Here is a 57,671-nt window from a genome sequence, read left to right as displayed (position 1 = left end):
TCGACTACATCCGGCGCGACCGGGCCGGAGCGGACAGCACGGACCGGGTCCGTGACGCGGGACTCTCGCTGGTCGAGGAGCTGCAGGCGGTCTTCAGCACCGCGCGCGCCCACAATCCGATGGTCCACGTGAGTCAGGGGCTCGCCATCGGGCAGACGCGCCGGATCCCCGAGCGGACACTGCGTGAGGCGGTGGTGAACGGTGTGGCACACCGGGAGTGGGGAGTCGATGACCTCACGGTCGTGGAGCACCTGGGAAACGGCCTCAAGGTGACGAGCCCTGGAGCGTTCTTCGGCGGCGTCACTTCGGACAACATCATCAATCACCCCTCCCGGTCCAGGAATACCGCACTGACTGAGCTGCTCGCGGCCATCCGCGTGGCCGAGCGGGAGGGAATCGGTGTCGACCGCATGGTCACTGACATGCTTCGCCTTGGTTATCCGCGACCCGAGATCACGGAGACACCGTCGCCGACAGTGGTTGTCTCGCTGATCGCCGAGACGGTCGACGAGGGCTGGATGACGTGGCTCGCCGCGTTCAGTGACCCAGGTACCCCACGCAACCTGCGACGCCTGATGGCACTCGACCTCTTGACCCGGTGGGGATGGGTCGACCTGGCAACACTCGCCACGTCGCTTCAGGTGTCGGAGGGGGAGGCTCTACCCGTGGTTGAGGAGCTCCTTGGGTTGACTGTCGCGGGCTCAGCGGTGATCGCTCCCGTGGACGGCGTCCCCGACGGCATGTCCGAGGCCTGGGCCTTGGCTGAGGGTGCGCGCAAGGCGCTCGACAGCGGGTACGGATCGCGCGCGCCGCGGCGTGCCAGGCCACGTCGGGAATCGGTAGCGCTGAGCTACGTCCGTGCCCGGGGCCGCATCAGCTCGACAGAGCTGGGATCGCTCCTGAGTGCGCATCCGACCAACATGGGCCGGCTCCTCAGGAGCCTCGAAGATCAAGGGCTGATCGAGCCGTCGCGGCCGAATCGTCGCGGCGCCGGCCTCTACTACCTCCCGACGGTCGGTTCGTAGAGACCGACCCGCCCGCGTGGTTGCGGACATTTCACCCACACGACACGCCTGACCGCTACGTTGTGCCGCGTGACCGCCGAGACGCCGACCGTAGATACTCCGACCGCTGCGACACCGGGAGCAGGGACCGCGCCGACGCCGGACGTCCCGCTCCGGCGTAACAGCGCCTACCTGCTGCTGACGACCGGGCGGTTCTCGCAGGCGATCGGCGCCGGCGTCGGCACGTTCGCGGTGCCGCTCCTGGCGTTCGAGGTCACGGGCTCGGTGGGGCAGGCGGGTCTGATCAGCGGCGTCGGTCAGGCCGGTGCGCTGCTCGCCACGCTGCCCGCCGGAGTCGTCGCGGACCGGGTCAACCGCCGTCTGCTCCTGCTGGTCGCCGCCGCGACGGGCACGGCGCTGTGGGCGACCGTCGTCGCGGCCGGGCTGACGGGGGCGCTCAGCGCCTGGCACCTGGCGGTGGTGCTCTTCGGCTCCTCGATGGTGAGCGCGTTCGTGAACCCGGCGTCGGGCGGCGCGCTGCGCGCCGTCGTCCCCGCTGCCCAGATGGCGAACGCGATGGCCGTAAACCAGGGGCGGATGGCGGCGGTGGCTCTGTTCGCGGGCCCCGTCGGCGGGTTCCTGTACGGCATGGCGCACGTCGTGCCGTTCGTGGCGTCCGTGGTGGGGCACGCGATCGAGGTGGTGGCGATCTCGTTCGTGCGCAAGCCGCTCAACGGCGAGCGGACCGGGCAGACGCACCCGCTGGCCGACCTGCGCGACGGCCTGCGCTTCGTGGGCGCCGTACAGCTGTTCCGGGCGGTGCTCGTGCTGATCACGCTGCTGAACCTCACCTCGATCGCGCTGATCGTCGCGATCAACCTGGAGCTGGTGCGCACCGGCACCGACCCGCGGCTCATCGGCCTGGTGGACGCGTGCGCCGGCGTCAGCATGCTGGCGGGCGCGATCGTCGCCGGGCCGATCGTGCAGCGCTCGCGCGTGGGCCGCTTCGGGGTCCTGACCATCGGCCTGCTCGTCGTCGCGCTGGTCGTCATGGCGCTCGCGCCGACGTACTGGGTGTTCGTCTCGATGCTGGCGGCCGGCGTGTTCCTCTACCCGGCGCTCAACGCGGGCTTCACGGGCTATCTCACGGTGATCATCCCGGACCGGATGATGGGCCGGGCGATGTCGCTGCTCGGACTGACGGGGCTGATCGCCGCGCCGGCCGCCCCCGTCCTGGGCAGCGCGCTCCTGGAGGGCTACGGCATCGGCACCACGCTGTGGGTGATGGTGGCAGGCATGGCGTGCGTGCTGGTCGCCCTCTGCTTCGTGCGGCCCCTGATGCGGATCGGCAAGCCGGACACCTGGGCGGCCGACGCCCTGGAGTAGCGCTCGCACCGAGGCCTTGGGTAGGACCCACGTCTGCGGGGTGCGTTGCTCTCAGTAGACATCGTCTACGTAGAGCAACACACCCCGCAGACCTGCAGTCGCCCCGTGGAGTGTGGCGGCCGGACGTCGTCGGCCTCAGCCCTTCGACGCCGGTTCGGCCGCCAGGTCGCGCGGGCCGACGGCGAACAGGATCTGGTAGTACTTCCGCTCCGGGTCGTCGGGGTCGGCACGTTTGGCGGCGCCGGTCTTGTCCCACCACTTCTCCATCACGGCGAAGACCTCCGCCGTCATCTCCTCGGCTTCGTCGCGCGTGAAGAACGCGCCGCTCGCCGTGCCCTGGTTGAAGTCGTCCTTGTCCCCCGGCGCATCGCGGTCCCGGAGGAACATGCCACGCATCCAGCGCAGGTGCGGGTCGATCATCTGCTCCTCGAACCCGACGTTGCCCTCGACGAGAAAGCGCTCGACGAGCGGCCGCCACACCCGGTCACGCTTGTCCCGCGCGAGGTCCGGCGCCTCCTCGATGAAGTGGTGCTTCGCGAGCACCCGCAGGTGGAAGCTGATCGAGTTCGCCGGCTCCCCTAGCGACCTGGCGAGGTCGGCCGCGCGGGCGTGCTCCCGAACGTTGAGCTCGACCATGATCCGCTGCCGCAGCGGGTGTGCCAGCGCCCGCATGGTCTCCGGCTCGGTGATCCGGAGGGGCTCCTTCGATGCCATCGCTCCAGGTTAGCAATATTCCGCAAGAGAAGATGCGCAACTGTTATTGCGCAACAGTGGTTGCGGAATCTAGGGTGACGCCATGACGACCGACGAGACGACGGATCAGGCGACTGGCGAGGCTCCCACGACGGCGGTGACGGGGCTCTGGAAGAACCGGTCCTACCGCCTGCTGCTGACCGGGGCGACGGCAGAGGACGTCGGCGCCGCGGTCGGTGCCTTCGCCGTTCCCCTGGCCGCCTACGGGATCACGGGGTCGGTCGTGCAGGCGGGTGTGATCTCGTTCGTCGGCCAGCTCGGATCGGTACTCATGACACTGCCGGCCGGTGTGATCGTGGACCGGGTGGACCGCCGCCGGCTCATCATGACCGGCAGCACCGTCGCGGCGCTCGCCTGGCTCAGCGTGGTGGTCGCGGGGCTGGTCGACGGACTCTCGATCACCGCGCCGCACCTGGCCGCCGCGCTGTTCGTGTCGTCCATGGTGGGCTCGCTCATGGACCCGGCCGGGACGGCCGCCCTGCACGCCGTGGTGCCCAAGGAGCAGCTGGGGCAGGCGATGTCCGTGGCGCAGGGACGCGATGCCGCGGCCACCCTGCTCCAGGGGCCGATCGGCGGACTGCTCTACGGCATGAGTGCCGTGCTGCCGTTTGTCGTGTCCGCGGCGGGGCGGCTGGTGTCGGTCGTGGCCACGTCCCTGGTGCGGGAGCCGCTCAATGGTGATCTCGTGGCAGCGAGGGCGGAACATCCGCTCGCGTCCCTCAAGGAGGGGCTGCGCTACGTCTTCAGCCTGCCGCTGCTGCGCACGATGATCTGGGTGTTCATGCTGGTCAACATCGTGCTCAACGGCATGATGGTGGCAATCAACCTGCACCTGGTGAGCATTGGCACGACCCCGGTGCTCATCGGCCTCATCAACACCGCGGTCGGGGTGGGGGTGCTGACGGGGTCGGTCCTCGCGGGCATGCTCATCAAGAGGGTTCGCGTGGGCGCTCTGACGGTCATGGCACTCGGGGTCTCCGGGGTGGCCGTCGTGGCGATGGCACTCTTCCCGACGTTCTGGGGCTTCGTCGCGGCGCTGGCCGGGATGATGCTCTTCGCCCCCGCGCTCAACGCCGGGCTGCTCTCCTACGTAACAGCGATCACCCCGGGGCACATGCAGGGCCGGATGTCCGCGACTGTGGGGCTCACCGGTCTGGTGGCCCTGCCCACCGCGCCGCTCGTGGGTAGCCTGCTGCTCGCGAACCTGGGGATCGGCGCCGCGATGTGGGTGTTCTCCGCCGTCTGGACCTTGCTGTTCCTCGCACTGTTCCTGGTGCGGCCGCTCTGGCGCATCGGCCTTCCCGACACCTGGGAGGCCGACGTCGTCGAGTGGCCGACGGCGGGGGCGCCGTCGGCCACCTGAGGGCGGACGGTCAGACGGCGGACCAGCCGCCGTCCGAGGCGATGATCGCGCCGTTGAGGTTCACCGAGTCCTTCGACAGGAGGAAGGTGATCGAGGCGGCGAGCCCCTCCGCCGTGGCCAGGCTCGGGATGTTGCCCTGGTACGGGCGCAGTACCTGCGCACCGAACTCGGCCTGGCCGGGCACGGGGATGCCGGTGGCGACGCCGCCGGGCGCCACGGCGTTGGTCCGGATGCCGCTCTTTGCGTACATCACGGCGTTCGACTTGGTCAGGCCGACCACCGCGTGCTTCGACGCGGTGTAGGCGACGCCGGCGGCCGAGCCGCGCAGCCCGGCCTCGGAGGCGACGTTGACGATGCGCCCCTCCTTCGCCTCGAGCATGCTCGGCACGACGGCGCGGGTGAGCCGCATGGTGCCCTCGAGGTTCACGCGCAGCACCCGCTCCCAGATGGTGTCGCTGACCTCGTGGATCGCGGACATGTCGTCCATGATCCCGGCGACGTTGGCCAGCGCGTCCACGCGGTCGCCCGCGGCGAGGACGATCCGGGCGACGTCGTCCTGGTCGGAGATGTCGCCGGCGACGGTGACGATGTCTGCCCCGAGGCCGGTCAGGGCGGCGGCGAGCTCGTCGAGCTTCTCCTTGGAGATGTCGGCGGCGATCACGCGCCCGCCCTCACGCGCCACGCGGGACGCGACGGCTCGGCCGATGCCGGAGGCCGCGCCGGTGACGATGACGGTCTGGCCGGCGAAGCGGCCGGGAGTGATCTCCTCGACCCAGCCGGTCGGCTGCTCGCCCTCGGCGTCCGCCTGGGCGGCCTCCTCGGGCGCGGCCTCCCGGTACGCGGCGATCAGCCCGTCGAGCGCCTCGGCGGGGAACTTGCCGCCGGACAGTGCGACGAGCTGTCCGAGCGGCAGGCCTCGGGCGGGGGCGAGCGAGTCCGGCGTTGCCCCGCCCTGCGCGAGGAAGCCGGAGAGGATCCGGCCGCCGACGGGGTGGTCGAGCCACTCGCCGACGGTGGAGTGAACGGTCAGTGCCATGGTGTGCTCCTGGGACGGGGTGGGTACCGGACAGCGCTGTCCGGTATCTAGGATAGCCCCATGACCGGTGTTCTGCGCGACCCTCGACGCGGTGACGTTCCCCGCACTCCAGCGCGTCGCGGGGGAGCGCCGAACCTCGGTCCCCGTGCCGCGGCGGGCAACCGCGCGGCCCTGCTCGAGGCCGCCCGCGAGGTCTTCGGGTCCGTCGGGACCGGCGCGCCGCTGAGCGCGGTGGCCAAGCGCGCGGGCGTCGGGCAGGGCAGCCTCTACCGGCACTTCCCGGACCGGCTGGACCTCGTGGTCGCGGTCTTCGAGGAGCAGGTCGTCGCGGTCGAGGAGCTCGCCGCGACCCCCGGCGTCGAGCTACCCGACCTGCTCGGGCTGGTCACGCGGCACGCCGTCGACTCGGTCGGGTTCGTGGACCTGGTCCGCTCGGGTGTGCCCGACGGGCGCGTGGTCGCCCAGGGCGAGCGGGTCGCCGTCGCGCTGGGGACACGGCTCGCGGGCGCGATCGCGGCGGGCGAGGTCCCGGCCGGGACGACGCCGGACGACCTGCTGCTCGCGGTGGCGATGGTGGCCGGCGGGCTGTCGCAGGCCGGGGAGGCCGACCGGGTACGCAAGGCGACCCGCAGCTGGGAGCTCCTGGGCATAGAGGTCCGCATCCCGCCCGCGCCGCGCACCGCTTAGCCGGACGCCTGGCGTCGAACGTAGGCATGGTCGCTCGATCAGGGCTCATAGAGCGACCGCGCCTACGTTCGGCACCGACAGTTCGTCAGGCTGCCCCTAGCCGCGGCGGCCCGCCGCGTGAACGCCGCCGATCCAGCCGAACACCGCCGCCGGGCCGATCGTCGAGCCCGGGCCGGGATACGTGCGCCCCATGACCGACGCCGTCGTGTTGCCCGCCGCGTACAGGCCCGGGATCGCGGTGCCGTCCTCGCGCAGGACGCGCGCGTGCTCGTCGGTGAGCAGCCCGCCCTTGGTACCGAGGTCGCCGGGCACGATCCGGAGCGCCGAGAACGGGCCGCGCTCGATGGGCGCGAGGTTCGGGTTGGGCCGCACGGTGGGGTCGGCGTAGTAGCGGTCGTAGGCGGAGTCGCCGCGGCCGAAGTCGAGGTCCTTTCCGGTGCGGGCGAACCCGTTGAACCGCTGGACCGTGTCGCGGAACGTGGCGGGGTCCAGGCCGAGCTTGCCGGCCAGCTCCTCGAGCGTGTCCGCGAACACCAGGGTGCCGTTCGCCACGTTCTCCTTGCGGCCCATCAGGAGCGACGTGTTGAGGTAGCGGCGCCGCGCCCGGACGTCCATCACCACCCAGGACGGGATCGCCGGCACCTCCTTGTCGCGCTCCAGCATGGCGTGGCCGAAGTCGATGTAGCTCGTGGACTCGTTGACGTACCGGGCACCCGAGGAGTCCACCACTATCGAGTAGGGCATGGACCGCTCGGTCAGCACGAAGCCGTGCATGCCCTCGCCGTGGTTGTCCACACCGGCGCCCCACCAGGCGTCGTCCATGAGCGCGAGCGCGCCGCCGGCGTCGGCCCCGGCCTCGATGGCCGTGCCCTGGTCGTCCTCGGAGGCCGCGCTCCACCCGGGGACGCCGTGGTGCTTCTGGCGCCACTCGGTCCGGTGGGCGAACCCGCCCGCGCCCAGGACGACGCCGCCCCGCGCGCGGATGGTGCGGCGGCCCTGCGGCGAGTCGACGACGGCGCCGGTCACCGCGCCGTCCTCCACGAGCAGCTCGACCAGCGGCGTGCCCAGCCGCACCTCGGTGCCCTGCTCCCGCACGATCTCCATGAGCGAGCAGGCGAGGGCCGCGCCCATGCCGACCAGCTTCTTGCCGGTGACCAGGCCGCCCAGTACGCGGAACACCAGCCGTGCGCCGCGGACGAAGCCCGACGCCGTGGACCAGGCCCGGTTCAGCTCGTAGAAGTCGTCGTTCAGGACGGCGAGCGGCACGCCGTCCTTGACCCGGGACCTGTCGAGCCAGCCGCCGAGCCGCTTCGTGTCGTACGGCTTGGGCTCGATCGAGCGGCCGATCTTGCCGCCCGGCCGCTCCGGGTAGTAGTCGGGGTACTTCTTCGCGGCCGACCAGCGCATCCCGTGCCGCTCCAGTGCGGTGACGAGCTCGTCGACGGTGTCGACGAAAGCCTCCCGGCGCGCGGTCGAGCTGGCGGGGCCGACGTCGCCGATCGCCTCCTGCAGGTACGTCAGGGCCTCCTCGCGGGAGTCGGCGATCCCGGCGCGCCGCATCACCGGGTTGACCGGCAGCCACAGGCCGCCGCCGCTGCGCATGGTAGTGCCGCCCCAGCGGTCGGCGGACTCCACGACCAGCACCTTGGCCCCGGCGTCGGCCGCGGCGATAGCCGCGCTGAGCCCGGCCGCGCCTGTTCCTGCGACGAGTACGTCGACGACTTCTTCCTGTGCCATCGCTAGGTCCCTCCATGGGATCTGGCCACGCCGGGACACGCCCGAGGCGGCAACCGGACTACATCGTCCGGTTGCCGCACAACTTACTCCCGCGCCCCGGGAGCGGCGCAAGACCCGGGTGATCCGAACGACGTCGAACCTCGAAAGGGGCGACACATCTTCTCAAACCCTCATCATGTAGTGTTATGTGTTGAGAGTTTGAGAAGGAGAGTGCTCATGTCGATCGAAGAGCTGCTTGACCGCTCGGAAGCCTTCCGGGCGGCCGACGCGCGTGCGGCGGGGATCAACTCGCATGCATTACGACGGATGACCGACGCCGGGCAGCTGATCCAGCTGTCACGAGGGCTCTACATCCCCGCTGCCGCGGACGGAGACCCGGACCTGCTGGAGATCGCCACGAGGGCGCCGCGCGCGACGTTGTGCCTGACCAGCGCGCTTGCACGTCATGAGCTGATCGACGACATCCCGGCGGCGCACGACCTTGCTCTGCCGCGAGGCGGCCACCGCCCGGCTCTACGTGCGCCCGCGAGGTGGCATGCGTTCGACGGAGCAACCTTTGAGATTGAGCGTGGCGCCGAGGCGATTGCTGGTGCGGGGCCCGGGGCGACGATCGCGATCTACTCTCCGGCGAGATGCATCGTCGACGCTTTCAGAATGCGGAACATCGCTGGATATGAGACAGGTATAGACGCGTTGCGTGAGTGGTTGACGGCTCGGGGAAACCACCCGGCTGAGCTGCTTCGCATCGCTCGCCTGCTTCCCAGGGCCGAAGGCCCGCTACGCACCGCATTGGAGTTCCTCGCGTGAGCCCGAATCTGCCCCAGCACCCCTGCCGCCAGAGGCCAGATAGCTGACCCGCTCGAAGTCGGTCGAGACAGCTACTTCCAAGTGCGCCGCCTCGCAGTGCAAAACGGCCGGGCAGTTGCCGAGATGCTCATGCTCTACAAGCTGGAACGCACGCTGAACCGACTCGCTCTGACCCGGTTCCGGGACCGCTTTGTGCTGAAGGGAGGTCTGCTGCTCGCCGCTTACAAGGGTCGCCGACCGACCAAGGACATTGACGGGATGATCCGTGACATGACCCTTGACGAAGAAGCGGTCCGGTGGGCTTGACCGGGACGGTCGGCGAGTTGCCCCCGGGAGCGGCGCAAGACCCGGGCCGGTTCCCCGCGCGGCTAGACTGCACGTGGCCGTGACTGGCGAGGGTGGGTCACCACCGGGGAGCGGCCGAGCGACCCGTGATGCGCGCCGCCCGCCTGGGTGCCAGGGTTTTCCACGAAGCTACCTCCGAGGAGAACCGCCATGTCCGGCGCCCCGTCCACACCTGACGTCCAGCTCACCGACGACTCGCAGCGCCCCGTACGGCGCGCGCTGCTGAGCGTCTACGACAAGACCGGCCTGATCGAGCTGGCCACGGCGCTGCACGACGCCGGCGTCGAGCTCGTCTCCACCGGGTCCACCGCGTCGCGGATCGCCGACGCCGGCATCCCCGTGACCCCCGTCGAGGAGCTCACCGGGTTCCCCGAGGCCCTCGAGGGCCGCGTCAAGACGCTGCACCCGCGCGTGCACGCCGGCATCCTGGCCGACACCCGCAAGCAGGACCACCTCGACCAGCTCGCGCAGCTCGACATAGCGCCGTTCGAGCTCGTCGTCGTGAACCTCTACCCGTTCGCGGCCACCGTGGCCTCGGGCGCAGGGCCGGACGCCGTCGTCGAGCAGATCGACATCGGCGGGCCATCCATGGTGCGCGCCGCGGCCAAGAACCACCCGTCGGTCGCCGTGGTCGTGGACCCGGCGCGGTACGACGACGTCGTGGCGGCCGTCCAGGCCGGCGGCTTCACCTACGCGCAGCGCAAGGCGCTCGCCGTCGCGGCGTTCGTGCACACCGCTACGTACGACGTCTCCGTGGCGTCCTGGATGGGGTCCGTCATCTCCCCGACGGACGCCGTGGACGGCGCCGACGGGCCCGTCTCGACGGGCTTCCCAGCGTGGATCGGCGGCACCTGGAACCGCGCCGACGTGCTCCGTTACGGCGAGAACCCGCACCAGCGCGCCGCCCTGTACACGCGCGGCGACGGCGTCACGGGCCTGGCCCAGGCCGAGCAGCTGCACGGCAAGGCCATGAGCTACAACAACTACGTCGACGCTGACGCCGCATGGCGCGCCGCCTGGGACCACGAGGGTCCCGCGGTGGCGATCATCAAGCACGCCAACCCCTGCGGTATCGCGGTGGGCGCCGACATCGCCGAGGCGCACGCCCGCGCGCACGCGACCGACCCGGTCAGCGCCTACGGCGGCGTGATCGCCGCCAACGGCGTGATCACGGTGGCCGCGGCCGAGCAGATCGCCCCGGTGTTCACCGAGGTGGTCGTGGCGCCCGGCTTCGAGCCGGAGGCGCTGGAGATCCTGCGGGCCAAGAAGAACATCCGGCTGCTGGTCGTGCCGAAGGCACCGGCCGGCAGCGTCGAGACGCGGCCGGTCTCAGGCGGGCTGCTCATGCAGGCCACCGACCGGTTCCAGGCGCCAGGGGACGCCCCCGAGAGCTGGACCCTGGCGACCGGCGAGGCCGCCTCGCCCGAGGTGCTCGCCGACCTCGCCTTCGCGTGGAAGGCGGTGCGGGCCGCCAAGTCGAACGCGATCCTCCTGGCCAAGGGCGGCGCCGCGGTGGGCATCGGCATGGGCCAGGTGAACCGCGTGGACTCGTGCCGCCTGTCGGTCGAGCGCGCCAACACCCTGGCCGACGGCGCCGAGCGGGCCCGGGGCGCCGTCGCGGCGTCGGACGCGTTCTTCCCGTTCGCGGACGGCCTGCAGGTGCTGCTCGACGCCGGGGTGACCGCCGTCGTGCAGCCGGGCGGCTCGATCCGCGACGAGGAGGTCATCAAGGCTGCCGAGGCGGCCGGGGTCACGATGTACCTCACGGGCACGCGCCACTTCGCCCACTGATCCACGGCGGCGTGTGGCGCCGGCACGGGGGTGGACACCACCTCGCCGGGTGGGTAACGGAGGCGTAGCACCGCTACCGCAGCGTTACCCACCCGGCGGGGTGTGCCCTGCCCGGGGGAGGCGTCAGCCTCGGATGACGGCGTCCTTGAGCTTGAGCGCCGGGTCCAGCGCGCGGTCCAGGTCGACCTCCAGCGGCACGCCGCGGTTCATCAGCTTGCGGACCTGCCCTACCTCGCGCGGGGAGTCGACCAGCAGCATCGCCCGGACGGTCGCCACCCGGTGGCCGTCCGAGGTGCGGCGAGGGTGGCGGTCCAGTGCGTTCTCCAGGTAGAGCGCGGCCCAGCCGCCCGACGAGTGACCATTGCGCCGCTTGTCGTCGGACACGTGGGCGCCCCGCAGCACCACGTCGTCGAACGGGGACGGCACGCCGAACAGCGCCAGGTCGTGCCCCAGCTGCTGCGAGAAGACGTACGGTGCGTGCCGCGGGACCGGGGCGAGCCCGAGCCGCTCGCGCACGTGCTCGGGCTCGGCGGGGCGCTCGTCGAGGCCGAGCAGGGCCCGGACGGTGACCTCGGGGTCGTGCAGGGCCGCCGACCAGTGCCCGCCCGGGACCGGCCCGAACACCGGGTGGTCGCGCGTCGCGATGTCGCCCACCGCCCAGATGCGGCGCAGCGCGTCGAGGTGCAGCCTGCCCGCCGGGTCGGTCGGGGAGCGCACCCCCATGAACCGGCCCGCGCGGTTGACCCGCAGCCCGCCGTTCGCCTCGAGCGGCAGGGAGCCGGCGAGCCAGCCCGACGCCGGACGCGCCCCGACGGCGGCCAGCACCAGGTCGGCCTCCAGCACCCGGCCGTCGGCGAGCCGCATGCTTCCGCCCTCGGCGGCGTCGCCCGGCCGGGGCAGCACCTCGTCGACGGCGACGCCTGTGACGAGGGTGACCCCTGCATCGTCGTACCAGGGCGAGAGCAGGCCGCCGACCTTCCGGCCGAGCTGCCGCTCCAGCGGCACCGGGCCGGCCTCGACGACAGTCACCCGCGCGCCCCCGCCCGCGGCGACGCCGGCTATCTCCGCGCCGATCCACCCGGCGCCCACCACGACGAGCCGTATCCCCGGCACGACGGCGGCGCGCAGCCGCTCCGCGTCGGCAGCCGTGTGCAGGGTCGCGGCAGCGTCCCAGCCCGCGGGGCGGACGGGCACGCTGCCGCAGGCGAGCACCACGGCGTCGGCCACGACGTCGTCGCCCGACGCCGTCCGCACCACCACCCGCTCCCGGTCCGCCTCGAGGCGGGTGGCGGGGTCGGCGAGCCGCAGGTCGTCGGCGAGGGCGGTCAGGTCGATGCCGAGGTCGTCGGCGAGCCACACCGGCTCGGTGCGCTTGAGCAGCTCCTTGGACAGCGGCGGCCGGTCGTAGGGCGGCAGGCCCTCCGCGCCGAGCACCGTCAGGCGCCCCTCGAAACCGTGTTTCCGCAGCGCAGCGGCGGTCTGTGCACCGGCAAGCCCCGCACCCACGACGACCACGCTGCTGGGGACCTGAGCTGAGGGCGAGGGCATGGACCTCACGGTAGCTCGCGGGCCGCGAACCTGGGAACGTGCTGTCAGTCATGTTGCAAGCCGGTCACGGTCATGCAGAATCGTGACGTTTCGGTTGTACCCTCGTCCCGTGGATCTCAGTGAGACGCGGACCGCCCCCGGCGCATCGGGTGGCGCCACGACGCTCCTCGAGCCGGGCTCGGCCGGAACAGCTACGCTCGAACGCACCGGAGAGGCCAGTCTGACGACTGCCATCACCACGACCAGCCAGGAGCTCGACCGCAGTGAGCCAGTCAGCGGTGAGGCCTCCGACATGAGCCCGGAGCCGCAGCGCAGCAATCTCGCGATCTGGCTCGTCCTCGCCGGCGTCGGCATCTCGGTCCTGCTCGGGATGGCCGCCGGAGCGCGTGCCGGAGCGATCGGCATCGGTGTGGTGCTCGTGGTCTGCGCGATCTTCCGCGCGGTGCTCGTCAGCCCGGTCGGGCTCGTCATCCGGACCCGGACCATCGACATCGTGCTCTACGGCGCTACGGCAGTGCTGATCGGCGTCCTCGCCGTGGCGACGCCCAGCATCTGACCCGGCGCTCGCCGCGCGCCCGCACGCAGCGCGCGCCGGCGCCCGTCCACCCCTGAAGCGGGGCGGACGCAGGGGAGCGTCAGCGCTCCGCGCCCTCGAGCGAGCCCGTCACCGGCTCCTCCGACTCGATCACGCACAGGACGCGACGGTCGCCCTCGGCCCAGCTCTCCTCCGACGGCGCGATCGGCCAGTACAGCAGCTCCGAATTGGCCCAGCGCATACCCACGAACTTCGCGAACTCCGGGTAGCAGTACGCATCCGCGGCGTCCCACAGCGCCTGCTGGGTGGGCGCGGCACCGTCCTGGGCGAGGCTGTCGGACGCCGTCGTCTCCGCGTAGATCTCGCCGCCGTGCGCGGTCGTGCAGGACACCACCGGGATCCGGTACAGCGTGGTCTGGCCCGACGTCGCCGTCGTGTCGATGCAGTCGCCCACCTCCAGGTCCGGGATCTCCGCCCCGGCCGTCGCGGCGGTGTCCGACGTCGGATCGGGCTCCTCGGCCGGCTCCAGCTGGCCATCGGCCTCCGGCGTCGGCACCGAGCCGTCCGCCGGATCCTCCGCGTACGGGTCGGTGGACGGGTCCGCGTACGGGTCCGCCGTTGCGTACGGGTCGTCGGCCGGTGTGGGGGACGACGTCGGGGCGGTGAGCTCGGAACCGTCGTCGGGCAGCGTGATGCCGAGCGGGCCCGCCAGGGCCGGCGGGACGAACGACCTGGCGGCCGAGACGAAGCCTGGCGGGAGCGACGACGCGTAGGTCGGCGCGGCGGCGATGCCGATGGCCAGGCCGACGATCCCGAGCACACCCAGGGTGACCGCGCCCAGGGAGAAGTCGAGGGTGCGCACCGACGACTTCTTCGCACGGCGCACGTTGCCCGTGCCGTTGGCCTCGGCGGTGCGCATCGACAGCACGAGGGCCGGGATCGCGAGCGGCCAGCAGAGCAGGAACGCGGCGACGACCCAGCCCACGCGGGTCGGATAGGGCAACGCTGACTTGTCGGCGGAGTCGCCGCTGACGGCCGGGTCTTCCTTGGTGGCGGCGTCCTTCGCCGCGTCTTCCTCGGCCGAGTCCTGCTCGTCGGGGGCTTCCTCGGCCGAGTCTTCCGCGGACTCCTCGTCCGCCGTCTTGTCGGGCGCGGGCTCGGTCGAGGTGGGCTCTTCAGGTGCTGCTTCGGCCGCCGTCTCCGGTTCGGTCGCGACCGGTTCCGTCGCGTCCGCGGGCGTCTGCTTGGTGTCGGCCATGATGCCGGATCGTAGCGCTGCAGGGTTTCGAGACGAAAGGCACCCGTGCCCGGACCAGGGCGACTGTGCGTCCCGGACCGGGCGGGGACCTACGGGATGCCGACGCGACCGGTGAGATCGTCGGTGTCGGACTCGACGAGGCACGCGATCCGCCGGTCCAGCAGGCGCCAGTCCCAGGCGTCGGGAGCCATGTACCAGTAGTGCAGCCCGGACTTCGCCACGGACGTCCCGGTCTGCTCCTCCAGGTTCGCGCGGCAGACGTCGTCGGTGTACCGCGCCATCCAGGCGTCACCGGGATACTCCGGGTACGTCCCGCCGTCGTTCTGCTCCAGTGCATGGTCGGCCACATACGTGATGTCGTACAGCTCGCCGCCGTGCGGCTCGGCGCACGGCACGACGGTGACCGTCCGCACCACGTCGGTCAGGCCGCCGGTGAGATAGCAGTCGCCCTCGCGCAGCTCCCAGACGCTGGTCCCGTCGGCCGGGCCGGACCCGGGTTCGTCGTCGTCGGCGTAGCTGGTCGCGGACTCCTGTCGTGCCGACGCCTCCGCGTCGATCAGCTGGAAGAACAGCGCGAACGTGCCGACGAGGATGGCGAGCGTGAGCACGCTGGACACCACTATCGCGTACACCAGGCCGGCGATCCCGATCCGCCGGGCCTTCGCGCCCTCGGCCCCGGCGCGCTGCTCGTCGCCGGCCGCGACCGCGGCCGTCGCCCGCTGGCTGTGCGAGTAGGCAGCGAGGCCGAACGGCCACCAGGAGAGCATGGCGACCAGGGTCCAGCCCGCGCCGGTGCTCGGTGCGGCCGGTGGGCGCGGTGCGGTGCCGTAGGGCGGGTAGGGCGAGTAGGGCGTTCGCGGCGGGTAGTGCGACGCCGGGGCGGGGGCCGGCCGCTGAACGGGGGTGGGCCCTCCGGGCGGGATCAGTGGCGGCAGGTCCTGGTTGCTCATGCGTCGACCTCGGGCTCGAAGATCTGCGGGTACTCGGAGAACTCGCCCTGCACGGGGAACGGCGCCTCGATGAAGCAGACGCTCGTGTGCCGGTTCTGCGCCCAGTCCTCAAGGTTCGGTTCGAAGGTCCACACGGGGGAGTCCTCGGAGCCGATCGTCCCGGAGTAGGAGTCGTACTCGGCCCAGCAGTCGTACCAGGCTTCCTCCGAGATCGTCTGGGCGCCGGGATACTCGTCGTGCAGGTGCTCGGTCACGCCGATCACCTGCACGTCATGCGGCCTGCTGCAGGGGATGACGTCGATCTCGTTCCAGACCGCCTCCCAGTCGGGGGCCATGAAGCAGTCGCCGGTCTGCAGCGCGAACGGGTCGAGCGTGATCGCCTCCCGCTTCGGGGCGGCCGCGCTGCGATACGTCTCCGGCGGGGCCTCTGCCGTGGCGGTCTCGATGCCGGCCTGACCGAGCAGGCTCGGCCCGTGCTGCACGCCGAGCACCACCAGCGTGATGTCGAGGGTGAGAGCGAGCGTCGACCAGATCGCACCGATCAGGACGCCGAGCCTCGCGTGGTCACGCGCTCTCCCGGCCTCGCGCCGCGCCGTCGTGCTGTCGCCGGCCCCGTGGGCACGAGCGGCCCGGTTGGCGGCCAGCACGGCGGCGATCGCCAGCGGCCAGAAGAGGATCATGCAGGCCACGATCCAGCCGCGGTGCACGGGCACCCGGAGGTCGTCGGGCGCCTCGGGGGCGTCAGGGAAGGGTGGTGCGGTCACGGCGTGATATCTATCAGGAGAACTGCCGGGAACTGGCCAAAGTGACCGGATTGTGAGTCGACTTCACCCGGTCGGCAGGGCGCCGTCGTCGGCCCGTCCCGTGGCGTGTCCTGATGTCGTACGACGCCGGGGCCGCACCCTTCGTACGGAAGGTGCGGCCCCGGCGTCGTACGCGTGCTGCGGGAGGTCAGGCCTTGTCGTCGGGCTTCTTCTCGGGCTCGGCCTCGGGCTCGGCGGCCTTGCCGGGGCCCGCGACGGTCGAGGCGGGCTCCGTGGCCTCGGCCTTGGGGGCGGACTGCGCGGTGACGAGCTCCTTCTCCTCGACCACCTCGACGTCCTCGTCCTCGTCGTCGTCCTCGTCCTCGTCGAGCTCCTCGAGCTCCTCCGGCTCGACCGAGGCGAACGCGCGGTAGAACAGCGCGGCGAGGGCGGCGCCGACGAGCGGGGCCAGCCAGAACAGCCAGAGCTGGCGGCCGGAGCCGTCGCCGCCCCAGTTGTTCGCGAAGAGCGCGGCCGCCGTCGAGCGGGCCGGGTTCATGCCGGTGTTCGTGACGAACCACGAGACCAGGGTCAGCGCGGCGATGGCGCTGCCCACGGCGACGGGGGCATAGCCGACCTTGCTGCGCGGGTCGTTGACGCCCAGGTACACGCCCACGAGCACCGCGGAGATGATGACCTCGACGAGCAGCGCCGGGAGCCAGTCGAACTGGGCCTGGCCCTGGGTCTGCAGGTAGAGCGGGGAGTTCTCCGAGAAGCCGTTCACTGCGTTGTCGAAGACGTCGGACGTGTTCTCCACGCCGAGCAGCGTGACGAGCGTCTGCGGCACCGTCGCGAACAGCACCGCTGCGGCCAGGATGGCGCCGACGAGCTGGGCACCCCAGTAGCTGAACATGTTGCTGACCGAGATGCGGCCGCTGAGCCAGGAGCCCAGCGAGATCGCCGGGTTGAAGTGCGCGCCCGACACGCGGCCGACGGCCGCAGCGCCCGCGATATAGGCAAACGCACCGCCGAGCGCCACGCCGAGCCCACCGACCGTGTTCAGCGGGCTGTAGACGAGCACACCCACGATCACGAGCGTCAGCACGAACGTGCCGAAGGTCTCGGCGAGCAGGCGGGAGAGCAGGCTGGGCGACCGCTCCTCGACCTCGGTGACGCCGCTGGTCGCGGCGAGGTCCTGGGACATGAAGTCAGATCCTTTCAGTGGCGCACCATTGGGTGCGCGTCATGGCGGCGTGCGTGCGATGTCGCGCACATCCTGCCATTACCCACCTGAGCGAAACCTGAATACACGCGGGTATTTTCTTCACCGTACTCGTGCTGATGTCGATGGCATCCTCAGCGTCGCGTCTTCGACGTCGTACCAGGTGGGTACGGATGTGGGTGCGGATCGTGCGTGGGGGCTGGGCGAGGCGGGTCGGTCGATGCAAGAGTGGGCCTATGACTGAACCCGTGAATGTCACCGTCACCGGAGCCGCTGGCCAGATCGGGTACGCGCTCCTCTTCCGCATAGCCGCGGGCGAGATGCTCGGCGCGGACACGCCAGTACGGCTCCGACTTCTCGAGATCCCGCAGGCCGTCGCGGCCGCCGAGGGCACCGCCATGGAGCTCGACGACTGCGCCTTCCCGAACCTGGCCGGCGTCGAGATCTTCGACGACCCGGTCAAGGCCTTCGACGGCGTCAACGTGGCTCTCCTCGTCGGCGCGCGCCCGCGCGGCCCGGGGATGGAGCGTGCCGACCTGCTCGAGGCCAACGGCGGCATCTTCGGCCCGCAGGGCCGCGCCATCAACGACGGCGCCGCCGACGACGTCCGCGTGCTCGTGGTGGGCAACCCCGCCAACACCAACGCGCTCATCGCGGCGTCGAACGCCCCCGACGTGCCGGCCACGCGGTTCACCGCGATGACCCGCCTGGACCACAACCGCGCGCTCTCGCAGGTGGCGGCCAAGACCGGGACACCCGTCGCCCAGATCAAGAAGCTCACCATCTGGGGCAATCACTCCGCCTCGCAGTACCCCGACCTGTTCCACGCGGAGGTCGGCGGCCGTCCGGGCGCCGACGTCGCTGCCGACACCACCTGGCTCACCGACGACTTCATCCCGACCGTCGCCAAGCGGGGCGCGGCGATCATCCAGGCGCGCGGGGCGTCGTCCGCGGCGTCGGCCGCGAACGCGGCGATCGCGCACGTGCGCGACTGGACGCTCGGCACCGCCGAGGGCGACTGGACGTCGGCGGGCCTGTGGTCCTCCGGCGAGTACGGCGTCCCCGAGGGGCTCGTCTCCTCGTTCCCCGTGACGTCCGACGGCACCGGCGAGTGGCAGATCGTCGAGGGCCTGGAGATCGACGAGTTCTCCCGCGCCCGGATCGACGCGAGCGTCGCCGAGCTGACCGAGGAGCGCGACGCCGTCCGGGCCCTGGGCCTGATCTGAACCGCCACCTGGTTGGTTGTGGGCGGGATCGTTGCGCCCAAGACGGGCAGATCGTCGCAACGGTCACGCCCACAACCAACACGCCTGACGGCACGCCCGCTGCCAAAGGGCTCGGGCGTGAGGTGCGTCTCGGAATTCCGGAGTGCGCAGGACCCTCAGGTATCTTGATATCGAGAGATCGGCACATTCCAACATCCCGGGGAGTCAGCCACACCCATGTCCAAGATCATCTATACCCATACGGACGAGGCCCCGCTTCTGGCCACCTACTCGTTCCTGCCGATCGTCTCGGCGTACGCGGCCAAGGCCGGTGTGGACGTCGAGACCCGCGACATCTCGCTCGCCGGCCGGATCATCGCGCAGTTCCCGGAGCGGCTCACCGATGAGCAGCGCCTGTCCGACGCCCTCGCCGAGCTGGGCGAGCTGGCGAACGACCCTGCGGCGAACATCATCAAGCTGCCCAACATCTCGGCGTCGCTGCCGCAGCTGAAGGCCGCCATCGCCGAGCTCCAGGGCCTCGGCTACGACCTGCCGGACTTCCCGGAGAGCGTCGAGACCGACGCCGAGAAGGACGCGCGCGAGCGCTACGGCCGTGTCATGGGCTCCGCCGTGAACCCCGTGCTCCGCCAGGGCAACTCCGACCGCCGCGCCCCGGCGTCGGTCAAGAACTACGCGAAGGCGCACCCGCACCGCATGGGCGCGTGGACGGCCGACTCGAAGACCAACGTCGCGACCATGGGCCACGACGACTTCTTCTCGAACGAGAAGTCCGTGGTCGTGGCGGCCGACGACACCCTGCGCATCGAGCACGTCGCCGCCGACGGCACCGTGACCGTCCTCAAGGAGTCGCTCCCCGTCCTGGCCGGTGAGGTCGTGGACGGCACGTTCCTCGACGCCGCCGCGCTGGACGCTTTCCTCCTCGAGTCGATCGAGCGGGCCAAGGCCGAGGGCATCCTGTTCTCCGTGCACCTCAAGGCGACGATGATGAAGGTCTCCGACCCGATCATCTTCGGCCACGTGGTGAAGGCGTTCTTCAAGCCGGTCTTCGAGAAGTACGGGCAGGACCTGGCTGCCGCCGGACTGTCGGCGAACGACGGCCTGGGCGGGATCTTCGCCGGGCTCACGGCGCTCCCGAACGGTGCGGAGATCCGCGCCGCGTTCGACGCCGCGCTGGCCGACGGCCCGAAGATGGCAATGGTGAACTCCGACAAGGGCATCACCAACCTGCATGTGCCGTCCGACGTCATCGTCGACGCCTCGATGCCCGCCATGATCCGTATCGGCGGCCACATGTGGGGCCCCGAGGGCGAGGAAGCCGACACCCTCGCGGTGATCCCCGACTCCTCCTACGCCGGGATCTACCAGACCGTCCTCGACGACTGCCGCGCCAACGGCGCCCTCGACCCGGCCACGATGGGCTCGGTCCCGAACGTGGGCCTCATGGCGCAGGCGGCCGAGGAGTACGGCTCGCACGACAAGACGTTCGAGATCGCCGCCGACGGCACCGTGCGCATCGTGAACGGTGCGGGCGACGTCGTCATGGAGCACGCGGTCCACGCCGGCGACGTCTGGCGCGCCTGCCAGACCAAGGACGCCCCGATCCGCGACTGGATCAAGCTGGCCGTCACCCGTGCCCGCGCCTCCGACACGCCCGCGGTGTTCTGGCTGAACTCGCGCCGCGCGCACGATGCCAACCTGATCCAGAAGATCGAGCAGTACCTGCCCGAGCACGACACCGAGGGCCTCGAGATCCTGATCATGGACCCGGCGGAGGCGACGGCGTACTCGCTGGCGCGCATCCGCAAGGGCCTGGACACCATCTCGGTGACCGGCAACGTGCTGCGCGACTACAACACCGACCTGTTCCCGATCCTCGAGGTCGGCACGTCGGCGAAGATGCTCTCGATCGTGCCGCTGATGAACGGTGGCGGCCTGTTCGAGACGGGTGCAGGCGGCTCCGCGCCGAAGCACGTGCAGCAGCTCGTCGAGGAGGACTACCTGCGCTGGGACTCGCTCGGTGAGTTCTTCGCGCTCGCCGCGTCCTTCGAGCACCTCGCGATCAACGAGGGCAACGCCCGGGCCCAGGTCCTGGCCGACACGCTCGACCGCGCGACCGGGACGTTCCTCGCCGACGACCGCTCCCCGGGGCGTCGCCTGGGGACCATCGACAACCGTGGCTCGCACTTCTACCTCGCCCTCTACTGGGCGCAGGAGCTCGCCACACAGTCCGACGACGCCGAGCTGGCCGCCACGTTCAAGTCGCTCGCCGAGGCGCTGGCCGCGGGCGAGCAGGCGATCGTGGCGGAGCTGATCGCGGTCCAGGGCAAGCCGGCCGACATCGGCGGGTACTACCGCCCGGACGAGGCCAAGGCCACCGCGGTGATGCGCCCGAGCACCACCTTCAACGAGGCGCTCGCGTCCCTCTGACGCAGCAGGCCGGCTCCTCGAGATCGGTCGGTTGCTGAGGTCGATCCGGTGAGATCGGTCGGTTGCCTTGAGATCGGTCCATCAATGGACCGATCTCAAGGCAACCGACCGATTTTCGGCTGCGCGTGATGACATCGGACCGAAGTCCGCTGCCGTTCTACCTGGTGGCGGCGGGGCGTGACCTTGGTCGCTCCGCGGAAAAAGAGGCGGGGACTGTCGGTGTCTCGACGTAGCCTCAGAAAACGATGATCGACGCGCCGCAGACCCCTGAGACCACGCCCCTTCCTGAGGCGTCGCCTCGCTCTGCGTCCGTACTGGCGAAGGACCCGGCACGCCGGCTCGACTGGCGGCGGCTGCGCGGTCCGGCCGCCGTCGTCGCCCTGCTCGCCCTGACCGCGGGCGCCGTGGGCCAGGCCCTCGGTACGGCCGCGGCCGGGCAGCTGGCGGCGAACGCCACCGTCGCCGGGCTGCTGCTGCTCGCCGCGTGCGTGGTGGGCGGCGCGCTGTTCGACGGCTTCGGGCAGGTGGTCTGGGCCAGCGTGGTGGACCGCGCCGAGGGCAAGCTCCGGAGCGACCTGCTCAGTGCGGCGCTGCGCCAGCCAATCGCGACACTCTCCGAGCAGGCCGTGGGCGAGGTGCTCGACCGGGTCGACGACGACACGCACGCCGCCGGGCGGCTCGTGCGCCGCCAGCTGTGGGGCGCCGGCCGCACGGTCGTCGGCGTTGTACCCATGTGGATCATCGCAGGTATCACCTGGTGGCCGGCCTGGGTCCTGTTCCCCTTGCTGGGCGGGATCGTCATCCTGCTCACCCGGCCGCTGCTCGGTGAGATCGCGCGCCTCAAGGTGATCGAGGAGGTTGCGTGGACCGACCACGCCGCTGCCTTCGAGGAGGCCGTCGCCGCTCGGAACGACCTGCGCACCAGCCTGGGACAGGCGTTCGCCGTGCGGCGGGTCGCGCAGCTCTCGGCGACGGTGCACCGCAAGTTCAAGGATGTGGTGCGGGTCGAGGAGCGCCTGCTGCGCCGGGCCGGTCTGGTGCTGTACGCCCTGCTGGCCGGGACCGTCGTCGTGTGCGCCGTGCTGGCGTCCGGTGGCAGCCTGTCCGTGGACCAGCTCGTCACGCTGTTCCTGGTCACCGCGCTGTTCGTGGGTCAGATGGACAACCTGGTGCATCACCTCCCGGACATCCAGGAGGGCCTCGGCGCGATCCTGCGCATCCGGCAGATGCTGGCGGTCGAGCCGGAGCCCGAGGGCGGGGACGACGTGCCGGCCGGGCCGCTCCAGCTCGAGCTGCGCGACCTGAGCTTCGCCTACGCCGAGGGCACGTTCGCCCTGGCCGGGGTTGACCTGATGGTCCCCGCCGGAGAGACGATCGCGCTCGTGGGCCGGACGGGCTCGGGCAAGTCGACGCTGGCCGCGCTGTTGTCGCGCGCGGTCGAGCCGGAGCGGGGCTCGGTGTTCCTGGGCGGGTCCGACGTACGCGACCTCGACCTGCAGAAGCTGCGGGGGGCCGTCGGTGTGGTGACGCAGCGCACCGAGATCATCGCCGGAACCCTCGCGGAGAACATCGCGCTGTTCGCCGACGTCCCGCGGTCGGCCATCGAGGGTGCTGTGCGTGAGCTCGGCCTGAGCGACTGGACGGAGGGTCTGCCCGACGGCCTCGACACGCTGCTCGGTCCGGGTGGCACCAAGCTTTCGGCGGGCGAGGAGCAGCTCGTCGCGTTCGCCCGGCTCCTCGTGCGGCACGTGCAGCTCGTGGTGCTCGACGAGGCTACCGCGCGGATGGACCCGCTCACCGAGGCGCGGGTCGTCGCGGCGTCGGACCGGCTGCTCGCCGGGCGCACGGGGGTACTGATCGCGCACCGGCTGGGCACCATCGAGCGGGCAGGCCTCGTGGCCGTGCTCGACCACGGCCGAGTGGTGCAGCAGGGACGTCGCGCGGCGCTCGCCCGGACTCCTGGCCCCTTCCGCTCGCTGCTGGAGGCCGGCACGAGCGACGGGACGCTGGACGACGCGGCGGCCGATCGCGAGACCGACGCCGCGGAAGAGGCGCGCGCCGATTCGGTTGCGGCTCCGGTCGGGAACGTCGGCCAGGACAGCGGTCCCGTGGCGGACGGCGTCGGCACCGAGCGGGACGGCACTGCCGAGCCCAACACCGCTGAGCCCGACGCGGTCGGCGGACGCCGCCGGATCGGGACCCCACCTGAGCTGACGCCGCCCGGTGACGGGCCGAGCCTCGCGCGAGGCATACTGCACGCGCTGTTCGTGCGCCCGCAGTGGGGCGCGTTCGGTGCGGTCCTGTTCCTCCTGGGGAGCCTGGTCGCGGCTCAGGGCGCGGTCAGCGGGTTCCTGTTCGGCCGCACGGTCGAGGAGCTGGGCTCGGGCGAGCTGCCCGTGGGCCTGCTGGCGACGCTCGCGGTGCTCCTGCTGATGCAGCCGTTGTTCATCTCCCGCGCGATGGGCGTGTACCCGCTCTGGTGGATCGAGATCCTGCTGCGGATCCGCATGTCGGTGATGCACGGGCAGACGCGCCAGTACCGGCTGCCGCCCACGCCGCCCGGCGAGGTAGTGGCCCGCTCCATGGACGCGGACCGGTTCGTGCAGTACGCGGACCGCTGGGTCGACTTCGTCAACGGTCTCGCGATCGTTGTGGTCACGGCGCTGATCAGCGGGACCTGGACCGCGGGCGCCGTCCTGCTGGCGGTCATGGTGGTGTCGGCGCTGGCCTCGGCCATCGGCCGGCCGATCGCGGGCCGCTCGGCCGCCGGTTCCTCGGCGGCACGCGCGCGCTTCGGCCGCGCCCTGGTCTCGGCGCTCGACTCGGCACGCACGGTGAAGCTCGCGGCCCGCACGCCCGACGTGCGCCGGCACCTGGGCGAGGTCGACTCGGGCCGGGTGAAGGCGGCGATCTTCGAGCACCGGGTGCAGGCAGTGCTCGACTCGGTGCCGCTGGTGACCCTGTACGTGGGCGTCGTCGTCGCGTGGACGTTCCTGCTCACGGGCATGTGGGACCTGGCGACGACGCTGCTCGTCGCGAACGCCGTGACCGGCTTCGCGTGGTTCGGTGTCGTGGCGGGCGCGGTGGTCACCGAGGCGCCCGGCACCCGGGCGTGGCAGGTCGCGACCGCCCGGTTCGCGGACGGTGCCGACCTCGTGTCGCGCCAGCCGGGGGTGGACCTGGTGACGGGCGTCGCGCCCGCGCCCGAGCCGGCCCGGCGCGAGCCGCTGGACCGCCTGGAGCTGCGCAACCTGACCGCGGTGCACGACGACGGCACGATCGGCGTCTCCGACGTCGACCTCGAGATCCGCCGGGGCGAGCTGGTGCTGCTCCTCGGGCAGGTCGGGTCGGGCAAGTCGTCCCTGCTCTCCGCGCTGGCCGGGCTCATGGAGCACACCGGCGACGTCCGGTGGAACGGCACCGAGGTGACCGACGCCCAGGCATTCCTGCGCCCCGGCCAGGTGGCGCACGTGGCCCAGGTGCCGCGGGTGCTGTCCGGCTCGTTCTCCGACAACGTGCGGCTCGACCACGCCCGCGACATCGACGGTCCGGTCCAGGGTGCGCGGCTCGCGCAGGACATGGAGGAGGCGGGCGGCCCGCACGCCCTCGTGGGCCACCGCGGCGTGCGCCTGTCCGGTGGTCAGGTGCAGAGGCTCGCGCTCGCGCGAGCGCTCGCCGCGGACACCGAGCTCCTGCTGGCGGACGACGTCTCCAGCGCGCTGGACGCCTCGACCGAGATCGAGCTGTGGGCCGCCCTGCGGGAGCGGGGCACCACGGTGGTCGGCGCGACGTCGAAGCGTGCGGCGCTCGCCCGTGCCGACCGCGTGGTGGTGCTGGTCGACGGCAAGGTGGCCGACGTCGGGCCGTGGGCCGGTCTAGCGCCGAGGTGGAGCCACCTCGCGGGCTGACCGAGCCCGGTGAGCTCATCGCTGACACAGCCCGAGTCAGCGATGAGTCCGCCGCGCCGCCGTCGTCGGACAGGGGGAGAGTCGCGGTGCGGCTACGAACAAGGAGACCCTCATGGCGAAGATCGTGTCCAGCATGTTCATGGCGCTCGACGGTGTCGTCGAGCCGGACAAGGGCAACTGGCACTTCCCGTACTTCAACGACGAGCTGGGTGCGGCCGTCGACCTCACGCACCAGGCCGACGTCTTCCTGTTCGGGCGCGTCACCTACGACTCGTTCGCGGGCGCCTGGCCCGAGCGTGAGACCGCGGGCGAGGAGGACGCCGGGTTCGCGAAGCGGATCGGCGACACCCGCAAGGTCGTCGCGTCCCGCAGCTCGCTCGAGCTCACCTGGCGCAACTCGGAGCAGCTGCAGGGCGACCTGGTCGAGGGCGTCACCGCCCTGAAGGAGGACCCGGCGATCGGCACGATCGTCCGGCTCGGTGTCGGTGGTCCGCCAGCTGCTGGACGCCGGCCTGCTCGACGAGCTGCACCTGTTCGTGCACCCGGCCACCGCGGGCGGCGGGCTCAGGCTGTTCCGGGACGGCGACCCGGAGCGGCCGATGAAGCTCGTGTCGGCCACGCCCTTCAAGACGGGCCTCGTCTACCTGGTGTACACGCCGGACCCGAACCCGCCGACCGGCGGCTACGCGGAGGCGGCAGCCCTGCTCCCCGACGAGTGATCGCCGCCGGCGGGCGCCACCCGGCGCGGCAGCACGAAGACCAGCAGGAACGCCACCACGGAGAGCGCAGCGCTGGTGCCCAGCGCCATGGTGGCGGCGTGCGCGAAGGCGTCGGCGACCACCTCCGGCGTCGGGCGGCCGGGCGGGAGCTCCAGCGACCCGAAGAGCACCGAGCCGACGACTGCGATGCCCGCCGCCGAGCCGATCCGCTGCATGGTGCCGATCACGCCGGACGCGGCCCCGGCCTCGTCGCGGTCCACAGTGGCGACGATGAACTGGGCGTTCGGGGCGATGAACAGGCCGCTGCCGATGCCGCCGACCAGGAGCGGCGCCGCGAGGGTCCAGTTGGTCAGGTCGCCGGTCGGGACCAGCCAGAGCACGAGCCACAGCGACACGAGCCCCACGGCAACCATCGCGGTGCCGATCACGAGCACGAGCCGGCCCAGGCGGTGCGCCAGGCGCTCGCTCTGCGAGGCGCCCAGTATCGACCCGATGGCGAACGGCACGGACACCAGCCCTGAGGCCAGCGCCGAGTGGCCCAGCCCGGCCTGCCAGAAGATCGAGACGGTGAAGAAGATGCTGGTGAAGGCCGCGAAGTAGACCAGCGCGAGGATGACGCCACCCGTGAACGCGGCGTGCGAGAACAGGTGCGGCGGGACGAGCGGGCTGTTGCCCCGCGCAGCGACCCGTCGCTCCCAGAACGCGAACGCGACGAGCAGCAGCAGACCGCCCGCCAGGGACGTCCAGGTCCACCACGGCCAGCCGGCGTCCTCGCCCTCGATGAGCGGCACCAGGACCGCGACGAGCGCGACCGAGACCAGCAGCAGCCCGACGCCGTCGACCCCGCGCGCGGTGGCCCCGACGACGATCCGGGGCAGCAGCATGATCGCCGCGGCGACCGCGATCACCCCGAAGGGCAGGTTGACGAAGAAGATCGAGCGCCAGCCCTCGTCCTCGCCGAACGCCTCGATGAGCAGGCCGCCGACGATCGGCCCGAGGGCGGTGGAGAACCCGATGGCCGCGCCCATCACCGCGAACGCCCTGCCGCGCGTGCGGCCGGCGAACATCAGCTGGATCAGCGCCGTCACGGCGGGGAAGAAGATGCCGCCGCACAGCCCCTGGACCACACGGGCCACGATCAGCTCGGTGGCGCCGGACGCGAGGCCGCACCACAGGCTGGCGAGCGTGAACCCGGCCAGACCCACCACGAACACCCACTTGTGGCCCACCCGGTCACCCACGCGGCCGGCCGGGATGAGGGCGAGGCCGTAGGCGAGCGCGTACCCCGAGATGATCCACGACAGGGTGCCCTCCGACGCGTCGAGCGACGTGCGGATGGTCGGCAGCGCCACGTTCACGATGGTCGTGTCGAGCAGGGCCATCGACACGCCCAGGATGAGCACCGCGAGCGCGATCCAGGAGCTGCGCGGGGCGGCGTCCGGGGCGTCGTTCGATGCCGCGGGCGCGGGGGAGGTGGTCACAGGGAGAGTGCCTCTCGGGGAACGGGGTAACGACAAGATCGTACGGCGAGCATCTGACAGGACCCTCCCGAAGCGTCCCTGGTTGTGGGCGCGATCGTTGCGTCTGCGTGCCCACTCTGGGCGCAACGATCACGCCCACGACCAAGGGTCCGGGTAATTAGGGTGAGGCGCATGGAGCTGATCTTTCGCGAAGCCGAGCGCGACGACCTCGAGCGCATCGTCGAGCTCATCGCCGACGACGCCGTCGCCGCCCGCCGCACGGGCAGCTACGGCGAGCCGCACGTCAGGGGGTTCGAGGCCGTCGCCGCGAGCCCGGACAACGAGCTGGTCGTCGCGGAGTACGACGGCGAGGTGGTCGGCGTCATGCAGCTGACGTTCATTCCGGGGATCTCCCGCAACGGCGCCTCCCGGCTGCTGGTCGAGGCCGTGCGGGTGGCTCGCAACCAGCGCGGCAAGGGCATCGGCCGCCGGCTGATGGAGCACGCCCACGAGCGCGGCCGGGCGCGGGGCTGCGCGCTGGCCCAGCTGACGTCGGACAAGCAGCGGCCGGAGGCGCACCGGTTCTACCGGAACCTCGGCTACGAGCAGTCGCACGAGGGCTTCAAGCTCCCGCTCTGACGCCGGCCCGACAGTCGGCCGCCGGACGACAAAAGTCCGCCTCCAGCAAGCCGTTACGCATGCTCCACGCCCGGAAACCATGCGCAACGGCTTGCTGGAGGCGGACTTCGTGTCTGGGGCCGGTCGATTGGTGCGGGTGAACGCTTGCTGCAAACTTCTGCAAGCATTACAGTCGCGATCGGTTCCTACTGGGGTTCCGGACGACGAAGGGGTCATCCATGTCTCGCACCGCGCGCCTGCGCCCGCCGCACGCCCGCCTGCTGCCCGGGTTCCGCGCGCGGCTCCGCACGACGGCGGCGCTCGCGTCCGTCGCACTGGTCGCCTCGCTCGGGCTCGCCGTGTCGGCGTCGGCCGCCACGGGTGCGTCGACGGCGTCGGACACCAGCGGTGCGTCGACGGCGTCGGACACCAGCACGAGCGGCGCAGCCGCGGCCGAGCAGGACCGCACCGCCGCCCTCGTGGGGAGCCTCCAGGACGAGCTCGGCTGTGCCGCCGACTGGGACCCGGCGTGCGCCGCCACGGAGCTCACCCCCCAGCAGGACGGCACGTTCACCGCGGAGTTCGAGCTCCCGGCGGGCACCTACGAGTACAAGGTGGCGCTGAACGACGCGTGGGACGAGTCCTACGGCCGCGACGGCGGCCCCGACAACGCCCCGCTCCACCTCGCGGGCACCGCAAGGGTCCGCGTCACCTACGACGACACGACCCACCGCACCGCCCTGACCCCGCTCACCCTCGCCGGCGAGTACACCGCGGCGGACGACGCCCTGGTGCACGACCCCGTCCGCCAGCCCGGCAGCGACGAGCGCTTCTACTTCGTGATGACCGACCGGTTCGCCAACGGGGACCCCGCCAACGATGAAGGCGGCCTGGCGGGCGACCGGCTCAGCACCGGCTTCGACCCGACCGACAAGGGCTTCTACCAGGGCGGCGACCTCGCAGGCCTGCGCCAGAACCTCGACTACATCGAGGACCTGGGCACCACCGCGATCTGGCTCACCCCGAGCTTCCTGAACCGGCCCGTGCAGGGTTCGGGCGCCGACGTGAGCGCCGGCTACCACGGCTACTGGATCACCGACTTCACGCGGATCGACCCCCACCTGGGCACCAACGCCGAGCTCGAGGCGCTGATCGACGACGCCCACGCGCGCGGGCTCAAGGTCTACTTCGACATCATCACCAACCACACGGCCGACGTCGTCGACTACGCCGAGGGCGCCTACGACTACGTGGACCAGGCCACCGCCCCGTACACGGACGCCGCCGGCAACCCGTTCGACCCCGCCGACCACGCCGGCACGGGCAGCTTCCCCGAGCTCGACGCGGCGACGAGCTTCCCGTACACGCCCGTCGTCGACCCGGCCGACCAGGACGTCAAGGTCCCGGCCTGGCTCAACGACCCCACGCTCTACCACAACCGGGGCAACTCGACGTGGGCGGGCGAGTCGGTCACCTACGGCGACTTCAGCGGCCTGGACGACCTCATGACCGAGCATCCGACAGTGGTGGACGGCTTCGAGGAGATCTACAAGGCGTGGATCGACCTGGGCATCGACGGGTTCCGCATCGACACGGTCAAGCACGTGAACTTCGAGTTCTGGGAGGAGTGGTCCGCCGAGATCCAGGACTACGCCCGCGCCCAGGGCAAGGACGAGTTCTTCACGTTCGGCGAGGTGTACGACGCCGACGCCGCCAAGACGTCCCCGTACGTGCGCCGCACCGACATGAGCTCCGTGCTCGACTTCTCGTTCCAGTCCGCCGCCACGAGCTACGCCAGCGGCAACAGCGCGCAGCGCCTCGCGGACCTGTACGCCTCCGACGACCTGTACACGACGCCGCACAGCAGCGCGTCGGCCCTGCCGACCTTCCTCGGCAACCACGACATGGGCCGCGTCGGATTCATGCTGGCGGGCGCCGAGAACCCGCTCGAACGCGACGAGCTGGCGCACGAGCTCATGTACCTCACGCGCGGCCAGCCGGTCGTCTACTACGGCGACGAGCAGGGCTTCGCGGGCACCGGCGGCGACAAGGACGCCCGCCAGACCCTGTTCGCGACCCAGGTCGACGAGTACGCCGACCAGCCCCTGGTGACGGGCGAGCAGGCCGGCAGCGTGGACCGCTACGGCACCGACGCGCCGCTCTACGAGCACATCGCCGCGCTCGCCGACCTCCGCGAGGAGCACCCGGCCCTGGCGACCGGCGCCCAGATCGAGCGCTGGGCCGACGACGGCGCCGGCGTCTACGCGTTCTCCCGCGTGCTGCGCGACGAGCAGGTGGAGCACCTGGTCGCCGCGAACAACGCGGGCATCGAGCGCACGGTCACGTTCGACACGCTCACCCCCGGCGCGACCTTCGCGCCGCTGTACGGCACCGACACCACCGTGACGGCGGACGCCGACGGCGCGGTCACGCTGACCGTCCCGGCGCGCTCCGCGATCGTGCTGGTCGCCGACCGCACAGTGGGTGCGGACACCGCCGGGACCGTCACCGTGGTCCCCGGCGCGAGCTCCCGGCCGGGTGCGGCGCTGAGCGGCGTCGCCCCGATCGCCGCCGGGATCGACGACGCCTGGGCCGAGACCTCCTTCGCCTGGCGCGCGGTCGGCACCGACGAGTGGCACCAGCTCGGCACCGCGGAGGACACGTCCCCGCGCGTCTTCCACGACGTGTCGCCCGACGGCGCCGACCTGCCCGAGGGCACGCTGGTCGAGTACCGCGCGGTCACCCGTGACGCCGACGGCGACCGCGCCGCCGCCAGCTCGTACGCCTCGGTGGGCATCGACGTGAGCGGCGTGGTCGACGACCCGACGGACCCCGACATCGACCTGGTCACCGTCCCCGGCTCGCACAACAGCGAGATGGGCTGCGCCGGCGACTGGACCCCGGACTGCGAGGCAGCCCGCCTCACGCTCGCCGACGACGGCACCTACACGGGCACGTTCGAGCTGCCCGCCGGGTCGTACGAGTTCAAGGTGGCCGTGAACGGCTCCTGGGCGGAGAACTACGGGGCCGACGGCGTCCGCGACGGCGCCAACGTCCCGTACTCGACCGGCGGCGGCCCCGTGACCTTCACCTGGGACCCCGAGACCAAGGTGCCCACCGTGCAGGTAGGCACACCGGGCACGCCGGGAGAGGGCCAGCAGGCCGCGCACTGGGTGCGGCAGGGCCTGGTCCTGGTCCCGGCCGACGACTTCGGCACCGGCGACACCTGGACGCTGGAGACGGGCGCGCCGGAGGCGCCGACGTCGTACACCATGACCCCGGGCGACGTGCCCGCGGACGTGGCCGAGGACTTTCCCCACCTGGCCGGCCACCTCGCCCTGGAGATCGAGGGCCTGAGCCGGGCCGCGGCGACGTCGGCCCTGCAGGGGCCGCTGCGCCTCACCCGGCACGACGGCGAGACGCTCACCGCGGCCACCGGCGTGCAGATCCCCGGCGTGCTGGACGACCTGTTCGCGACCGACCGTACGCTGGGCGTGACCTGGCAGGGCGGCGGCAAGCAGGGCAGCAAGGCGTCGTTCGCGCTGTGGGCGCCCACGGCCCGCGCCGTGACGCTGCAGGCCTGGCCCGCGGGCACTTCGCTGGACGCCGAGCCGCGGACCTTCGAGATGGCCCGGCAGGACGACGGCGCCTGGACGCTCGGCGGCGGTCGCGCCGCGCAGGGTCTCGACGAGCAGCTCCGGAGTCTGTCGGAGGGCGACCGCAACGGCGGGCACGGCGGCGGGCCGAGCTGGCAGGGCGTGCGCTACCGCTACGCCGTCGAGGTGTACGTGCCGAGCACCGGGCAGGTCGAGACCAACGTCGTGACCGACCCCTACTCGGTGGGCCTGACGCTCGACTCGACGCACTCGGTGGCCGTGGACCTGGCCGCGGCGAACTGGCGGCCGAAGGTCTGGCGGTCCACCCCTGCTCCGGTCGTGGACCGGGCCGTCGACCAGACGATCTACGAGCTGCACGTGCGCGACTTCTCGAGTTCCGACGAGACCGTGCCCGAGCGCCTGCGCGGCACGTACGGCGCGTTCGGGGTGAGCCGCTCGGACGGGATGAAGCACCTGCGCTCGCTGGCCGACGCCGGGCTCACCACCGTCCACCTCCTGCCGACGTTCGACATCGCCACGATCCCCGAGGACCGAGCGGACCAGGCCACCACCGGCGACCTGTCCGGGTTCGCCCCCGACGGCACGGAGCAGCAGGCCGCCGTCGCCGAGGTGCAGGGGCAGGACGCCTTCAACTGGGGCTACGACCCGTACCACTTCATGGCCCCGGAGGGTTCGTACGCCGTGGACGCCGACGGCGGGGCGCGCGTCGCGGAGTTCCGGTCGATGGTCGGCAACCTGCACCGGGCCGGGCTCCAGGTGGTGCTGGACCAGGTCTTCAACCACACGGCGGCGTCGGGCCAGGACCCGAAGTCCGTGCTGGACCGCGTGGTCCCCGGCTACTACCACCGGCAGAACGCGACCACGGGCGCCGTCGAGACCAGCACCTGCTGCCAGAACGTCGCCACGGAGCACGCCATGGCCCAGAAGCTGATGGTGGACTCGGTGGTCACCTGGGCCCGCGACTACCACGTGGACGGGTTCCGGTTCGACCTGATGGGGCACCACTCCCGCGCCAACATGGAGGCGGTCCGGGCGGCGCTCGACGAGCTCACGCTGCGGCGCGACGGCGTCGACGGGAAGAGCGTGTACCTGTACGGCGAGGGCTGGGACTTCGGCGAGGTCGCGGGCAACGCCCGCTTCGAGCAGGCCACGCAGGGCCAGCTCGGCGGCACGGGGATCGGCACGTTCAGCGACCGGCTGCGCGACGCCGTCCACGGCGGCTCGCCCGTCGACGGGTCGTCCCTGTTCACGCAGGGCTTCGGCACGGGCCTGTTCACCGACCCGAACGGCAACGAGGCCCGGCTGGAGGACCCGGCGTCGGTCAACGACGGCGGCGCCGACGAGGCGGCCGACCTGGCCCACCAGACCGACCTGGTGAAGCTCGGGCTGGCCGGGAACCTGCGCGCCTACGAGGTCACCACCTCGACGGGGGAGCGCGTCCGGGGTGAGGACCTGGACTACCGGGGCTCGCCCGCCGGGTACGCGGACTCGCCCGAGGAGGTCGTCACCTACGTGGACGCGCACGACAACGAGACGCTGTTCGACCTGCTCGCGCTCAAGCTGCCCGCGGACACCCCGATGGCGGACCGGGTCCGGATGAACACGGTGTCGCTGGCGACCGCCGCGCTGTCGCAGTCGCCCTCGTTCTGGCACGCGGGCACCGACCTGCTGCGCTCCAAGTCCCTGGACCGCAACTCGTTCGACTCCGGCGACTGGTTCAATACCATCGACTGGTCGGGGCAGGACAACGGGTTCGCCCGCGGCCTGCCGATGGCGGCGGACAACGAGGACAAGTGGCCGTACCAGCGGCCGCTCCTGGCCGACGCCGCGCTCAAGCCGGCGCCCGACGACATCGCCTTCGCGTCGGAGCAGGCGCGCGAGCTGCTGGAGCTGCGGCACTCGACCGAGCTGTTCCGGCTGGGCTCCGCCGACCTCATCGAGCAGAAGGTCAGCTTCCCCGGCTCCGGTCCGGACGTCGTGCCGGGAGTGATCACGATGTCGGTCGACGACCTTGCGGGCTCGTCCGACGTCGACCGGAAGCTGGACGGCGTGCTCGTCGTGTTCAACGCCTCGCCGGAGCCGGCCACGGTCGAGGTGCCGGAGCTCGCGGGCCGCGGCTACGCGCTGTCCCGGGTGCAGGCGCGCGGGGCGGACGCCGTCGTCCAGCAGACCACCTGGGACGCGACGGACGGAACGGTCACGGTCCCGGCCAGAACGGTAGCGGTCCTGACGGACCCCCGGGGCTGATACCCCGACTGCAGACCTGGTCGCCGTCGCCGGTGCCGACTGCAGAGCTGGTTGCGGTTAGGGGCCTGCTAACCGCAACCAACTCTGCAGTCAGCAAAGGAGCGCCGACCAAGTCTGCAGTCCGGACTGTTGGCAGCCGGTGCGAGCACCTTGGGGACCGCAGGGGGGTACGGAGTGACAGCGCTGACAATTGTTGCGGAGAGTCCCTTGACTCCGGCACGTCTGGGGTGAATCGTGTGCCTCAGCTCGCCCGGCGGCGTAGCCGGGCATCGCACGACGCAAGGGAGCTTCATGCGCACGGCACGAGTCCTCATCGCACCCGCCGCGGCCGCGGCACTCGCCCTATCGCTCGGTGCCTGTGGCACCGGCGGGGGCGGGTCCGACGACGCCACGATCACCGTCGCCTACCAGAAGTTCGGCAACTTCACGCAGGCCGACACCCTGTTCAAGGACGTCAAGGCTGACTACGAGAAGGCGAACCCCGGTATCACCGTGGAGCTGGTGCCCATCGAGGCCCAGCAGAACGACTACTTCACCAAGCTCGCCCTGATGAACCGGTCGCCCAGCACCGCGCCCGACGTCATGTACGAGGACACGTACATGATCAAGTCGGACGTCGAGGCCGGGTACCTGGCACCGCTGGACGACTACCTCGCCGAGTGGGACGAGTGGGGTCAGTTCGTCGACAGCGCCAAGCAGGCCGGGGCGGGCGACGACGGCAAGACCTACGGCGTCTCCATGGGCACCGACACGCGCGGCCTCTGGTTCAACAAGGACGTCCTCGCCAAGGCCGGCCTGCCGGAGGACTGGGCGCCAAAGTCCTGGGACGAGCTGCTCGAGGCGGCCCGGGCGATCAAGGAGTCCGACCCCGATGTGGTCCCGTTCAACATGTATTCGGGCAAGCCCCAGGGCGAGGCCGCGGTGATGCAGGGCTTCGAGATGCTGCTGTACGGCACCGGCGACACGCTCTACGAGGACGGCAAGTGGGTGCTGGGCTCGCAGGGCTTCATCGACGCCCTCGACTTCGTCGGCACGGTGTTCTCCGAGGGGCTCGCCCCCACGCCGCAGCAGGCGCTCGACACCAACATCGGCAACACGGTGCAGGCCGAGTGGCTGCCGGAGGGCAAGGTCGGCATCGCGCTGGACGGGTCGTGGGTCGCGGGCAACTGGCTCGAGTCCGGCGTCGCGCCCTGGCCCGAGTGGTCCGAGAAGATGGGCACCGCCCCCATGCCCACCCAGGACGGCGCCGACCCCGGTGCCGTGAGCATGTCGGGTGGCTGGACCCTCGCCCTCGGCTCCGGCTCCGAGAACCCGGACGCCGCGTTCGACTTCATCTCGATGGCCCTGAACCGCGAGAACTCCCTGTGGTTCGACGTCGCGAACAGCCAGATCGCGGTGCGGACCGACGTCGCGGAGGACCCGGAGTACACGAAGACCAACCCGACAACGGAGTTCTTCACCGGCCTGGTCGACGTGACCAACTTCCGGCCCGCGACGTCGGACTACCCGAAGGTCTCCAACGAGATCATGGTCGCGATGGAGTCCGTCATGACCGGACAGCAGACGCCGGAGGAGGCAGCCGCCGTCTACGACGAAGCAGTAGCCGGCATCGTCGGCGACGAGAACACCGTCCAGGGCTGACTCGATGGCCGTCACATCCCGCGGCGTGGCGCGGGCGGTACCGCTCGCGCCCGCCGTCGTCCTGCTCGCGCTGTTCATGCTCGGCCCGGTGGTGTGGTCGTTCTACGGATCGTTCACGAACGCCGCGCTCACCGGGCCCGCCGCCCTCAACCCGGAGTGGATCGGGTTCGACAACTACGTCGCGCTGATCGGCGACCCCGACTTCCCCAAGTCGCTGTGGCTCACCGTCGTGTTCGTGTTCCTCTCCGCGGTGGTGGGGCAGAACGTGATGGGCATCGCGCTGGCGGGGCTGCTCCGCTCCGCGGTGCGGCCCGTGCGGTCCATCGCCTCGACGGTGGTGGTCGCCGCGTGGGTGCTGCCCGAGATCGTCGCGGCGTTCGCGTCGTACGCGTTCTTCCACTCCGACGGCACGCTGAACACCATGCTCGGCGGGATCGGGATCCCCGGGCCCGACTGGCTCTACTCCACCCCGATGCTCGCGGTGATCGTCGCCAACATCTGGCGCGGCACGGCCTTCTCCATGATGGTCTACTCGGCGGCGCTCGCCGAGGTGCCGCCGGAGCTCACCGAGGCCGCGCAGCTCGACGGCGCGAACGGGCTGCAACGGCTCGCCTGGGTGACCCTGCCCGTGATCCGGCGGAGCATCTCGACCAACCTCATGCTGACCACGCTGCAGACCCTTTCCGTGTTCACGCTGATCTACGTGATGACCGGTGGTGGCCCCGGCACGGACAGCTCGACCCTGCCGATCCTGGCCTACCAGGAGGCGTTCAAGTTCGCGCAGGTCGGCTACGGCACGGCCATCGCGACGGTGATGATCGTCGTGGGCGCGATCTTCTCCGTGATCTACATCCGCGCGCTCCGACCGGAGGTGGACTGATGGCCGGCACGACGACGGCGCCCGCGGTGCAGACGAGACGTGGCGGGCCGGTCGGCCAGCTGGCGGGACCGCGCGTCAAGGCGACCAAGGTGGCGGCGAACCTGGTGCTGCTCGTGATCGCGGTGTGCTTTCTGCTCCCGATGGCCTGGGTGGTCGTCGCGTCGTTCGACGCGGAGGCGACCCTCTCCTTCGGGTTGCCCGACACCGTGACAACGGCGAACTTCTCCGCGATCCTGACGCCCGAGCTGACGTGGCTGCCGCTGTGGAACGCATTCGTGCTGTCCGCCGGCGCGGGGGCCATCACAGTGGTCGTCGCGGTGCTCGCGGCCTACCCGTTGTCGCGGTACCGCATGCGGTTCGGCAAGTACTTCCTGTACTCGGTGCTGTTCGGCACCTGCCTGCCGATCACGGCGATCATGGTCCCGGTGTACGCGCTGTTCGTGCAGCTCAACCTGCTGGACTCGCTGCCAGGGACCATCTTCTTCATGGCGGCGACGTCCTTGCCCATGGCGATCTGGATGACCAAGAACTTCATGGACTCGGTGCCCATCTCCCTCGAGGAGGCGGCGTGGACCGAGGGCGCGTCGGCCATGCAGGCGCTGCGGACGATTGTGCTGCCGCTCATGCGGCCGGGGATCGCCGTCGTGTTCATCTTCGTGTTCGTGCAGGCGTGGGGGAACTTCTTCGTCCCGTTCGTGCTGCTGCTCTCCCCGGAGAAGCAGCCGGCGGCCGTGAGCATCTTCGCGTTCTTCGGGCAGTACGGCTCGGTTGCCTACGGGCAGCTCGCGGCGTACTCCCTGCTCTACGCGGCGCCGGTGCTCGGGCTGTACGTACTGGTCACCCGAATCTCCGGCTCGGCGTTCGCCCTGGCAGGTGCGGTAAAGGGCTGAAGGGCAGGAACCACGGACAACTAGTCCGCTTTGACCAAGCGGTTGCGCATGTATTTCACCACCGGAGCATGCGCAACCGCTTGGTCAAAGCGGACCTTCACCGGGAGCCGCCGCTCAGCGGAAGACGACGGCTCGCGTGACCAGATGGAAGGGAGGTAGTCTTTAAAGCAGCCGCCTCCTGCGAGGAGTGTCGGAAGTGAAGCCGGGACCCCCTGATGGACGTCAGGAGCCCGGCATCGCGCATTTCTAGGGCAGGTCGATTTCGATGACGTCGATCTGGCCGATGTCATCGAGGACGCTGACAGTGCCTGACCGCGCACCGTTGACTGCGCCGGCGACAGCGTCGGGGATCCAGAGCATCGGCTCGTCCTTTGGCCGTGCGAACTCGACTCGGATGGACGAGCTGATCGATCGCTTACCTCGAAGGGCCTTGACCAGGCGTAGGTCCCGCTCATTGAGGGCGGAGTGCCTGGCCTCGAGCCACACGTGCGCAACTCCCAGACTGTCCAGCTCATACAAGAGCCGTTCGGTGCAGATCGCGCGCGCTCGCTCCTGGCGGCGGCCATCCAGAGGCATTCCGACGACGACGAGGTTGACGACGTCGTGATTTCCGATGGCCGCCGCAATCTTGGCCTGGCGCTCCGGTGTCTCGTGGCGCCAGTGCAATCGCTCGCGCCGGTCGAGGTCAGCGGAAGACGACCGTGCGGCCGCCGTCGAGCAGCACCCGGCGCTCGGCGTGCCAGCGGACGGCGCGCGCGAGCGTGCGCCGCTCGACGTCCTCGCCGATGCCGACCAGGTCCTCGACCGTGCGGGAGTGGTCCACGCGCTCGACGTCCTGCTCGATGATCGGGCCCTCGTCGAGGTCGCCGGTCACGTAGTGGGACGTGGCACCGATGATCTTCACGCCGCGGTCGTGGGCCTGCCGGTACGGCCCGGCGCCCTTGAACGACGGCAGGAACGAGTGGTGGATGTTGATGATCTGCCCGCTCAGGTCGCGGCACAGCTCGTCGGACAGGATCTGCATGTACCGGGCCAGCACCACCACCTCGACGTCCAGCTCGTTGACCAGGCCGCGAAGCGTCGCCTCCGCCTCGGCCTTGGTGTCCTTGGTGACGGGCACGTGGTGGAAGGGCTTGCCGTAGAAGGTCGCGATGTCCTCCAGGTCGCGGTGGTTGCCCACCACGCCCACCACGTCGATCGGCATGCGCTGCGACCGCTCCCGGTACAGCAGGTCGACGAGGCAGTGCGCGGCCTTGGAGACCATGACGAGCGTCCGGATGCGCCGGCCGACGACGTCGAGCGTCCACGTCATCTCGAACTGGCCCGCCACCTGCGTCATCGCAGTGGTGAGCTCGTCGCGGGACGCCGTCGACTCGACCTGCACGCGCATGAAGAACAGGCCCGACGCCGGATCGCCGAACTGCTGCGACTCCGTGATGTTGCCGCCGTGCTCCGCGAGCATTCCCGCCACCGCATGCACGATTCCCGGCTGGTCCGGGCAGGACAGGGTGAGGATCCAGTGGGTGGCCGCGGTCGTGTCGTTCACGCGGTCAGGCTAACCCGCCGCGGCGGCCGGGACCGCCCCCGGCGTCAGCTCCCGCCGCATCACCCAGCGCCGTCGGCCGCCGCTCACGCCGCTCGTCTCGGCCGCGCGCTCGAAGCCCGCGGCCTCGAACATGCGCACCGTGCCGACGTAACCGCTGATCACGTCGACGCGGTCAGCGCCGACGTCGGCCGGGTAGCCCTCGACGACCTCGGCGCCGTGCGCCCGTGCGTGCTCCACTGCACCAGCGAGGAGGTGGTGCATGAGCCCGCGCTTGCGGTACCCCGCGCGGACCACGAAGCACACCGCCACCCAGGCGTCACGGCCGTCGACAAACGGGATGGTGCGGCTGTTCATGAGCCGGCGGTACGTGGAACGGGGCGCGATCGAGCACCAGCCCGCCACGACGTCGTCGACGTAGACCAGCTCACCGGGGCCGGGCTCGGTCTCGCAGAGGTTCCGCATGTAGCCGGGGCGCTCCTCGTTGCGGACACGGCTGTCGCGGTAGCTCATGCACCAGCAGCCCCCGCCGCCGGGCTTCTTGACTCCCACCACCTCGTAGAAGTCGTCATATCGCCCGACGGCGGGGCGCACGTCGATGCGCTCGTCGGCCTCCGCCGTCCGCCGGGCTCCTGAGTTCCCCATGCCCTGAATCTATGCGGGACCACTGACACGACCATCTGCACCGCGAACACCGTCGACCCGGGCGCGCCACCTCTGACACGATGGACCCATGAGCAACTCCACCACGACGATCGCGCTGGTCGAGGACGACCACGCGGGCGAGCTCCTCACGCTGCGGCGCGCCGCGTTCGTCACCGAGGCCCAGCTGTACGACGACCCGCACATCCCGCCCCTGACCCAGACGCTCGCCGAGCTGCGGGAGGACCTGGCGCGGGACGACGTCGTGACGATCGGCGCGTGGGAGGGCCACCGCATGATCGGCTCGGTGCGCGTCGAGATCGAGGGCGAGAAGGCGACCCTCGGCCGCCTCGCCGTGGCCCCGGACAAGCAGGCCCGCGGCATCGGTACCGAGATGCTCTTCGCGGTGCTCCCGTACCTGCCGGAGCAGACCACGGAGATCTGGGTCTTCACCGGCAAGGACTCCAAGCAGAACCTCGCGCTGTACACCAAGCACGGGTACGAGGAGCAGTACGACAAGGCCGCGGGCGACCTGACGTACACCTACCTGCGCCGTGTGCTCGGCGCCGCGGGCGCGCAGCCCGTGCCGCAGGAGAAGTAGCTCAGGCCGATCAGGAATCGAAGCCCAGACCAAGCGCGTCCAGCGACCGGAGCAGCACGTTCCGCCGCCCGCGCTGGTGGTCGGCCCGGTCCAGCGACCAGCGGGTGGCTTGGATCCCGGCCGCGGCGACCGGCTCCGGCGGGAACGGGGGCGGGGCCTGCCGCACCATCTGGAGCGCGGTGCGCTCGGTGTCGGGGGAGCCGTCGAGGACGTCGAACCGGTCCAGCATGACCTGCGCCGCGAAGTGCGTGGCCGCGACGCCGAGCCCGGTGAACCCGGCCGCGTGCTGCACGCGGCCGCCCGCGGCCTGACCGTAGAACGCGCAGAACCGGGTGGACGTGTCGATCGCGCCGGACCACCGGTGCGTGAGGCGGCTGCCCTCGAGCTGGGGGAACGTCGTCAGCAGGTGCTCGGCGAGGCGCCGGAAGGTCTCGGGCCGGTCCTCGTACGCCCTGCTCAGACGTCCGCCGGGGTGGTAGACGGCGTCGTACCCGCCGAACACGATCCGGTTGTCGGCAGTCAGCCGGTAGTAGTGGAACTGGTTCGCCACGTCCGCGAGGCCCTGCCGCCCGCGCCAGCCGATGCTGCCCAGCAGCTCGGCGGACAGCGGCTCCGTCGCGATCACGTAGTCGTAGACGGGCACCGTGTGCAGGCGGTAGCGCCGCAGCAGGGACGGGAAAACGTTGGTGCCGAGGATCACGCGATCCGCGCGCACGGCGGCCTCGCCCGCGGGCGACGTCGTCCGCAGGACGACAGCGCTGTCTGCCCTCCGGCCGGGCGGGACCAGCCGCGTCACCCGCGTCTGCTCGAAGATCTCGACGCCGAGCTCGCTCGCGACACGAGCCAGCTCGGCGGCCAGCCGGGCGGGGTGCACCAGCGCGGCGTCGTCGGGACGGACCAGGCCCGCCTCGTAGGTCGGGCTGGCGATCTCGGCACGCATCTTCGCCCGGTCGAGAAACGTGTGCGGGACGCCCGCGCGGGCGGCGTCGTGCGCGGCCTCCTGCAGCCAGTCGATCTGGTGGGGCTCCACGGCGAGATCGACGATGCCCGTGCGCTCCCACTGGCAGTCGAGGCCGAGGTCGCTCACCGCGGACTCCATGGCGGCCAGGTTCTCGTGGCCGAGGCGGTCGAGGACGTCGAACTCGTCGGGCCAGCGCTTCCGGCCGTTCTCGTCGCCGTGCGTGAGGCTCGCCTCGCAGAACCCGCCGTTCCGGCCCGACGCGGCCCACCCGACCGACCGCGCCTCGACCAGCACCACGCGCGCGCCGGGGTTGCGCTGCTTCGCGCGCACCGCCGACCACAGGCCGGTGTACCCGCCGCCGACCACCGCGACGTCGGCCCGGGTCGGGGCCGACAGCGCGGGGTAGGTGGTGGGCTCGCCCACGTCGTCCTGCCAGAACACCGCTTTACGCGTCCCGGCCAGAGCATGGTCGACGACGGACCTGGCCGGGATGTTGCGCTCGAAGACGGTCTGCTGCTGGCGCGCCATGCCACAAATCTAGCCAATGTCCGGTGGCGGCCGGTTTCGGCGGGGTGAGCGGCAGATGACAGTGCTGGTCGGGGTGCGTCTAATCGGCGAGGCAGATCGTCTCGTAACTGCGCGCCGCGTCGAAGCCGAGCTCGAGCTTGTCCGAGGACCCCTCCGGGCACTTGGCGGTGCCGACGATGAGGCCGGTGACCTTGTGCGCGCCGTCCGACGAGCACGCGAGCTCGGCACCGTCCTTGTCCACGCAGTCGCCGGTCATGAGCTGCCCGCCGCCCATGCCGGGGTCGCCGGGATGGTCCTCGGACAGGTTGCGGGCACAGACCGCCTGCGTCTCGCCGCCGGCCTGGCCGTCCTTCTGGAAGACGACGTCGGTGCCGGCCGGGCAGTGCAGCTGCTCCACGGACACGGCGTCCTGGATGTCCAGGATCGTGACCGTGGCGTCGGGGTCGTCGCAGAGCAGCGGGCGGTAGGTCCCGCCCTCGGCCTCGGTGTCCCCGCCCGTCGAGTCCGGTCCGGCGCACGCGTCGACCGCCCACGTCGCAGCGGTCTCCTCGTCGCCACTATCAGGCCCGAAGAAGTGCACGGCGACCGCGACGATCACACCCGCGGCGACGAGGAAGGCCACGACGGACCAGATCCAGTCCCGTCGGCCGGTGCTCCTGCCGCCGCCGCGGCCGCCGCCGCTGAAGCCGGCTGGCCGTCGGTTCGGGTCGGGCGGCATCGGGTTGGCGCCGGACCGGGTCGGGAACTGGCCGGACGACGGCTGTGCGGGCCGGAACGGACCGGACTGCGGTTGGCCACCGGTCGGGAACTGGCCCGTCCCGGGCCGGCCGGTCGTCGGGAACTGGCCTGACTGCCGGCCGGTAGGGAACTGGCCCGACTGCGGGCCGGACTGGAGCTGACCGGGCCGGGCCGGGCCGGTCGGGAACTGGCCCGACTGCGGCCGGGCGCCGTTCTGCGGTGGTCCGTTCGGCACCTGGCGGGGCTGGCCGCCGGTCTGTGGTCGGCGGTTCTGGCGGTACGGGTCTGGCTGGTGTTCCGGAACACCTGCGTCCGGTGACACGGGGGAGGGCATGAGCGGCACATTAGCGACGTCCGGGTGAATAGGGAAAGGGTCTCAGGTACTTTCGCTGCAATTCCGGGCTTCGTGGTGTATAGCGACACGACAAGTAGCTGCGCGGGCAAGGGTTGCCGGGCATGCGGGCACGGGCCGCGACGGCCGCTGCTACGATCTTCGGGTCGCGACTGGCGTCAGGTGGATCACCACCGGGGAGCGACGAGTCATGCCGACGACGGGTCGTTCGCCTGGGCCCTGGGTCACCTCGTGGAGGGTGTGCGCCCGGGCAACATGTCACGGTGCGTGTGCCATCCACCGCCGTCCGACTATTTCCCCGTCCCGCATGAATCGAGGAGCTATGAGCGCATCGACTCCCGACCCGCTCTCCACCCCGCTCGCCGAGCTCGACCCCGAGATCGCCGCCGTCCTGGACGGAGAGCTGGCCCGCCAGCGCGACACTCTCGAGATGATCGCGTCCGAGAACTTCGTGCCGCGCGCCGTCCTGGAGGCCCAGGGCTCGGTCCTGACGAACAAGTACGCCGAGGGTTACCCGGGCCGCCGCTACTACGGCGGCTGCGAGCAGGTGGACATCGCGGAGAACCTCGCGATCTCCCGTGCCAAGGACCTGTTCGGCGCCGAGCACGCCAACGTCCAGCCGCACTCCGGCGCCCAGGCCAACGCCGCGGTGCTGCACGCCCTGATCAACGCGGGCGACAAGATCCTCGGCCTCGAGCTGGCCCACGGCGGCCACCTCACGCACGGCATGCGGATCAACTTCAGCGGCAAGCTGTACGACGTCGGCGCCTACGGCGTGGACCCGCAGACCTACCGCATCGAGATGGACGAGGTCCGCAAGAAGGCGCTCGAGCACCGCCCCGACGTCATCATCGCGGGCTGGTCCGCCTACCCGCGGCACCTTGACTTCGCCGCGTTCCGTGAGGTCGCGGACGAGGTCGGCGCCAAGCTGTGGGTCGACATGGCGCACTTCGCCGGGCTCGTCGCGGCGGGGCTGCACCCGTCGCCGGTGCCGCACGCCGACGTCGTCTCCTCGACCGTGCACAAGACGATCGGCGGGCCGCGCTCCGGCTTCATCCTCGCCAAGGAGGAGTTCGCCAAGAAGATCGACTCCGCGGTGTTCCCGGGCCAGCAGGGCGGCCCGCTCATGCACGTGATCGCCGCCAAGGCGGTCTCGTTCAAGCTCGCCGCCACCGAGACGTTCAAGGACCGCCAGGAGCGCACGCTCCGCGGTGCGTCGATCATCGCCGAGCGGCTGTCCGAGCCGGACGTGACGGCCAAGGGCGTGTCCGTGCTGACGGGCGGCACCGACGTGCACCTGGTGCTCGTCGACCTGCGCAACTCGGAGCTCGACGGCCAGCAGGCCGAGGACCTCCTGCACGACGCCGGGATCACCGTGAACCGCAACGCCGTCCCGTTCGACCCGCGGCCGCCGCGTGTCACCTCGGGCCTGCGCATCGGCACGCCGGCGCTCGCCACGCGCGGGTTCGGCGACGCCGAGTTCACCGAGGTCGCCGACATCATCGCGACGGCCCTGAAGGACGGCGCGGCAACGGACGTGGACGCCCTCTCGGCCCGAGTGGCAAAGCTGACGGCCGAGTTCCCCCTCTACCCGGGTCTCTGACCACAACGCCACGTTGAGTGCTGGGTTTTCGCCCTTGAACGGCCGCTGCCGGGGCGAAGATCCAGCACTCATCGAGAGAGGACGACATGGTTGCTCAGATCTTGGATGGGAAAGCTACCGCTGGGGCCATCAAGGCGGAGCTGACGGAGCGGGTTGCCGCGCTGCGCGAGCGCGGCGTCGTGCCGGGGCTCGGGACGCTCCTGGTGGGTGAGGACCCGGGCTCGCAGTGGTACGTCGCGGGCAAGCACCGTGACTGCGCCGAGGTCGGCATCGCGTCGATCCGGGAGGACCTCCCGGCTGACGCCACGCAGGAGGAGATCGAGGCAGCGGTCCGCCGGCTGAACGAGGACCCGGCCTGCACCGGGTACATCGTGCAGCTGCCGCTGCCGAAGGGCATCGACACCAACCGCGTGCTCGAGCTCGTCGACCCCGACAAGGACGCCGACGGCCTGCACCCCACGAACCTGGGGCGCCTGGTGCTGCGGGTCAACGAGGAGATCACCTCCTCCCTGCCCTGCACCCCGCGCGGCATCATCGAGCTCGTGGAGCGGCACGGGATCAAGCTCGCGGGCAAGGAGATAGTGGTCCTGGGCCGCGGCGTCACCGTGGGCCGCCCGATCGGCCTGCTGCTGACGCGGCGCGCCGTGAACGCGACGGTCACCCTGACGCACACCGGCACGCAGGACCTCGCCGCCCTCGTCAAGCGGGCCGACGTCGTCGTGGCCGCCGCGGGCGTCAAGGGCATCGTGTCCGGCGAGATGGTCAAGCCGGGCGCCGTGCTGATCGACGTCGGCGTCTCCCGCGAGATCAATCCGGAGACGGGCAAGTCGCGCGTCGTGGGCGACGTCTCGCCCGAGGCCGCCGAGATCGCGGGCTGGGTGTCGCCCAACCCGGGCGGCGTCGGGCCGATGACGCGGGCGATGCTCCTGGCGAACGTCGTGGAGTCGGCGGAGCGGGCGCTCGGCGTCTGACGCCACTCTTGGTCGGCTCCGGCCCGGCACCTCTTCGTCGTCGTGCCGGCTTCGAGCGGCCCGCCAACTGGCTCTCGTTCAGCATGCGCTTGCTCCGGGACACCACGTGGAGTCCCGGAGCAAGCGCATGCTGAACGAAAGTCACTTCTCGCTGGCAGGGACAGCGGCGGCTGGTTGGATGCCTGCCATGGATGGGTCGAGCCACCGCCTCGGCGCTCCGTGGGACGAGGAGCAGAGCAGGCCCGGCACGCGAAGGCCGATTCCCGCCAACCCGCTCCGGCCGATGAGTTTTCGGCGGGTACCGGGTCGGACCAGGGGACGGGGCCACCGGCGCCCCTCGATCACCCAGGAGGACACGATGGTCACCGTTCGAGCGCATCTCTGGTTCGGGAACAACAAGGCCGGCGAGGCCGCCGCGTTCTACGCCGAGCACATCCCCGGTTCGTCCGTGGACAACGTCATGAAGGCGCCGGAGGACGTGCCAGGTGCCGAGCCGGGCGCGGACTTCGTCGTGGAGTTCACGGTGGCCGGCCTGCCCGTCACCGGGCTGAACGCCGGCCCGCACTTCACGCTGAACGAGGCGTTCTCGTTCTACCTGTCCGTCGAGGGCCAGGAGGAGGTCGACCACTACTGGGACCTTCTCACCGCCGACGGCGGCGAGCCCGGCGCCTGCGGCTGGCTCAAGGACAAGTTCGGGGTGTCCTGGCAGGTGATCCCCAAAGAGCTGGAGGAGCTCTCGGGCACGTACTCGACGCCCGCGCAGATCGCCACGATGAACGCGATGCTCAACATGGGCAAGATCGACGTCGCCGCACTGCAGGCGGCCCCCGACGGGGCGTGAGCGAGCGGGCGTGCGCAGCCCGCTCCTACCCAGTGATTCGGCGCGGGACTCCGACGTCCACGGGCCGCATCACTGGGCAGAAGGGGACTGTCAGAGGCGGCAAGTAGGCTTCCCCGGTGCCCCTGATCGTCGCCACAGCCAATGTCAACGGGATCCGCGCCGCCGTCCGCCGCGGGATGGACTCCTGGATCGCCACCCGCACACCGGACGTGCTGCTGCTGCAGGAGGTGCGTGCCCCCGACAAGATCGCCCGCGAGCTGCTCGACGGGTGGCACGTGGCGCACGCGGAGAGCGAGGTCAAGGGCCGCGCCGGGGTGCTCGTCGCGTCCCGCCTGCCGCTCGGCGAGGTCCGCACGGGTCTCGCGGCCCATGGGCCCGATGGCGCCCCGGAGCCGGACACCGACACCGGCCGCTGGGTCGAGGCCGACGTCCAGCTGCCCGACGGCGGCACGCTCACCGCCGTCTCCACCTACCTGCACTCCGGTTCCACCAGGCCCGGCGAGGAACACACGATGGTGGCCAAGTACGCGTACCTGGAGAAGGTCACGGCGCGCCTCGCCGAGCTCTCCACGGCGCAGGCCCCCGCGGTCGTGGCCGGCGACCTCAACATCGCCCACCACAACGTGGACATGAAGAACTGGAAGGGCAACCTGAAGAGTGCCGGCTTCCTCCCCGAGGAGCGTGCCTACGTGACGCGCTGGCTCGACGAGCACGGGTGGACCGACCTCGGCCGCAAGCACGCCGGCGACGGGCCCGGGCCGTACACGTGGTGGTCGTGGCGCGGCCAGGCCTTCGACAACGACTCCGGCTGGCGCATCGACTACCAGCTCGCGAACGAGGCGCTCGCGGACGCGTGCCGCAAGGTCGAGGTCGACCGCGCGCCGACCTACGCCGAGCGCTGGAGCGACCACGCCCCGGTGGTAGCCACGTACGAGCTGTAGCCCGCCACTCGCCCGCCCACCCGCACTCTCGCACGCTCGGAGTAGAACCGCGGCGAAGTAGGGCGAGATAGAACTCTGGCGAGATAGAACCCTGGCAATCGCCGCGGTTCTACCTCGCCAAAGTTCTGTCTCGCCCTGGTTCTACTTCGGCGGGATGGGGTCAGCCGGCCGGGGCCGACGGCGGGGCCAGCAGGAACGCGGGAGCGATCAGGTTCGCGTCCGCGAAGGCGTCCGCGACCGCCCGGGCGACCGTATCGACGTCGGACAGGCGGACCAGCGCGATGGCGCTGCCGCCGAAGCCGCCGCCGGTCATGCGCGCGCCGAGCGCGCCCGCCGCCACTGCGGACTCGACGACGAGGTCGAGCTCGCGGCAGGAGACCTCGTAGTCGTCCCGCAGGGAGGCGTGCGAGGCGAGCATGAACGGGCCGACGTCGGCCGCACGGCCCTCCCGCACCAGGTCGGCGAACCGCGCGGTGCGGTCGATCTCGGACACCACGTGCCGCACCCGGCGGCGCAGCACGCCGTCGGGGTCGTGCGGCTCGAGCTCGGCCAGCGCCCGGTCGATGCCCATGCCGCCGAGGGTCGGCGCGATGTCGCGGAGCGAGTCCAGCCCGAGCAGCTCCGCGGCGTGTTCGCAGCTCTCGCGGCGGGCCCGGTACTCCCCGGAGACGTGCGAGTGCTCGGCCCTGGTGTCGACGACCAGGAGCGTCAGACCGGCGGTGGCCAGGTCGAACGGTACGGGCACGCCGGACTCCAGCGGGTTCAGCCCGGGCCGGAAGTCGAGCAGCAGCGCGTAGCCTTCACGGCAGCGCAGCGACGCCGACTGGTCGAGACCGCCCGTGGGCGCGCCCGCGATCTCGTTCTCCGCGCGCCGACTGGCGTCGACCAGCTCGGCGCGTCCGGCGTCGGACGCCGCAAGACCGAGGCTGGCCACCGCGTCCAGGGCCACCGCGACGGCGGCCTCCAGCGCTGCCGAGGAGCTCAGCCCGGCCCCGAACGGCACGCACGAGTCGACCGCGGCGTCGAAGCCGCCGACCTTGTGGCCGGCCTCGGCCAGGGCCCAGGCGACTCCGGCCACGTAGGCGCCCCAGCCCTGCACCGCGCCGGGCGCGATATCGGACAGGCGGGCCTCCCAGATGCCCTCTGCCTGCGCCGACACCAGCCGGACCTGGTCGTCCTCGCGCGGCCGCAGCGCGATGTAGGTGCGGTGCGGCAGCGCCGTCGGGAGGCAGAGCCCGGCGTTGTAGTCGGTGTGCTCGCCGATGAGGTTGACCCGGCCGGGGGCGGACCAGACGCCCTCGGGGGAGCCATCGAACGAACGTGTGAAGAGCTCGTCGACCCGGTGCGCGCCTTCTTCGGCGCTCCAGGCCTCGAGCCAGTTGATGGTGGTCACGGAACTGATTATTGCCCTCTCTGCGCGCCGGACCCGCAGCGGGTCAGGCAGCGAGACCGCGGGTCCGGCGCGCTCGTGCTGCGGCGTGCGGCGTCAGGCGTCCTGGCGCAGCACGCGGACGGCGCCTGCGGGCACGTCCGCGTCGCCCGCGACGGCGTCCCCGGTGAGCAGGTCGGTGGCCGGCGCGTCCAGGGGCAGTTTCGCGTCGTCGTCGCTGTGGTTGATCGCGATCACGTACTCGGCGGCCCCGGCTGCGGACGAGCCGCGCCGGCGCACCACCTCCAGCCCCTCCACGGTGCCCGACGGCGCCAGGCCCGCGCCCGCGTACACGTCGGCCATGACCGTGGCCAGGGCGTCGACGTCCAGGTTGGTCGACACGTACCAGCCCGTGCCCGCGCCGTGGCGGTGCCGGGTGATCGCGGCGCCGCCCGGCTTGGGGCCGTCGGCGTAGGTGCCGACGGGCTCGGCGCCCGCGAGGACCAGGTCGTCGGCCCAGACCGTGCCGGTGAGCTCGTTGGTGCTGGTGCTCGTCGCACCAGCTCCCGCCGCCCCCGCCCGGTACGCGACGGTGAGGGACTCCTCCTCGCGCAGCGGCAGGAACTCCTCGACCCACACGCCCAGCGCGTCGCGCAGGGGAGCCATGAACCCACCCGGGTGCACGGCGTCGTGCTCGTCGACTATTCCGCTGAAGTAGCTCACCAGCAGCGTGCCACCGGCCTCGACGTAGGCGGTGAGGTTCGCGGCGTCGTCTGCCGTGAGCAGGTACGACGCCGGGGCGACCACCAGCTTGTACCCCGACAGGTCCTGGCCCGGCCGGACCAGGTCGACGGTGTGGCCGTCCCGCCAGAGCCGGTCGTAGTAGGTGTCGATGCGCTCCCGGTGGCTTGTGCCCTCGCTGGGCCGGTGCTCGAGGTCCTGCGCCCAGAACGACTCGTAGTCCCACACCAGGGCGACGTCGGCGTGCACGCGGGAGCCGCGCAGCTCGGTCAGCCGCCCGAGGTTCGCGCCCAGCTCGGCGACCTCGCGCCAGACCCGCGAGCCCGTGCCGGCGTGCGGCAGCATCGCGGAGTGGAACTTCTCCGCGCCGGACCGGGAGGCGCGCCACTGGAAGAACATGATGGCGTCCGCGCCGCGGCCCAGGTGCGAGAACGAGTTGCGGGCGAGCTCCCCGGGCCGCTTGGCGACGTTGCGCGGCTGCCAGTTTACCGCCGACGTCGAGTGCTCCAGCAGGAGCCACGGCTTGCCGCCCGCTACGGACCGAGTGAGGTCGGCGGCCAGCGCGAGCCCCACGTGTGCTCGCGGGTTCGCCGCCCAGAGGTAGTGGTCGTTCGAGACGACGTCGACCTCCTTGCCCCACGCGAACAGGTCCGTGGACGGGCAGCTCGCGGCCATGAAGTTGGTGGTCACCGGCGCCGCGGAGTGTTCGCGGATCGCGTCGCGCTCCGCGACGAAGCAGGCGCGCAGGGCGGCGTCGGAGAACCGCGCGAAGTCGAGCTGCTGCGCCGGGTTGACCGACGTCGGCGCGGCGGCCGGCACCTGCACGTGCTCCCAGTCGCCGTAGACCTGGCCCCAGAACGCCGTGCCCCAGGCGGCGTTCAGCCCGTCGAGCGAGCCGTACCGCTCGCGCAGCCACAGCCGGAACGCGCGCTGGGCGTGGACCGAGTAGTCGAGCGACACCGGCGCGCCGTACTCGTTGTGCACGTGCCACCCCGCCACGGCCGGGTGCTTGCCGTACCGCTCGGCCAGCTCGGTGCTGATGCGCAGGGCCGCGGACCGGTACGCCGGCGCGGTCGGCGCCATGAGCCCGCGGGAGCCGGGGCCCATGGGTGTGCCGTCCCGGTCGACCACCCGCGCGTCCGGGTGGGCCGCGAACAGCCAGGCGGGCGGGGCCGCCGTCGGCGTGGCGAGCAGGATCCGGATCCCGCCCTCGTGCAGCAGGCCGATGATGCGGTCCAGCCAGCCGAAGTCGAACTCGCCCTCGCGCGGCTCCAGCAGCGCCCAGCTGAAGATGCCGAGGCTGACGAGGTTCACACCCGCCTCGTTCATCAGCCGGACGTCCTCCGCCCAGACCTCCTCGGGCCACTGCTCCGGGTTGTAGTCGCCGCCGTAGCTGATCTGCTCGACGCCGGTGAGCCAGCCGTCGAACTGCGGTCCGGGCACAAAGCTCGGGGTCTCAGACATGAGGGTCCTCTCTCAGGTGTATCTGTGGAACTCAAGAGCTTGGTTGTGGGCGTGATCGTTGTGACTGCGTGCCCGCTTCAGGCTCAACGATCGCGCCCACAACCAAGCTCGGGTCAGCGGTTCGGTACGACGTGGATCGTCGCCGTGACCGGACCGTACTTCGTGGTGCCGTCGACGGTGAACGTGCCGGGGGTCGCGGTCGCGTCGTCGGGCACGTCCTGCCAGGCGACGCGGGTGCGCGCCAGGCCGTCCCCGGGGGACAGGACGCCGACGGTCCGGGGCAGCCGGACGTCGTCGTCCACCTCGGTGACCACGTGCACGGAGTCCTCCAGGACATGCGTGACGTCGCTGTCGCGGTAGACGTCGAGCGACGCGTTGGCCTCGGGGAACCAGCCTGCATCGGTCTCGACCCAGGTGAACATGGGCTGCCAGTTCGCGGGCTCCCAGACCAGCACGCCCTGCACCCGGTTGCCGGGCACGTCGTTGGCGACCTGGAAGACCCGCTGGATCGCGTCGGCCTGGCCCTGGACGGTCACGGGGAACGGCGAGTTGGGCAGCGGCGTCGGGTCGCCGGGCGGCCAGCTCTCGGCGGGGTAGGCCGTCTCGGCGACGTCGAGCGCGTACTCCGGGAAGGCCTCCGCGATCGTGTACAGGTTGTGCTCGAGGTCCTCGGGGCTGCCGTGCCACTGAGGGTAGTAGGACAGGGCGAGCACGTCCGGGGCGGCGTCGGCGGCCTCGAGCCGGGTGAGCAGCTGCGTCCAGAACTCCATGGTCTTGTCGAGGCGGCCCGTGTCGACGATCGCGTGGATCTCGACCTCGGACTCCGGGGACGCCTCGCGCACGGCGTTGATGCCGGAGGCCATGAGGGTCGCGAAGCGGTCCCACTGCTCGGTGTAGGCCTGCTGCTCGGCGGGGTCCTCGCTGCGCCAGTAGTCCCAGAGCAGGCCGCCGCCCGGCTGCGACTGGTAGACGTCGGCCTCGTCCACGAAGTACTGCGGCGCTGTGGTGCCGATGATCTGCGCCTCGCTGCCGTACAGGAAGCCGTTGATCACCTCGTTGCCCACCGCGACCTTCGCCGGGGTGGTGCCCTGCTCCGCCAGCTGCGTCAGGTAGTCCGCGGTGAAGTCGTGGACCTCCTGGGTCAGCTCGTCGAAGGGCAGCTCGGCCCAGGCGCGCGGCTTGGGCTGCTTGCTCGGGTCGGCCCAGCTGTCGGCGTAGTGGAAGTCGATGCCGAGGCTCATGTCGTGGTCCACGACCTCGCGGGCCACCGTGAGCGAGCGCTCCGGGCCCTGGTACGCCGGGTCCGTCTCGACGCCGGTGCCCTCGTCGCGCGGGTCGTTCCAGATGCGCAGGCGCAGGTGCTCCATGCCGCGGTCCTTGACGACGTCGAGCAGGTGCGGGCCGGGGTCCGGCTCGCCGGCCAGGGCCGCCTCCGCGTCGAGGTAGTAGGGCTGGTCGCGTTCCTGGTCGGCGTAGGACAGGTCGGCGCCGAGGACCAGGTCCTCGCGCAGGTAGTTGTACGCGTGCACCTCGGCGACGCCCGTGCCCGCGTTCGTCGCGGCGAACCGGACCCGCAGGTAGCGGGTTCCCTCGCTGTCGACAAGGGCGGTGGTGCCGGCGGCGCCGCTGCGTCCGTCGTTGTGGTCGGCGACGGTCACCCAGCGCTTCCGGTCGGTGGAGGTCTCGACGACGTAGCGCGCGGGCGCCGCGTCCGCGAGGACCACCTCGACCTTGTGCAGCCCGTCGTAGGCGCCGCCGAGGTCCACGGTGAGCGACTGCTTCCCGTGAGCGCCGCTCGCGGTGCGGTCCGACGGCGTCCAGGCGGTGCCCTCGTCGTCGTCCAGCGCGCGGCCCGCATCGGCGTCGTTGCTGGTGGCGTGGGCTGTGACCCAGGCCTTGCCCGCGAGGTCGGTCTCCACGGGCTCGATCACTGCCTCGCCGTAGCCCGCCGCCGACGGCCCGATTGCGAGGCCGACCGTCGTCAGTGCGACTGCCAGGGCGGCGCTGCCCGCGAGGGCGCGCCGACGGTGTGTGCTGTGCGTCATGAGGACTTCCTTGTCCGGGTCGGAACGTGCGTGGGTGCCCCGGACACCACCGTAGGTCCTCGAAGCGCCAGGTGGGAATACGCTTCCCGACGACGGGCCCCCGGGAATCGCGCAGGATGCTCCGAGATGCGATGAACGATTCCCGGCGGGCCCCGGCCACGCGCCCGTCCGCCCTCCGAAGATTCGCCACGAGCAGATCCGCGTGCCCTCACCGTCGCGATGCGGTTCGGTGGGGGCCATGCGAATCCTGGTTCTCGGTGGAACGGTATTTCTGTCCCGCGCGGTCGCGGAGGCCGCGGTGGCCCGCGGGCACGACGTCACGTGCGCGGCGCGCGGCGTGAGCGGCACGGTGCCCGACGGCGCCACGCTCGTCCGCTGGGACCGCGCCGACGCGGTGCCGGCGGAGCTGGCGGACGCCCGGTTCGACGCCGTCGTGGACGTCTCCCGCATCCCCTCGCACGTGCGCAGTGCGGTGGCGGCCTTCCCGGACGCCCACTGGACGTTCGTGTCGACCATCAACGTCTACGCCGACGTCGCCACGCCCGGCGGCACACCCGACACGCTCCCGCTGCTCGACCCGATCGAGACCGACGAGGATCCGAGCTCCAGCCCCGAGGCGTACGGCGCCATGAAGGTGTCGTGCGAGAACACGGTCCTGTCGGGCACGGCGGCGGCCTTCGTGATCCGGCCGGGCCTGATCGTCGGGCCGGGCGACCCGAGCGGCCGGTTCACGTACTGGCCGGCCCGGTTCGCGCAGGCCGCCGAGGACGGCCTGCCGGTCCTCGTCCCGGAACCGGTGGACGAGGAGGTCCAGATCATCGACGTCCGCGACCTCGCCGACTGGATGGTCACGGCCGCGGAGCGCCGCACCACCGGCGTGTTCGACGGCGTCTGCCCGCCGCTCCCCCGCTCGGAGGTGCTTGCGCAGGTGGCGGCGGGGGTGGGCGTCGACCCGGAGCTGGTGCCCGTATCCGCAGAAGCGCTGACCGAGCGCGAGGTGAAGCCGTGGTCGGGCCCGCGCTCGATCCCGATGTGGATCGGCGACCCGGACTGGGCGGGCATGCTCACGCATGACGCCACCTCATCGCTGGGTGCCGGCCTCCGGGTCCGGCCGGTCGCGGAGACCGCCCGCGACACCCTCGCGTGGCTCCGCGCCACGCCGGACGCCAACGTTACGGGCCTGACCCGCGACGAGGAGCAGGAAGTGCTGGCGGCCGTCCGCGGTTGATTCGCTCCCGTCCACCCCTACACACTGCACGCGACACGCCGACGACGGCGTGCAGTGTGTAGGGGTCGTCTTTGACGAGCCGCGGCGGCGTGGGTCAGACCGGCGCCGCCCGGTCCTCGCCTACCCCCGGCGCTGACTCAGACCGGAGAGAGCCCCAGGCTGCGGCCCGCCAGCCCGCGCCGGCGCTTCGCGAGCCCGCGGGCGACGTCGGCCAGCACCCTCGCCCCGGGCGAGTCCGGGTCGGTGAGGACCACTGGCGTGCCGGAGTCCCCGCCCTCGCGGACTGCGACGTCGAGCGGCACCTGGCCGAGCAGCGGCACCTCCGTGCCCAGCACCTCGGTGAGCCGTGCGGCGACCTTCTCGCCGCCGCCCGCGCCGAAGATCTCCAGGCGGGTGCCGTCGGGCTGCTCCAGCCACGACATGTTCTCGACCACGCCGACCACGCCCTGCTGCGTCTGGGTCGCCACCGACCCGGCGCGCTCGGCGACCTCGGCGGCCGCGGCCTGCGGCGTCGTGACCACGAGGATCTCGGAGGACGGCAGGAGCTGCGCCACCGAGATGGCGATGTCGCCCGTGCCGGGCGGCAGGTCGAGGAGCAGCACGTCCAGGTCGCCCCAGAACACGTCCGCGAGGAACTGCTCCAGCGCGCGGTGCAGCATGGGCCCGCGCCAGACCACCGGCTGCCCCGGCGGCACGAACATGCCGATCGAGACGACCTTGACCCCGTGGGCGATGGGCGGCAGCAGCATGTTGTCGACGCGGGTCGGCTGCCGGTCCACGCCCAGCATGCGGGGGATCGAGAAGCCGTAGATGTCGGCGTCGATCACGCCGACCGACAGGCCCTGCGCCGCCATCGCCACCGCGAGGTTCGCCGTGACGGACGACTTGCCCACGCCGCCCTTTCCGGAAGCCACAGCGAAGACCTTGGTCATCGAGCCCGGCTGCGAGAACGGGATGACGGGGTCGCCCGCGCCGCCGCGCAGCATCGACCGCAGGGAGGACCGCTGCTCTGGCGTCATGACGCCCAGCTCGACGTCGACGCCGGACACCCCGTCGACGGCCGTCGCGGCCGCCGTCACGTCCTTGATCAGCGTCGACTTCATCGGACAGCCCGCGACGGTGAGGTCGACGCCGACGGCGACGTGCCCGCCGTCGTCCACCTCTACCGACCGGACCATGCCCAGGTCGGTGATGGGGCGCCGGATCTCGGGGTCGAGCACACCGGTCAGCGCGTCGCGGACGCGCGCCTCGAGTGCGGGGGAGTCGACAAGGGTCATGGCTCGATCCTATGACCGGGGTCCAGACGCTCCGGTATCGGGGTTATCTTCTCGATCCTTGCAGGGGCAGTCAGTTGCTACCGGTACGCTGCGTCACCACGAAGGGTGAGGAGGCCCCATGACCGAGCCACGCGTGCCAGCGCGAGTTCGGCGTGTCACCTCCGAGGACCAGGCACGCGAGCTCGCCGCCACGCTGCAGCGGCAGGGCCGCGGCTGGCCGGTGGTCGTCATCTCGACCCCGGCCGGATACGACGCCCCTTTTGTGGACCCGCAGCGGGTGCTCGACGACGTCGCCGGGCTCGCCGAGGTCGTCGTCATCCCGACGGGCGACGTGTCGTGGGCGTTCTCGTCCGGCATGCCGCCGGACACCCAGGTCTACGGCGGCGCCTCCCGCGTCTACGGCACCGACCTCGAGTGGGTGCACCAGCCGCGGCGCTCGCCGCTGCACTTCGCCTACTCCCAGGACGAGGACGCCCGCGTGCGCGACCGCCTGGTCAGCGACGTCATGCGGTTCGCCGTGCGCGCGGGGATCGTGGGCGCGGCGCGGTCCGCGCCGGACGCGACGACGGTCGACGGGAAGGTGCTGGGCGTGCTCGGCACGCGCGCCCTGGTCAGCACGGACGACGGCGGTCAGGCGACGATCGCGGAGGAGCTCGTCTTCCCCTCCGTCGCGCTGGCGCGGGTGCTAGCGCCGGGGATGCGGGTGGTGGGCGTGCTCGACCCGGTGCGCCGGCTCCTCGACGTGCGCGGCATGCTGCCCGACGCCGACGCGTTGCGCCGGGCGGTGAACGCCGCCTACCGCGTGGGCCAGGTGGTGCTCGGCCGGGTCGAGTCGGTCGAGGACGACGGCGTCCGCATCGCCCTGGCGCCCGGCGTCCTCGTGCGCGTGCGCCGCGCGGAGATCACCGGCAACGACCTGGACCTGCTGAGCGACCTCTTCACCAAGGGCGAGGTGGTGCTGGCCCGCAGGGTGCCCGCGCCGCTCGACGGCCTGGCGCTGCGGCTGGACGACGTCGACGAGTCCGAGGACGAGCCCGTCCCCGCGATAGCGCTGCTGGACGGCGGGCCGCCGTGGCTCGAACCCCAGCAGGCCGAGCCCCCGTTGGCCGAGCCGTCGTTGGTCGCGCCGGTCGAGACCGGGCGCTCGCTGGGTGTTCTTCGTCAGGTCGAGGCCGCCCCGTCGGCCGAAGCCGCCCCGCCGCCCACGCCCGCCGACCTGTTCGGCGTGCGCCCGGCCGGTCCCGGCCCTGCGGTGGAGCCGGGCCGCGAGGGAGCGGCCGCCGGCCCGCGCGCGGCGAGCGTCGACGCGGGGCCCGTGCCGACGCCGCCGGGCGGCCAGCGGAAGCCGACGCCGGGGGACGTGGCCGCGTGGCACGCCGGCGGGCAGGACGCCCTGCCGTCGCCCGCCGCGTCCGAGGCGCTGCCGGAGCCGACCGGGAAGGCGGCGCGCGACCTCAGCCTGTCCCTCGACGCCGCGCGGTCCCAGGTGACCGCGCTCGGCAAGGAGCTGCTGGACGACAAGGTCAAGCGGCGCCAGGTCGAGCTCGAGGTCGACCGCCTGCTGGGGCGCGTCGGCGAGCTCACGGAACGGCTCGACCGCAGCGAACGGCGCGCGGAGCAGCAGGCCACGGCCCTGCGCAAGGCGCGGCAGGAGGCCGCGCGGCTGCGCCGTCGGCTGGGCGACGCCGGGGTCGAGGTGCCCGAGGAGCGGTACTTCGTCGACGACGAGGAGCAGCTCCGGTTCGAGGTGCTGGCCGAGTGGGCCCGGGCGATCCCCGCCGCGGAGAAGCCCCTGCGTCCCCTGGCGGACTACACGCTCGGCACCCGGTTCCTCGCCTCGCTGACCGACGTCGAGGGCGTGAGCCGGGACCGCGTGGTCTGGACGCTCGTCATGGTGCTGACCGGGCTGGCGCCCGAGATGAACGGCCTGCAGGTGCACCGCCTGCGCACGGGCGCGGGCGGCGACGACCCGATCCGGCACCGCGACGACGGCGCCGTGTGCTGGCGGGTGTCGCTGCAGGTCAACACGCCGTCGGCCCGCAGGCTGCACTACTGGAAGCTGCCCGGCGGGGCCTACGAGCTGTCGCGCGTCGTGGTCCACGACGACGTGGAGCCCTGACCGCGGTCCTTCTCGTCGAGCTCCTCCAGGAGGTTGCGGATCTCCGAGCGCACGAAATCGCGCGTGGCGACCTCGCTCAGCGCGAGCCGCAGCGCCGCCATCTCCCGGGCCAGGTACTCCGTGTCGGCGAGGTTGCGCTCGCCGCGCTGCCGGTCCTGCTCGGCCGTGACGCGGTCGCGGTCGTCCTGCCGGTTCTGCGCCAGCAGGATCAGCGGGGCCGCGTAGCTCGCCTGCAGCGACAGCATCAGGGTGAGCGCCGTGAACCCGTTGGCGGCGCTGTCGAACCGCAGGTTCTCCGGGGCCCAGATGTTCCACGCGAGCCAGACCAGGCAGAACACCGTGAGATAGATGAGGAACCGGGGCGTGCCCAGGAACCTCGCGATGGCCTCGGTGGCCTTCCCGACGGCGTCCTGGTCCAGCCGGAATCGGGGGACCAGGGTGCGGCCCTTGGCGAGCGGAGTGTCCAAGCGGTCAGCCACGGGTCGCCTCCCGTCGCGTGGACTCCCGCTGTGCCGGCTCCCGCCGCGCCCTCGGGACCGCCTGCGCGGCGATCGCCTCCAGGCGCTCGTCGTCGCTGCCCCGCCAGTTGTCCGGGAGGATGTGGTCCAGGACGTCGTCGACGGTGACCACGCCCAGCAGCCGGCGCTGCGCGTCGAGCACCGGGAGAGCCAGCAGGTCGTAGGCCGCGAGCAGGCGCGTCACCTGGCCCACCGACGCGTCGTGCGTCAGCCATTCGGTCTCGGCGTCCAGCACGGACGCGACGGCGGCGTGCGGCGGCTCGCGCAGCAGCCGCTGGAAGTGCGCGACGCCGAGGAACCGCCCCGTCGGCGTCTCCAGCGGCGGCCGCACCACGAACACCATGGAAGCCAGGGCGGGCGGCAGCTCGGCCCGCCTGATCGAGGCCAGGGC

Annotated in this window: 45 protein-coding genes and 2 riboswitches (2 of these 47 running past the window's edge); of the genes, 24 read left to right on the top strand and 21 right to left on the bottom strand. The window is 71.7% G+C overall.

The genetic code is table 11. From position 1 onward, the window contains the following. Positions 1 to 1,025, top strand: the 3' portion of a protein-coding gene (locus C8K30_RS07020) for an ATP-binding protein (protein WP_108492175.1). It extends 724 nt beyond the left edge of the window; the window shows 1,025 of its 1,749 coding nt (coding positions 725-1,749); the start codon falls outside the window, past its left edge; it ends in the stop codon at positions 1,023 to 1,025. 69 nt (positions 1,026 to 1,094) lie between these two features. Then, positions 1,095 to 2,390 (top strand): MFS transporter, encoded by a 1,296-nt coding sequence (locus tag C8K30_RS07015; RefSeq protein WP_233257032.1) that lies wholly within the window; start codon positions 1,095 to 1,097, stop codon positions 2,388 to 2,390. 135 nt (positions 2,391 to 2,525) lie between these two features. Here the strand turns inward: C8K30_RS07015 and C8K30_RS07010 are convergent, their stop codons facing one another. Further along, positions 2,526 to 3,104, bottom strand: coding sequence for a helix-turn-helix transcriptional regulator (locus tag C8K30_RS07010; RefSeq protein WP_108492173.1), 579 nt, complete (start codon positions 3,102 to 3,104; stop codon positions 2,526 to 2,528). Positions 3,105 to 3,186: 82 nt separating this feature from the next. Here C8K30_RS07010 and C8K30_RS07005 point away from each other — a divergent pair, with 82 nt between their 5' ends. Then, the gene (locus tag C8K30_RS07005) at positions 3,187 to 4,506 is read left to right on the top strand and encodes an MFS transporter (RefSeq protein WP_108492172.1); all 1,320 of its coding nucleotides are present in this window, start codon (positions 3,187 to 3,189) and stop codon (positions 4,504 to 4,506) included. Positions 4,507 to 4,516: 10 nt separating this feature from the next. Here the strand turns inward: C8K30_RS07005 and C8K30_RS07000 are convergent, their stop codons facing one another. Then, positions 4,517 to 5,542, bottom strand: coding sequence for an SDR family NAD(P)-dependent oxidoreductase (locus tag C8K30_RS07000; RefSeq protein WP_108492171.1), 1,026 nt, complete (start codon positions 5,540 to 5,542; stop codon positions 4,517 to 4,519). 60 nt (positions 5,543 to 5,602) lie between these two features. On the opposite strand from C8K30_RS07000, the gene C8K30_RS31610 reads away from it, so the two are divergent. Then, entirely contained in the window at positions 5,603 to 6,229 is a 627-nt protein-coding gene (locus C8K30_RS31610; RefSeq protein ID WP_108492170.1) for a TetR/AcrR family transcriptional regulator, read from the top strand. Between the two features lie 96 nt (positions 6,230 to 6,325). Here the strand turns inward: C8K30_RS31610 and C8K30_RS06990 are convergent, their stop codons facing one another. After that, positions 6,326 to 7,966: an FAD-dependent oxidoreductase gene (locus C8K30_RS06990; protein ID WP_108492169.1), complete on the bottom strand. Its 1,641-nt coding sequence runs from the start codon at positions 7,964 to 7,966 to the stop codon at positions 6,326 to 6,328. Between the two features lie 216 nt (positions 7,967 to 8,182). Between C8K30_RS06990 and C8K30_RS06985 the strand changes: the two genes are divergently transcribed. The 3 genes from C8K30_RS06985 to purH all read left to right on the top strand — a co-directional run bounded on the left by C8K30_RS06985 (position 8,183) and on the right by purH (position 10,909). Next, positions 8,183 to 8,773, top strand: a complete 591-nt coding sequence (locus tag C8K30_RS06985; protein ID WP_108492168.1) for a type IV toxin-antitoxin system AbiEi family antitoxin domain-containing protein — start codon at positions 8,183 to 8,185, stop codon at positions 8,771 to 8,773. 129 nt (positions 8,774 to 8,902) lie between these two features. Next, positions 8,903 to 9,079, top strand: a complete 177-nt coding sequence (locus C8K30_RS06980; RefSeq protein WP_158280952.1) for a nucleotidyl transferase AbiEii/AbiGii toxin family protein — start codon at positions 8,903 to 8,905, stop codon at positions 9,077 to 9,079. Between the two features lie 69 nt (positions 9,080 to 9,148). Next, positions 9,149 to 9,235: riboswitch (ZMP/ZTP riboswitch) on the top strand. Positions 9,236 to 9,268: 33 nt separating this feature from the next. Then, positions 9,269 to 10,909, top strand: coding sequence for a bifunctional phosphoribosylaminoimidazolecarboxamide formyltransferase/IMP cyclohydrolase (purH, locus tag C8K30_RS06975; protein ID WP_108492167.1), 1,641 nt, complete (start codon positions 9,269 to 9,271; stop codon positions 10,907 to 10,909). A gap of 123 nt (positions 10,910 to 11,032) precedes the next feature. On the opposite strand, the gene C8K30_RS06970 is transcribed toward purH, so the two are convergent. Beyond that, the gene (locus C8K30_RS06970; protein WP_199230383.1) at positions 11,033 to 12,457 is read right to left on the bottom strand and encodes an NAD(P)/FAD-dependent oxidoreductase; all 1,425 of its coding nucleotides are present in this window, start codon (positions 12,455 to 12,457) and stop codon (positions 11,033 to 11,035) included. A 109-nt stretch (positions 12,458 to 12,566) separates the two neighbouring features. Between C8K30_RS06970 and C8K30_RS06965 the strand changes: the two genes are divergently transcribed. Then, on the top strand, positions 12,567 to 13,013 hold the full coding sequence (locus C8K30_RS06965) for a DUF3017 domain-containing protein (RefSeq protein ID WP_158280951.1): 447 nt from the start codon (positions 12,567 to 12,569) through the stop codon (positions 13,011 to 13,013). 79 nt (positions 13,014 to 13,092) lie between these two features. Here C8K30_RS06965 and C8K30_RS06960 read toward each other — a convergent pair whose 3' ends face one another. From C8K30_RS06960 to C8K30_RS06945, 4 genes are all read right to left on the bottom strand, one after another. Then, entirely contained in the window at positions 13,093 to 14,250 is a 1,158-nt protein-coding gene (locus C8K30_RS06960; RefSeq protein ID WP_108492164.1) for a septum formation family protein, read from the bottom strand. Between the two features lie 89 nt (positions 14,251 to 14,339). Beyond that, on the bottom strand, positions 14,340 to 15,200 hold the full coding sequence (locus tag C8K30_RS06955) for a CD225/dispanin family protein (RefSeq protein WP_108492163.1): 861 nt from the start codon (positions 15,198 to 15,200) through the stop codon (positions 14,340 to 14,342). Next, on the bottom strand, positions 15,197 to 15,964 hold the full coding sequence (locus C8K30_RS06950) for a hypothetical protein (RefSeq protein WP_108492162.1): 768 nt from the start codon (positions 15,962 to 15,964) through the stop codon (positions 15,197 to 15,199). Before C8K30_RS06950 ends, C8K30_RS06955 begins: the two co-directional genes overlap by 4 nt. Positions 15,965 to 16,151: 187 nt before the next feature. Next, complete coding sequence (locus C8K30_RS06945) at positions 16,152 to 17,147, bottom strand: MIP/aquaporin family protein (protein WP_108492161.1); 996 nt, start codon at positions 17,145 to 17,147, stop codon at positions 16,152 to 16,154. Between the two features lie 254 nt (positions 17,148 to 17,401). Here C8K30_RS06945 and C8K30_RS06940 point away from each other — a divergent pair, with 254 nt between their 5' ends. From C8K30_RS06940 to C8K30_RS06930, 3 genes are all read left to right on the top strand, one after another. Continuing rightward, the gene (locus C8K30_RS06940; protein ID WP_108492160.1) at positions 17,402 to 18,391 is read left to right on the top strand and encodes a malate dehydrogenase; all 990 of its coding nucleotides are present in this window, start codon (positions 17,402 to 17,404) and stop codon (positions 18,389 to 18,391) included. A 216-nt stretch (positions 18,392 to 18,607) separates the two neighbouring features. Next, a complete protein-coding gene (locus tag C8K30_RS06935) occupies positions 18,608 to 20,818 on the top strand; it encodes an NADP-dependent isocitrate dehydrogenase (RefSeq protein ID WP_108492159.1) in 2,211 nt (736 codons plus the stop codon). 245 nt (positions 20,819 to 21,063) lie between these two features. Continuing rightward, a complete protein-coding gene (locus tag C8K30_RS06930; RefSeq protein WP_108492158.1) occupies positions 21,064 to 24,726 on the top strand; it encodes an ABC transporter ATP-binding protein in 3,663 nt (1,220 codons plus the stop codon). A 264-nt stretch (positions 24,727 to 24,990) separates the two neighbouring features. On the opposite strand, the gene C8K30_RS31605 is transcribed toward C8K30_RS06930, so the two are convergent. Next, positions 24,991 to 25,113 (bottom strand): hypothetical protein, encoded by a 123-nt coding sequence (locus C8K30_RS31605; protein WP_255415708.1) that lies wholly within the window; start codon positions 25,111 to 25,113, stop codon positions 24,991 to 24,993. Positions 25,114 to 25,205: 92 nt separating this feature from the next. Here C8K30_RS31605 and C8K30_RS31195 point away from each other — a divergent pair, with 92 nt between their 5' ends. Further along, complete coding sequence (locus tag C8K30_RS31195; protein ID WP_233257031.1) at positions 25,206 to 25,445, top strand: dihydrofolate reductase family protein; 240 nt, start codon at positions 25,206 to 25,208, stop codon at positions 25,443 to 25,445. Here C8K30_RS31195 and C8K30_RS06920 read toward each other — a convergent pair. Further along, complete coding sequence (locus tag C8K30_RS06920; RefSeq protein ID WP_108492157.1) at positions 25,409 to 26,926, bottom strand: MFS transporter; 1,518 nt, start codon at positions 26,924 to 26,926, stop codon at positions 25,409 to 25,411. The genes C8K30_RS31195 and C8K30_RS06920 overlap by 37 nt on opposite strands. 171 nt (positions 26,927 to 27,097) lie before the next feature. Between C8K30_RS06920 and C8K30_RS06915 the strand changes: the two genes are divergently transcribed. The 5 genes from C8K30_RS06915 to C8K30_RS06895 all read left to right on the top strand — a co-directional run bounded on the left by C8K30_RS06915 (position 27,098) and on the right by C8K30_RS06895 (position 36,798). Then, on the top strand, positions 27,098 to 27,544 hold the full coding sequence (locus C8K30_RS06915; protein ID WP_108492156.1) for a GNAT family N-acetyltransferase: 447 nt from the start codon (positions 27,098 to 27,100) through the stop codon (positions 27,542 to 27,544). A 218-nt stretch (positions 27,545 to 27,762) separates the two neighbouring features. Beyond that, entirely contained in the window at positions 27,763 to 33,387 is a 5,625-nt protein-coding gene (pulA, locus tag C8K30_RS06910; protein WP_233257030.1) for a pullulanase-type alpha-1,6-glucosidase, read from the top strand. Between the two features lie 291 nt (positions 33,388 to 33,678). Further along, entirely contained in the window at positions 33,679 to 35,028 is a 1,350-nt protein-coding gene (locus C8K30_RS06905; protein ID WP_108492155.1) for an extracellular solute-binding protein, read from the top strand. Between the two features lie 4 nt (positions 35,029 to 35,032). After that, positions 35,033 to 35,908 carry a carbohydrate ABC transporter permease gene (locus C8K30_RS06900; RefSeq protein ID WP_108492154.1) on the top strand — a complete coding sequence of 292 codons (876 nt, stop codon included), beginning with the start codon at positions 35,033 to 35,035 and terminating at the stop codon, positions 35,906 to 35,908. Further along, positions 35,908 to 36,798 carry a carbohydrate ABC transporter permease gene (locus C8K30_RS06895; RefSeq protein ID WP_233257029.1) on the top strand — a complete coding sequence of 297 codons (891 nt, stop codon included), beginning with the start codon at positions 35,908 to 35,910 and terminating at the stop codon, positions 36,796 to 36,798. The genes C8K30_RS06900 and C8K30_RS06895 overlap by 1 nt, the downstream gene beginning before the upstream one ends. A gap of 246 nt (positions 36,799 to 37,044) precedes the next feature. Here the strand turns inward: C8K30_RS06895 and C8K30_RS06890 are convergent, their stop codons facing one another. Genes C8K30_RS06890 through C8K30_RS06880 form a run of 3 tightly spaced genes read right to left on the bottom strand, consistent with a single transcriptional unit; the run spans position 37,045 to position 38,986 of the window. After that, complete coding sequence (locus C8K30_RS06890) at positions 37,045 to 37,464, bottom strand: hypothetical protein (RefSeq protein WP_108492153.1); 420 nt, start codon at positions 37,462 to 37,464, stop codon at positions 37,045 to 37,047. A 19-nt stretch (positions 37,465 to 37,483) separates the two neighbouring features. Further along, positions 37,484 to 38,344 (bottom strand): formyltetrahydrofolate deformylase, encoded by an 861-nt coding sequence (gene purU / locus C8K30_RS06885; protein WP_108492152.1) that lies wholly within the window; start codon positions 38,342 to 38,344, stop codon positions 37,484 to 37,486. Between the two features lie 9 nt (positions 38,345 to 38,353). Beyond that, positions 38,354 to 38,986, bottom strand: coding sequence for a GNAT family N-acetyltransferase (locus C8K30_RS06880; protein WP_108492151.1), 633 nt, complete (start codon positions 38,984 to 38,986; stop codon positions 38,354 to 38,356). Between the two features lie 88 nt (positions 38,987 to 39,074). On the opposite strand from C8K30_RS06880, the gene C8K30_RS06875 reads away from it, so the two are divergent. Beyond that, the gene (locus C8K30_RS06875) at positions 39,075 to 39,584 is read left to right on the top strand and encodes a GNAT family N-acetyltransferase (RefSeq protein WP_036968504.1); all 510 of its coding nucleotides are present in this window, start codon (positions 39,075 to 39,077) and stop codon (positions 39,582 to 39,584) included. A 10-nt stretch (positions 39,585 to 39,594) separates the two neighbouring features. Here C8K30_RS06875 and C8K30_RS06870 read toward each other — a convergent pair whose 3' ends face one another. After that, positions 39,595 to 41,073 (bottom strand): FAD-binding oxidoreductase, encoded by a 1,479-nt coding sequence (locus tag C8K30_RS06870; RefSeq protein ID WP_108492150.1) that lies wholly within the window; start codon positions 41,071 to 41,073, stop codon positions 39,595 to 39,597. 79 nt (positions 41,074 to 41,152) lie between these two features. Next, a complete protein-coding gene (locus tag C8K30_RS06865) occupies positions 41,153 to 42,145 on the bottom strand; it encodes a hypothetical protein (RefSeq protein ID WP_146197376.1) in 993 nt (330 codons plus the stop codon). 156 nt (positions 42,146 to 42,301) lie between these two features. Beyond that, positions 42,302 to 42,388: riboswitch (ZMP/ZTP riboswitch) on the top strand. Between the two features lie 97 nt (positions 42,389 to 42,485). On the opposite strand from C8K30_RS06865, the gene glyA reads away from it, so the two are divergent. The 4 genes from glyA (at position 42,486) to C8K30_RS06845 (ending at position 46,519) form a co-directional block, all read left to right on the top strand. Beyond that, positions 42,486 to 43,766, top strand: coding sequence for a serine hydroxymethyltransferase (glyA, locus tag C8K30_RS06860; protein ID WP_108492148.1), 1,281 nt, complete (start codon positions 42,486 to 42,488; stop codon positions 43,764 to 43,766). Positions 43,767 to 43,852: 86 nt separating this feature from the next. Beyond that, entirely contained in the window at positions 43,853 to 44,737 is an 885-nt protein-coding gene (locus C8K30_RS06855) for a bifunctional methylenetetrahydrofolate dehydrogenase/methenyltetrahydrofolate cyclohydrolase (protein ID WP_108492147.1), read from the top strand. 358 nt (positions 44,738 to 45,095) lie between these two features. Next, positions 45,096 to 45,578 carry a VOC family protein gene (locus tag C8K30_RS06850; protein ID WP_108492146.1) on the top strand — a complete coding sequence of 161 codons (483 nt, stop codon included), beginning with the start codon at positions 45,096 to 45,098 and terminating at the stop codon, positions 45,576 to 45,578. A gap of 116 nt (positions 45,579 to 45,694) precedes the next feature. Then, a complete protein-coding gene (locus C8K30_RS06845; protein WP_108492145.1) occupies positions 45,695 to 46,519 on the top strand; it encodes an exodeoxyribonuclease III in 825 nt (274 codons plus the stop codon). Positions 46,520 to 46,679: 160 nt separating this feature from the next. Here C8K30_RS06845 and galK read toward each other — a convergent pair whose 3' ends face one another. From galK to C8K30_RS06830, 3 genes are all read right to left on the bottom strand, one after another. Next, a complete protein-coding gene (galK, locus tag C8K30_RS06840) occupies positions 46,680 to 47,912 on the bottom strand; it encodes a galactokinase (RefSeq protein ID WP_108492144.1) in 1,233 nt (410 codons plus the stop codon). A 93-nt stretch (positions 47,913 to 48,005) separates the two neighbouring features. After that, on the bottom strand, positions 48,006 to 50,093 hold the full coding sequence (locus C8K30_RS06835) for a beta-galactosidase (RefSeq protein WP_108492143.1): 2,088 nt from the start codon (positions 50,091 to 50,093) through the stop codon (positions 48,006 to 48,008). A gap of 113 nt (positions 50,094 to 50,206) precedes the next feature. Continuing rightward, entirely contained in the window at positions 50,207 to 52,138 is a 1,932-nt protein-coding gene (locus C8K30_RS06830; protein WP_158280950.1) for a glycosyl hydrolase 53 family protein, read from the bottom strand. Positions 52,139 to 52,376: 238 nt separating this feature from the next. Here C8K30_RS06830 and C8K30_RS06825 point away from each other — a divergent pair, with 238 nt between their 5' ends. Further along, positions 52,377 to 53,366, top strand: a complete 990-nt coding sequence (locus C8K30_RS06825) for an NAD-dependent epimerase/dehydratase family protein (RefSeq protein WP_233257028.1) — start codon at positions 52,377 to 52,379, stop codon at positions 53,364 to 53,366. 137 nt (positions 53,367 to 53,503) lie between these two features. On the opposite strand, the gene C8K30_RS06820 is transcribed toward C8K30_RS06825, so the two are convergent. Beyond that, positions 53,504 to 54,643 (bottom strand): Mrp/NBP35 family ATP-binding protein, encoded by a 1,140-nt coding sequence (locus C8K30_RS06820; RefSeq protein WP_108492141.1) that lies wholly within the window; start codon positions 54,641 to 54,643, stop codon positions 53,504 to 53,506. A gap of 118 nt (positions 54,644 to 54,761) precedes the next feature. Between C8K30_RS06820 and C8K30_RS06815 the strand changes: the two genes are divergently transcribed. Further along, complete coding sequence (locus tag C8K30_RS06815) at positions 54,762 to 56,762, top strand: hypothetical protein (RefSeq protein ID WP_108492140.1); 2,001 nt, start codon at positions 54,762 to 54,764, stop codon at positions 56,760 to 56,762. On the opposite strand, the gene C8K30_RS06810 is transcribed toward C8K30_RS06815, so the two are convergent. Both C8K30_RS06810 and C8K30_RS06805 read right to left on the bottom strand, forming a co-directional pair. Next, positions 56,717 to 57,241: a DUF1003 domain-containing protein gene (locus C8K30_RS06810; protein WP_108492139.1), complete on the bottom strand. Its 525-nt coding sequence runs from the start codon at positions 57,239 to 57,241 to the stop codon at positions 56,717 to 56,719. The genes C8K30_RS06815 and C8K30_RS06810 overlap by 46 nt on opposite strands. Beyond that, positions 57,234 to 57,671: the final stretch of a magnesium transporter MgtE N-terminal domain-containing protein gene (locus tag C8K30_RS06805; protein ID WP_108492138.1), read on the bottom strand. The gene runs 897 nt beyond the window's last position; 438 of the gene's 1,335 nt are visible here — the last part of the coding sequence; its start codon lies off the right edge, out of view; it ends in the stop codon at positions 57,234 to 57,236. The genes C8K30_RS06810 and C8K30_RS06805 overlap by 8 nt, the downstream gene beginning before the upstream one ends.

The sequence above is a fragment of the Promicromonospora sp. AC04 genome (assembly GCF_003058225.1).
GTDB lineage: Bacteria > Actinomycetota > Actinomycetes > Actinomycetales > Cellulomonadaceae > Promicromonospora.
This window is presented reverse-complemented; position numbering and strand designations above follow the sequence as displayed.

Excerpts from the sequence above, each read along its gene's own strand:
- C8K30_RS07010 (WP_108492173.1), bottom strand. The coding sequence starts at position 3,104 with ATGGCATCGAAGGAGCCCCTCCGGATCACCGAGCCGGAGACCATGCGG.
- C8K30_RS07005 (WP_108492172.1), top strand. The coding sequence starts at position 3,187 with ATGACGACCGACGAGACGACGGATCAGGCGACTGGCGAGGCTCCCACG.
- C8K30_RS07000 (WP_108492171.1), bottom strand. The coding sequence starts at position 5,542 with ATGGCACTGACCGTTCACTCCACCGTCGGCGAGTGGCTCGACCACCCC.
- C8K30_RS31610 (WP_108492170.1), top strand. The coding sequence starts at position 5,603 with ATGACCGGTGTTCTGCGCGACCCTCGACGCGGTGACGTTCCCCGCACT.
- C8K30_RS06990 (WP_108492169.1), bottom strand. The coding sequence starts at position 7,966 with ATGGCACAGGAAGAAGTCGTCGACGTACTCGTCGCAGGAACAGGCGCG.
- C8K30_RS06985 (WP_108492168.1), top strand. The coding sequence starts at position 8,183 with ATGTCGATCGAAGAGCTGCTTGACCGCTCGGAAGCCTTCCGGGCGGCC.
- C8K30_RS06980 (WP_158280952.1), top strand. The coding sequence starts at position 8,903 with ATGCTCTACAAGCTGGAACGCACGCTGAACCGACTCGCTCTGACCCGG.
- purH (WP_108492167.1), top strand. The coding sequence starts at position 9,269 with ATGTCCGGCGCCCCGTCCACACCTGACGTCCAGCTCACCGACGACTCG.
- C8K30_RS06970 (WP_199230383.1), bottom strand. The coding sequence starts at position 12,457 with ATGCCCTCGCCCTCAGCTCAGGTCCCCAGCAGCGTGGTCGTCGTGGGT.
- C8K30_RS06960 (WP_108492164.1), bottom strand. The coding sequence starts at position 14,250 with ATGGCCGACACCAAGCAGACGCCCGCGGACGCGACGGAACCGGTCGCG.
- C8K30_RS06955 (WP_108492163.1), bottom strand. The coding sequence starts at position 15,200 with ATGAGCAACCAGGACCTGCCGCCACTGATCCCGCCCGGAGGGCCCACC.
- C8K30_RS06945 (WP_108492161.1), bottom strand. The coding sequence starts at position 17,147 with ATGTCCCAGGACCTCGCCGCGACCAGCGGCGTCACCGAGGTCGAGGAG.
- C8K30_RS06940 (WP_108492160.1), top strand. The coding sequence starts at position 17,402 with ATGACTGAACCCGTGAATGTCACCGTCACCGGAGCCGCTGGCCAGATC.
- C8K30_RS06935 (WP_108492159.1), top strand. The coding sequence starts at position 18,608 with ATGTCCAAGATCATCTATACCCATACGGACGAGGCCCCGCTTCTGGCC.
- C8K30_RS06930 (WP_108492158.1), top strand. The coding sequence starts at position 21,064 with ATGATCGACGCGCCGCAGACCCCTGAGACCACGCCCCTTCCTGAGGCG.
- C8K30_RS06915 (WP_108492156.1), top strand. The coding sequence starts at position 27,098 with ATGGAGCTGATCTTTCGCGAAGCCGAGCGCGACGACCTCGAGCGCATC.
- pulA (WP_233257030.1), top strand. The coding sequence starts at position 27,763 with ATGTCTCGCACCGCGCGCCTGCGCCCGCCGCACGCCCGCCTGCTGCCC.
- C8K30_RS06905 (WP_108492155.1), top strand. The coding sequence starts at position 33,679 with ATGCGCACGGCACGAGTCCTCATCGCACCCGCCGCGGCCGCGGCACTC.
- C8K30_RS06900 (WP_108492154.1), top strand. The coding sequence starts at position 35,033 with ATGGCCGTCACATCCCGCGGCGTGGCGCGGGCGGTACCGCTCGCGCCC.
- C8K30_RS06895 (WP_233257029.1), top strand. The coding sequence starts at position 35,908 with ATGGCCGGCACGACGACGGCGCCCGCGGTGCAGACGAGACGTGGCGGG.
- C8K30_RS06880 (WP_108492151.1), bottom strand. The coding sequence starts at position 38,986 with ATGGGGAACTCAGGAGCCCGGCGGACGGCGGAGGCCGACGAGCGCATC.
- C8K30_RS06875 (WP_036968504.1), top strand. The coding sequence starts at position 39,075 with ATGAGCAACTCCACCACGACGATCGCGCTGGTCGAGGACGACCACGCG.
- C8K30_RS06870 (WP_108492150.1), bottom strand. The coding sequence starts at position 41,073 with ATGGCGCGCCAGCAGCAGACCGTCTTCGAGCGCAACATCCCGGCCAGG.
- C8K30_RS06865 (WP_146197376.1), bottom strand. The coding sequence starts at position 42,145 with ATGCCCTCCCCCGTGTCACCGGACGCAGGTGTTCCGGAACACCAGCCA.
- glyA (WP_108492148.1), top strand. The coding sequence starts at position 42,486 with ATGAGCGCATCGACTCCCGACCCGCTCTCCACCCCGCTCGCCGAGCTC.
- C8K30_RS06855 (WP_108492147.1), top strand. The coding sequence starts at position 43,853 with ATGGTTGCTCAGATCTTGGATGGGAAAGCTACCGCTGGGGCCATCAAG.
- C8K30_RS06850 (WP_108492146.1), top strand. The coding sequence starts at position 45,096 with ATGGTCACCGTTCGAGCGCATCTCTGGTTCGGGAACAACAAGGCCGGC.
- C8K30_RS06835 (WP_108492143.1), bottom strand. The coding sequence starts at position 50,093 with ATGTCTGAGACCCCGAGCTTTGTGCCCGGACCGCAGTTCGACGGCTGG.
- C8K30_RS06830 (WP_158280950.1), bottom strand. The coding sequence starts at position 52,138 with ATGACGCACAGCACACACCGTCGGCGCGCCCTCGCGGGCAGCGCCGCC.
- C8K30_RS06825 (WP_233257028.1), top strand. The coding sequence starts at position 52,377 with ATGCGAATCCTGGTTCTCGGTGGAACGGTATTTCTGTCCCGCGCGGTC.
- C8K30_RS06820 (WP_108492141.1), bottom strand. The coding sequence starts at position 54,643 with ATGACCCTTGTCGACTCCCCCGCACTCGAGGCGCGCGTCCGCGACGCG.
- C8K30_RS06815 (WP_108492140.1), top strand. The coding sequence starts at position 54,762 with ATGACCGAGCCACGCGTGCCAGCGCGAGTTCGGCGTGTCACCTCCGAG.